This window comes from Synechococcus sp. Cruz CV12-2-Slac-r, from assembly GCF_024346075.1.
Lineage (GTDB): Bacteria > Cyanobacteriota > Cyanobacteriia > PCC-6307 > Cyanobiaceae > Synechococcus_D.
Genome location: NZ_JAGQEK010000002.1, coordinates 1 through 49,806 on the forward strand (window position 1 = coordinate 1; position 49,806 = coordinate 49,806).

43 protein-coding genes and 1 pseudogene are annotated in these 49,806 nt (G+C 47.9%); 21 read left to right on the forward strand and 23 right to left on the reverse strand.

The genetic code is table 11. From position 1 onward, the window contains the following. On the forward strand, window positions 1–498 hold a 498-nt coding region (locus tag KB557_RS00425; protein ID WP_255130819.1), incomplete at its 5' end, for an ATP-binding cassette domain-containing protein. Window positions 499–501: 3 nt separating this feature from the next. Here the strand turns inward: KB557_RS00425 and murF are convergent. The 7 genes from murF to menD all read right to left on the reverse strand — a co-directional run bounded on the left by murF (window position 502) and on the right by menD (window position 8,091). After that, a complete protein-coding gene (murF, locus tag KB557_RS00430; protein WP_255130820.1) occupies window positions 502–1,908 on the reverse strand; it encodes a UDP-N-acetylmuramoyl-tripeptide--D-alanyl-D-alanine ligase in 1,407 nt (468 codons plus the stop codon). Continuing rightward, window positions 1,905–2,603 carry a hypothetical protein gene (locus KB557_RS00435; protein ID WP_255130821.1) on the reverse strand — a complete coding sequence of 233 codons (699 nt, stop codon included), beginning with the start codon at window positions 2,601–2,603 and terminating at the stop codon, window positions 1,905–1,907. Before KB557_RS00435 ends, murF begins: the two co-directional genes overlap by 4 nt. Window positions 2,604–2,611: 8 nt before the next feature. Beyond that, window positions 2,612–4,153 (reverse strand): glycogen synthase GlgA, encoded by a 1,542-nt coding sequence (gene glgA, locus KB557_RS00440; protein WP_255130822.1) that lies wholly within the window; start codon window positions 4,151–4,153, stop codon window positions 2,612–2,614. Window positions 4,154–4,220: 67 nt separating this feature from the next. Next, a complete protein-coding gene (locus tag KB557_RS00445; RefSeq protein WP_255130823.1) occupies window positions 4,221–4,763 on the reverse strand; it encodes a L,D-transpeptidase in 543 nt (180 codons plus the stop codon). 46 nt (window positions 4,764–4,809) lie between these two features. Then, a complete protein-coding gene (locus KB557_RS00450; RefSeq protein ID WP_255130824.1) occupies window positions 4,810–5,364 on the reverse strand; it encodes a L,D-transpeptidase in 555 nt (184 codons plus the stop codon). A gap of 109 nt (window positions 5,365–5,473) precedes the next feature. Then, window positions 5,474–6,358: a 1,4-dihydroxy-2-naphthoyl-CoA synthase gene (gene menB / locus KB557_RS00455; RefSeq protein ID WP_255130826.1), complete on the reverse strand. Its 885-nt coding sequence runs from the start codon at window positions 6,356–6,358 to the stop codon at window positions 5,474–5,476. Then, window positions 6,358–8,091 (reverse strand): 2-succinyl-5-enolpyruvyl-6-hydroxy-3-cyclohexene-1-carboxylic-acid synthase, encoded by a 1,734-nt coding sequence (gene menD, locus KB557_RS00460; RefSeq protein WP_255130827.1) that lies wholly within the window; start codon window positions 8,089–8,091, stop codon window positions 6,358–6,360. Before menD ends, menB begins: the two co-directional genes overlap by 1 nt. A 49-nt stretch (window positions 8,092–8,140) precedes the next feature. Between menD and lepB the strand changes: the two genes are divergently transcribed. Together lepB and KB557_RS00470 are read left to right on the forward strand one after the other, a co-directional pair. Continuing rightward, window positions 8,141–8,698: a signal peptidase I gene (gene lepB, locus KB557_RS00465; protein ID WP_255130828.1), complete on the forward strand. Its 558-nt coding sequence runs from the start codon at window positions 8,141–8,143 to the stop codon at window positions 8,696–8,698. A gap of 49 nt (window positions 8,699–8,747) precedes the next feature. Next, window positions 8,748–9,092, forward strand: coding sequence for a DUF760 domain-containing protein (locus KB557_RS00470; RefSeq protein ID WP_255130829.1), 345 nt, complete (start codon window positions 8,748–8,750; stop codon window positions 9,090–9,092). A 50-nt stretch (window positions 9,093–9,142) separates the two neighbouring features. Here KB557_RS00470 and KB557_RS00475 read toward each other — a convergent pair whose 3' ends face one another. Further along, window positions 9,143–10,228 carry a DUF4336 domain-containing protein gene (locus KB557_RS00475; RefSeq protein ID WP_255130830.1) on the reverse strand — a complete coding sequence of 362 codons (1,086 nt, stop codon included), beginning with the start codon at window positions 10,226–10,228 and terminating at the stop codon, window positions 9,143–9,145. Between the two features lie 86 nt (window positions 10,229–10,314). On the opposite strand from KB557_RS00475, the gene KB557_RS00480 reads away from it, so the two are divergent. After that, entirely contained in the window at window positions 10,315–10,902 is a 588-nt protein-coding gene (locus tag KB557_RS00480) for an inorganic diphosphatase (protein WP_255130831.1), read from the forward strand. Here the strand turns inward: KB557_RS00480 and KB557_RS00485 are convergent. Both KB557_RS00485 and KB557_RS00490 read right to left on the reverse strand, forming a co-directional pair. Continuing rightward, complete coding sequence (locus KB557_RS00485; protein WP_255130863.1) at window positions 10,891–12,513, reverse strand: NAD(P)/FAD-dependent oxidoreductase; 1,623 nt, start codon at window positions 12,511–12,513, stop codon at window positions 10,891–10,893. The genes KB557_RS00480 and KB557_RS00485 overlap by 12 nt on opposite strands. A gap of 12 nt (window positions 12,514–12,525) precedes the next feature. Further along, on the reverse strand, window positions 12,526–13,830 hold the full coding sequence (locus KB557_RS00490; RefSeq protein ID WP_255130832.1) for a YcjF family protein: 1,305 nt from the start codon (window positions 13,828–13,830) through the stop codon (window positions 12,526–12,528). An 85-nt stretch (window positions 13,831–13,915) separates the two neighbouring features. Here KB557_RS00490 and KB557_RS00495 point away from each other — a divergent pair, with 85 nt between their 5' ends. Genes KB557_RS00495 through trpS form a run of 3 tightly spaced genes read left to right on the forward strand, consistent with a single transcriptional unit; the run spans window position 13,916 to window position 15,963 of the window. After that, window positions 13,916–14,395 carry a hypothetical protein gene (locus KB557_RS00495; RefSeq protein ID WP_255130834.1) on the forward strand — a complete coding sequence of 160 codons (480 nt, stop codon included), beginning with the start codon at window positions 13,916–13,918 and terminating at the stop codon, window positions 14,393–14,395. Window positions 14,396–14,446: 51 nt separating this feature from the next. Further along, a complete protein-coding gene (locus KB557_RS00500; protein WP_255130835.1) occupies window positions 14,447–14,953 on the forward strand; it encodes a hypothetical protein in 507 nt (168 codons plus the stop codon). Then, a complete protein-coding gene (trpS, locus tag KB557_RS00505; protein WP_255130836.1) occupies window positions 14,953–15,963 on the forward strand; it encodes a tryptophan--tRNA ligase in 1,011 nt (336 codons plus the stop codon). The genes KB557_RS00500 and trpS overlap by 1 nt, the downstream gene beginning before the upstream one ends. Before the next feature lie 9 nt (window positions 15,964–15,972). On the opposite strand, the gene KB557_RS00510 is transcribed toward trpS, so the two are convergent. Continuing rightward, complete coding sequence (locus KB557_RS00510) at window positions 15,973–16,647, reverse strand: N-acetylmuramoyl-L-alanine amidase (RefSeq protein WP_255130837.1); 675 nt, start codon at window positions 16,645–16,647, stop codon at window positions 15,973–15,975. Between the two features lie 167 nt (window positions 16,648–16,814). Then, window positions 16,815–17,297 (reverse strand): TM2 domain-containing protein, encoded by a 483-nt coding sequence (locus tag KB557_RS00515; RefSeq protein ID WP_255130838.1) that lies wholly within the window; start codon window positions 17,295–17,297, stop codon window positions 16,815–16,817. A 130-nt stretch (window positions 17,298–17,427) separates the two neighbouring features. Here KB557_RS00515 and thrS point away from each other — a divergent pair. From thrS to KB557_RS00540, 5 genes and pseudogenes are all read left to right on the forward strand, one after another. Continuing rightward, a pseudogene (gene thrS / locus KB557_RS00520) lies at window positions 17,428–19,194 on the forward strand (threonine--tRNA ligase); the annotation flags it as partial. Window positions 19,195–19,258: 64 nt separating this feature from the next. Beyond that, window positions 19,259–20,293, forward strand: a complete 1,035-nt coding sequence (glk, locus tag KB557_RS00525; RefSeq protein WP_255130840.1) for a glucokinase — start codon at window positions 19,259–19,261, stop codon at window positions 20,291–20,293. Between the two features lie 13 nt (window positions 20,294–20,306). After that, window positions 20,307–21,284, forward strand: coding sequence for a homoserine kinase (thrB, locus tag KB557_RS00530; RefSeq protein ID WP_255130842.1), 978 nt, complete (start codon window positions 20,307–20,309; stop codon window positions 21,282–21,284). Between the two features lie 36 nt (window positions 21,285–21,320). Beyond that, window positions 21,321–22,868, forward strand: coding sequence for an NAD(P)H-quinone oxidoreductase subunit 4 (locus KB557_RS00535; protein WP_255130843.1), 1,548 nt, complete (start codon window positions 21,321–21,323; stop codon window positions 22,866–22,868). 3 nt (window positions 22,869–22,871) lie between these two features. Beyond that, window positions 22,872–24,965 (forward strand): M3 family metallopeptidase, encoded by a 2,094-nt coding sequence (locus tag KB557_RS00540; protein ID WP_255130844.1) that lies wholly within the window; start codon window positions 22,872–22,874, stop codon window positions 24,963–24,965. On the opposite strand, the gene folB is transcribed toward KB557_RS00540, so the two are convergent. From folB to KB557_RS00560, 4 genes are all read right to left on the reverse strand, one after another. Next, window positions 24,944–25,363, reverse strand: a complete 420-nt coding sequence (folB, locus tag KB557_RS00545) for a dihydroneopterin aldolase (RefSeq protein WP_255130845.1) — start codon at window positions 25,361–25,363, stop codon at window positions 24,944–24,946. The genes KB557_RS00540 and folB overlap by 22 nt on opposite strands. Then, entirely contained in the window at window positions 25,323–26,645 is a 1,323-nt protein-coding gene (locus tag KB557_RS00550) for a glutamate-5-semialdehyde dehydrogenase (protein ID WP_255130846.1), read from the reverse strand. The genes folB and KB557_RS00550 overlap by 41 nt, the downstream gene beginning before the upstream one ends. A gap of 32 nt (window positions 26,646–26,677) precedes the next feature. Further along, complete coding sequence (locus tag KB557_RS00555; protein ID WP_255130847.1) at window positions 26,678–27,586, reverse strand: ROK family protein; 909 nt, start codon at window positions 27,584–27,586, stop codon at window positions 26,678–26,680. Window positions 27,587–27,647: 61 nt separating this feature from the next. Further along, window positions 27,648–31,964: a translocation/assembly module TamB domain-containing protein gene (locus tag KB557_RS00560; RefSeq protein WP_255130848.1), complete on the reverse strand. Its 4,317-nt coding sequence runs from the start codon at window positions 31,962–31,964 to the stop codon at window positions 27,648–27,650. A 10-nt stretch (window positions 31,965–31,974) separates the two neighbouring features. Here KB557_RS00560 and KB557_RS00565 point away from each other — a divergent pair, with 10 nt between their 5' ends. From KB557_RS00565 to KB557_RS00595, 7 genes are all read left to right on the forward strand, one after another. Then, a complete protein-coding gene (locus KB557_RS00565) occupies window positions 31,975–32,388 on the forward strand; it encodes a DUF2518 family protein (protein WP_315856174.1) in 414 nt (137 codons plus the stop codon). Between the two features lie 64 nt (window positions 32,389–32,452). After that, window positions 32,453–32,749 carry a hypothetical protein gene (locus KB557_RS00570; protein WP_255130850.1) on the forward strand — a complete coding sequence of 99 codons (297 nt, stop codon included), beginning with the start codon at window positions 32,453–32,455 and terminating at the stop codon, window positions 32,747–32,749. Beyond that, window positions 32,739–34,331 carry a CocE/NonD family hydrolase gene (locus KB557_RS00575; protein ID WP_255130851.1) on the forward strand — a complete coding sequence of 531 codons (1,593 nt, stop codon included), beginning with the start codon at window positions 32,739–32,741 and terminating at the stop codon, window positions 34,329–34,331. Before KB557_RS00570 ends, KB557_RS00575 begins: the two co-directional genes overlap by 11 nt. 51 nt (window positions 34,332–34,382) lie before the next feature. Continuing rightward, window positions 34,383–36,689 carry a 1,4-alpha-glucan branching protein GlgB gene (gene glgB / locus KB557_RS00580; RefSeq protein ID WP_255130864.1) on the forward strand — a complete coding sequence of 769 codons (2,307 nt, stop codon included), beginning with the start codon at window positions 34,383–34,385 and terminating at the stop codon, window positions 36,687–36,689. A gap of 40 nt (window positions 36,690–36,729) precedes the next feature. Then, a complete protein-coding gene (hemE, locus tag KB557_RS00585) occupies window positions 36,730–37,788 on the forward strand; it encodes a uroporphyrinogen decarboxylase (protein ID WP_255130852.1) in 1,059 nt (352 codons plus the stop codon). Then, on the forward strand, window positions 37,763–38,788 hold the full coding sequence (locus tag KB557_RS00590; protein WP_255130853.1) for an NAD(P)-dependent oxidoreductase: 1,026 nt from the start codon (window positions 37,763–37,765) through the stop codon (window positions 38,786–38,788). Before hemE ends, KB557_RS00590 begins: the two co-directional genes overlap by 26 nt. A gap of 90 nt (window positions 38,789–38,878) precedes the next feature. Next, window positions 38,879–39,235, forward strand: coding sequence for a c-type cytochrome (locus tag KB557_RS00595; protein ID WP_255130854.1), 357 nt, complete (start codon window positions 38,879–38,881; stop codon window positions 39,233–39,235). Window positions 39,236–39,289: 54 nt separating this feature from the next. Here the strand turns inward: KB557_RS00595 and KB557_RS00600 are convergent, their stop codons facing one another. After that, window positions 39,290–39,490, reverse strand: a complete 201-nt coding sequence (locus KB557_RS00600; protein WP_255130856.1) for a hypothetical protein — start codon at window positions 39,488–39,490, stop codon at window positions 39,290–39,292. Between the two features lie 432 nt (window positions 39,491–39,922). Between KB557_RS00600 and clpB the strand changes: the two genes are divergently transcribed. Beyond that, the gene (gene clpB, locus KB557_RS00605) at window positions 39,923–42,526 is read left to right on the forward strand and encodes an ATP-dependent chaperone ClpB (RefSeq protein WP_255130865.1); all 2,604 of its coding nucleotides are present in this window, start codon (window positions 39,923–39,925) and stop codon (window positions 42,524–42,526) included. On the opposite strand, the gene KB557_RS00610 is transcribed toward clpB, so the two are convergent. The 6 genes from KB557_RS00610 to rpoD form a co-directional block, all read right to left on the reverse strand. Then, window positions 42,519–43,355, reverse strand: coding sequence for a glutathione S-transferase N-terminal domain-containing protein (locus KB557_RS00610; RefSeq protein ID WP_255130857.1), 837 nt, complete (start codon window positions 43,353–43,355; stop codon window positions 42,519–42,521). The genes clpB and KB557_RS00610 overlap by 8 nt on opposite strands. Window positions 43,356–43,380: 25 nt before the next feature. After that, entirely contained in the window at window positions 43,381–43,650 is a 270-nt protein-coding gene (locus KB557_RS00615) for a 4a-hydroxytetrahydrobiopterin dehydratase (RefSeq protein ID WP_399218414.1), read from the reverse strand. A gap of 72 nt (window positions 43,651–43,722) precedes the next feature. Further along, a complete protein-coding gene (locus KB557_RS00620; RefSeq protein ID WP_255130859.1) occupies window positions 43,723–45,660 on the reverse strand; it encodes a chloride channel protein in 1,938 nt (645 codons plus the stop codon). Beyond that, on the reverse strand, window positions 45,641–46,594 hold the full coding sequence (gene hemC, locus KB557_RS00625) for a hydroxymethylbilane synthase (protein WP_255130860.1): 954 nt from the start codon (window positions 46,592–46,594) through the stop codon (window positions 45,641–45,643). The genes KB557_RS00620 and hemC overlap by 20 nt, the downstream gene beginning before the upstream one ends. 75 nt (window positions 46,595–46,669) lie before the next feature. Further along, entirely contained in the window at window positions 46,670–47,050 is a 381-nt protein-coding gene (locus KB557_RS00630; protein ID WP_255130861.1) for a DUF1824 family protein, read from the reverse strand. 10 nt (window positions 47,051–47,060) lie between these two features. Further along, complete coding sequence (gene rpoD, locus KB557_RS00635) at window positions 47,061–48,458, reverse strand: RNA polymerase sigma factor RpoD (protein ID WP_399218417.1); 1,398 nt, start codon at window positions 48,456–48,458, stop codon at window positions 47,061–47,063. Between the two features lie 465 nt (window positions 48,459–48,923). Here rpoD and KB557_RS00640 point away from each other — a divergent pair. Continuing rightward, window positions 48,924–49,806 (forward strand): DEAD/DEAH box helicase (locus KB557_RS00640; RefSeq protein ID WP_255130862.1); only part of this gene is annotated, 883 nt, incomplete at its 3' end.

Sequence of the window (49,806 nt, forward strand, 5' to 3'; positions counted from 1 at the left end):
AGTAAAAAACAGCTCGCATTATTGAGGCTAAATGTTGGTTTTATATTCCAAGCCCATAATTTAATGATGTTTCTTAATGCAAGAAAAAATGTGCGTCTTTCTCTTGAACTGCATGAAGAATACTATTCAGAAAATATGGATCAAATCGCTGATGATATGTTAAACAAAGTTGGCTTAGGTGATAGGGCTGATTATTTTCCGGCAAAGTTATCCGGCGGCCAAAGGCAACGGGTAGCAATCGCCCGTGCCCTTGTAAGCAAACCCAAAATTCTCTTGGGCGATGAGCCAACAGCAGCTCTTGACAAAGAATCTGGTAGAGCGGTTGTAAAATTAATGCAAGAGTTGGCAAAAGAACAACAAACCACAATAATTATGGTTACCCACGACAATAAGATTCTTGATGTAGCCGATCGAATAATTATTGTTGAAGAAGGTCGTTTAGCAAACGAACAGCAAGAGGAAGCTTTTCTAAAGAAAATGAAAAGTAGCGATCATTAATTATTAGCAATCTAAAAGTGGAATCATCTTCTCTAAAGCTATTGCTCTACTTGCTTTAAGGAGCAAATAATCACCAGGTTTAAGAATCTTTTGCAATTGCTCTGCTGCGGCCTCTGGAGAATTCACTCGCCTTACTAAATCCAGCCCGGATGCACCTGCCATCAATGCCTCTGCCTCATTGTCTGCAGCAAGCACAAACAATCCATCAAGAGCTAATGCCAATGCGCGTTCTCCAACCAATCGGTGCAAGGCCACGCTTTTATCACCCAATTCCAACATCGTGCCGATTACGGCAAAACAACGGCCGGGTTGCTGAGCCAACAAAGATAAGCTTGCTAAAACTGCCTCAGGAGAAGCATTATAAGTTTCATCAAGCACAGTAACTCCTGATAGTTTTCCTTGCAAAGTAATTGTGCGAGCCCTACCGCCTGGCAGCTGCACATCAAGCTTACAAAGGTTATTTAATTCAACAGATAATTCTTTAGCAACTGCAAACGCAAGTAACAAATTTCGGGCATTATGGGCGCCAGCTAGAGGTAAATCCACCGTAAGTGATGGCTCATTAAGAAGCATTTGCTTTCCATTAGAACTTATCTGGCCAATAAGCTCAGCAGGTGGTGTGCCAACTCCTAACTCATCATCATTTAAAGCAACCCGTATCACCCGTCCGCTATAAACCTGCGCTATTTCTGCTTCTAACAATGGATCGCCAGCTGGAATTACCAAAAGACCATCGGGATTAAGTGAAGCGGTAATTTCACATTTTGCTTTTGCAATCGCCTCACGGCTACCAAGGCGACCGATGTGAGCTGTGCCAATATTTGTAATTACAGCGATAGATGGTTCCGCGCAGCGGCTAAGGCGATCGATCTCACCTAAGCCGCGCATACCCATTTCCAGCACCACAGCAGCCAATGGCTGCCTCGCCCTGAGCAGGGTTCGGGGTACACCAATATCGTTATTTTCATTGCCGCTACTGGCTTCCACCTTGCCAAGGGGGTTTAGGCAGGCCTTGATTAATTCACGGGTGGTTGTTTTTCCTGCTGATCCAGTTACTGCTACAACAGGAAGTTGCATAAATTGCCGCCAGAGCAAGGCAACTTTTTGATACGCATCAGTGGTGTCGGCTACCCGGAGATATGCAAGTTGTTCTGGAATTTCCCCTGGCCAATTACTTGCCACAAGGGCTCCTGCCGCCCCAACGGCAACAGCTGCATCAAGAAAATTATGACCATCAAAGTTCTCTCCCTTTAGCGGAACGAATAAATCACCGGGCTGCAAAGCGCGGCTATCGGTGCAAACATTTTCAAAACTCCAGCCGAGAGTGCCGGGATCTAAAGCTGATCCACGGCGTTCAATTGGCTGCCCGAATAAATCAGCTAGATCTTGCAGGCAAAGAAAATTACTCATGGAATTAAGGGAATGAACATAATCATGCCTTGCCCCACCTGGGCAGAGCGACCCAAAATAACGCCATCCTGGGTTTGCAAACCTAATTTACTAAAACCAATTGAATTAGATTTTTCCAACCAGATATCTGCCTGTTCTTGCATTTTACTTAGAGTTAATTTTTGAAAGCTTACGGTTGGGATTATGAGCAGTCGCCCTTCCTCTGGATAGGGCTGCAGTGAAGCAATTAGTGGCGAATCGGCGTTAGGCTGTAACAGATCCAGTAATCTATCGATTACTGGATCAGTGCTTATATCAAGGCTTGGAGTTGAATATTGGATAGATAATTCTTCATCTTCTATAGATGGATTAGAACTTGCTTCGATTTGCTCAGGGTTAAGCAATGCATCTATATTTAATGTGGAATCCGATTTACTTTGTTGAGTAGGTTGTAAAGTATTTATTAATAGTAGGCTAATTAGTAATACAAATAAGAATGAAAGCAGGGGCCAGAAAAATGGCTTTAAATTAATTGGCCAAAAAGTGGGAGAAAAGAGATCACCGGCAGCATTGCGGCGCCAAAGTTCTTGAATGCTCAACCTCAATTGTGCAAGCACAGCTGGTAGGTCTTTTTTTAGGTTTTCCCCCAGTATCCGTAAGGGGCTACGCCAGGGTATTGGCAGCAGGGAAGGCGGCCCAGATTGGCGGGGATTCACTTCCGCCATTAACCACCATTACGACGCAGCAGCGAAAGCGGATTAAAGCGACGTTGAGGGGCAAGTTGAGGAGAAGGACTGGGATCCAGTGCTTCTGCCGCAGCTCTAGCCGCCAATTGTTCTGGCGGTTGCTGGATTGAAAATTGAGCTACAGCGCTGGCCTCAGGCGTTGGTTCCTTTAAACCACATACGTCTTTGTACATCGCGTCGTAGTCAAGCGCTGAACGCTCCCAGCTGAAATCCAAAGACATCACCCGACGCATCAACTGTTGCCAGCTATCGCGGTGGCGATAAGCCTCCCAGGCCCGCACTAATGCCGTATATAAATCAATTGCTTCATAACGATCAAAACAGAAGCCATTACCGGATTGCAAGATTGGATCGTAAGGAGGAACCGTATCAACCAATCCCCCTACACGGCGCACCACAGGGATAGTGCCGTAGCGCATAGCCAGCAGCTGACTAATGCCGCAAGGTTCAAAACGGGAGGGCATTAAAAATGCATCACTACCTGCATATATCAGTCTTGATAAATCATCGTCGTAGGTGAGGAAAGCGGCAAAACGTCCTGGGTGGGAACTGGCCATCTGCCATAAACCGGATTCGTAGTGGCGATCCCCAGTGCCCAGCACCACCAATTGGGTATCGGTGTAGGCAAGTAGCCGTTCTGCCACCTGTAATAAAAGATCTACTCCCTTTTGATCCACTAGCCGGCTCACCATGCCGATTAAAAAAGTATTGGGGTTAACTCCCAAGCCCATGCGCTGTTGCAGAGCCTGCTTATTAGTTGCCTTCCCTGATAAATCAGAAACGCTATAGGTGGCAGGTATACGGCTATCTGTACTGGGATTCCAGTCTTTAATGTCTATTCCATTCAGAATTCCTCGCAACTTACCGCTAATAAAATTCAATAATCCATCTAACTTTTCTCCGTATTGGGGTGTTCGTATTTCTTCGGCATAGGTTGGTGATACTGCATTTACACGATCTGCGTAAAGAAGAGCAGCGGCCATCGTGTGATCACCCTGCATATACCAAGGGCACCAGGTCATCCGCTCCAACTTCCAACGCCAAGGACCCTGATATTTGAGGTTATGGATTGTGAAAATAGTTGCAATTTCAGGATCTTGATGCATCCACACCGGAATCATGCCTGTATGCCAATCGTGGCAATGAAGCACTTGAGGTTTCCAGCAATTCCATGCAAATTCAGCAGTTGCACTAGCAAAAAATGTAAAGCGCCAATCCTCATCTTCTCCGCCGTAGATACGTTCACCATCAAAGACGGGATGACCAACTAAATAGATGGTTAAACCGTTGCTGGGATGTTTTGTTTCAAATACGGCGAAATCTGTGCCCATAGTTTGGCCCCGCCAGATCGGCTCCTTGCTCACCTGCAAACGCGACCACAACTTGCCGTAGCCGGGCATGATTATGCGCACGTCGTGGCCTAGGGCGGCCAGGGCTGGTGGCAGGGAACCCAGCACATCTCCCATGCCTCCCACCTTCACCATTGGGGCACATTCGGCAGCGGCGAAAAGTACGCGCATCTGATACGGGTTTTGAATACTTCACAACTCTACGGAGAGCCGCAGATAAGGCCAAAGCAAAGGTTGCTTAAGGCAGCACCGTGATGGGGGTGCCGCGTTGCACCTTTTCAAATAAATCACGAATGTGTTCATCAAAAAGGCGAACACAGCCATGGGAAACAGCTCGACCCACAGTCCAACGGTGGGGGGTGCCATGAAATCCAGAGCTGGTACAGCCCTCGATATCAAGAAAGCGCTCCCCATCAAAGCCACTGCGGCCGAGGCAATCACGATGAAAACCAATCCAACGGCTGCCAAGGGGATTACCGGGATCGCCAGCAGCTACTAATTCACCGCTTTGGGGATGTATCCAAATGGGATTTTGCTTTTTTTCCAGCACTTGATAACGGCCAGCAGGTGTATCCCAACCAGCCATCCCCACTGCCACGGGGTAGCGCACCAGTAGTTTTCCTTGCTCTAGGAGTAACAACTGGCGGCGGCTGCGATGCAGAACCAGGTGTCTGCCGATTTTATTGGTAATCGCTTTTGGCAGTTCCTTCAGCTGGATTTCATGGGGCCGCAGGGGATGATCTGGATCTTCAAGGGGCCCAGCGGATGAGGCCAAAGGCATCAAAAAGCTGAAACCAAGGGCCAAAAATAAAAGTGCGAGCTGATTTTTAATTAATCACTCTCACTCTTGTGCCCTCTTTCACCAGCTCGAACAGAGCTACCGCATCTTTATCCACCATCCGGACACAACCACTGCTTGAGGCTTTACCGATGCTGGAAATACTGCCAGTGCCATGGAAGCCAATCTCTTTGCAATGTTCAGCTCGGTAGTTGGGAGGATTCTGATCAAGGGAGGTTCGATTGCCGCAGGCGTACCAGAAGCCAATCCAACGGGTGCCAATGGGCCCAAGCGGGCTTGGTTTCACCTTTCTTTCTGTAAAAGGGCTCAACCACACAGGATCTTTTTGCATCCGAAAAATCGTGTGTTCACCAAGGGGCGTGGGGCTTGAAGCTCTACCCACTGCCACCGGGAAAGCGGCAATTTCCTGGTTGTCGCTGAGAACCCTGACACGTCTTTGGGAACGACTTAGTTCCAGCACCGTTGTGGGTTCAGGGCGGCTAGCCAGCTGTTGCTCACCTAGCTTGCGATCGGCCAATGCTGGATCGATAAAAAGTAACGGCAACGCAATAGAAGCCGTAAAAGGTAGAAATAAATTCCTCACCAGGTCAAAAGGAAACTCTCTTGATCTGAGCATTGGATTATGGCGTATGTGTGTATTCCTAGCAACAAAGACCCACAAGTCTTTCTGGTCTTAACTTAATTGTTGTGATTTAAAGCCAAGGAACACCTGTGAAATCTGGGGGTCTTTTCTCGATAAATGCTTGCTGTCCCTCCTTTCCTTCCTCTGTTTTATAAAAAAGATGGGTTGCCTGGCCGGCTAATTCCTGCAGCCCAGCCATCCCATCTGTTTCAGCATTAAAAGCTGCTTTGAGACACCTGATCGCAGTGGGACTGTGCTGGAGAATTTCCAAGGCCCATTGCACCCCTTCATTTTGGAGGTGAAACAGGGGGACCACCTCGTTTACCAAACCCATTGCCAAGGCCTGATGGGCGTTGTAACGGCGGCATAGAAACCAGATTTCCCTCGCTTTGCGCTGGCCCACTAAACGGGCCAAATGGCTACAGCCAAAGCCGGCATCAAAACTGCCCACACGCGGTCCTGTTTGTCCAAATTGAGCATTTTCAGCAGCAAGGCTTAGGTCGCAAAGCAAGTGCAGCACCTGGCCACCACCGATTGCATAGCCAGCCACTAAAGCAATAACTACTTTGGGAATACTGCGAATTAGGCGCTGCAAATCCAGCACGTTTAAACGGGGCACCCCCTCTTCATCTAGGTAGCCGCCATCACCTCGCACCGATTGATCACCGCCAGCACAAAATGAATAAACACCGTCTGCAGACGGACCAACTCCTGTAAAAAGAATTACTCCGATGCGGGGATTTTCACGCACCCGAGAGAAGGCGTCGTAGAGCTCCACCACGGTGCGAGGCCGAAAAGCGTTGCGTTTTTCAGGGCGGTTGATCGCAATGCGGGCAATTCCTTCATCGCTGAGATCGAGCAACACGTCTTGATAGTTGCCTTGGGGCTTCCAATTAATTGGGCAATTGCCCGGCAACACCAAACGTTTTTGTTCTGCTGGTTCTGCTGCTGCCATTAAGAATCTCCTAGACCCACCTCCCATCCTGACCGCCGCAGTTGTTTTCGCAGCTGCGCATCAGCGGCCCTTTCTGTGGCCATTCGCAACAGCAGCATCGGTTGATTGGCTTGTTCATCCGCCAACATCCAGGCCAATGCGGCCGGAAGTTCTTCAAGGCTGTTGCAGTTGCGACCTGGTACCCCATGGGCTGCCGCAAGTGCAAGCGGATCTATCGCCTGGGGCATTGCAAACAAGCGATCGAAATCAAGGTTCTCGCGGGGCATTAATAGTTGCTCAAAAATTCCGCCGCCGCGATTGTCAATAAGGATCACTAAAAGCCTCCCGCTTAGCTGCTGCCGCCAAAGCCAACCGTTGCTGTCGTGCAGCAGAGCTAGATCTCCACAAACGAGCACCAATTGGCCCCATTGCTCTGCAATGCCGGCTGCAAGTGAAAGGGTGCCATCGATGCCGGAGGCGCCCCGAAAACTCACCACCGTGCGTTGTGATTCCAACCTTGCGCCATAACTTTCCCAATCCCTCACAGCACTGCTGTTGGCGAGCATCACCGGCCATTCAGGTGGCAGCAATCGGTTGCACCAGCGAGCAAGGGCTGGTTCGGTGCAGGGTCCCTTGAGTTGCAAGCGTTGGTCTAGGTGGCGCTGCAGCCTTTCTTCGGCCTCCAGCCATTGCCTTTGCAGCAAAAGTGCCGCCTCAGAGGCGGAGCCGGCAGGCAGGGCCTCAACCCATCGAGCTAAGCCACCCCAATCCTGAGGGGCATCACTGGCAAGGGGATCTTGGCGGCGGGGTTCCTGCTCCGTAATAACCAATTGAGGTATTTCTCTAAAGCCCTGGAGCCATTGCTGTAAACGCCTGCTGGCAGGAAGCGGCCCCAGTCGCAAAAGCTGAGTTGGCAAAGGCACCTGCGCCGGTTTCTCCAAAAGCAGGTCGTAGCCACTGATGAGTGGTAACGGCAGCCCCCTGAGGCCTGAGGCTGAATCTGCCAACACAGGCCAGGCGGTGCGTTCCACCAATTTGCGTAAAGCCCCAACAAAAGCTGCGCCAGAACCGCGGCGCCAAGGGCCCACCACGATCAGGCCGGCCTGATTTGGGTCTAAACCCAGGGGGGAAGGCAGCCTTGGCAGCTCCACATCGAGATTTGCAACTCGATTAATCGGTTTTTTGGGAGCTGGCGAAGTTGCATTTGCATGGAGCGGTTCCTCAAAAGCAAGGTTGAGGTGTACCGGCCCCGCAGGCACTCCAAGGCACTGCCGCCAGGCCAGATCAGCAAGATCTTGTAGCCGTTCGCCTGTCGCTAAATGCAAACCGTTAAAGGGGCCTTGCAACAGTGCTCTGCAGGCCGGTTGCAGAAAAGCCTCCTGGTTGACACTTTGATTTGCTCCGCAATTTTTTAAACGTTCCGGCCTATCGGCGGTGAGAAAAAGCAGGGGCAAAGCACTGCGATCAGCCTCCACTGCAGCCGGCAATAATTCGGCAACAGCAGTGCCTGAAGTTGTTACCACGGCCACCGGCTGGCCATTAGCCCGGGCCAACCCCACGCCAAAAAATGCAGCTGAGCGCTCATCGATGGCGGTAAAAAGTTTTAAGCCTTGGCTTTCTCTTCTCAAGGCCGCTAAGGCAAGGGGCGCTGATCTGCTGCCAGGGCATAAAACCAAGCGGCGCAAACCAAGGTCCATAAAGGCCCCCAACAGGGCCTCGGCTGCGTTGAGATTGTCGATGGCATCAGGGCCCACTGCATTGATGCGTTAAGAAGCAACGATTGTGCTGCCTGCTCTGCCCGCCATGGCTAATTCAAAACCCCAAAAAAGCGCTTGGTCTCAAGTATTTAGCTTTTTTTTAGTTGCCGCACTTGCTCTCTTACTGCGTTGGGCGGTGTTGGAACCCCGCTGGATTCCTTCCGGTTCAATGCTGCCAAGTCTTGAATTACAAGATCGAATCCTGGTTGAAAAGCTGAGCCAGCGCTTTAAGCGATTGCCAACACGTGGAGAAATTGTGGTGTTCAGAGTGCCTGAACCACTTCTGAATTCCGGCTACGACCCCAAAGCTGCCTTAATAAAAAGAGTGGTGGGCATACCTGGCGACCAACTAGAGGTGGTTGATGGTCGATTGAAACGAAATGGCGAGTACGCGAACGAACCATGGCTGGCTGAACCGATGAACTACAACATGAAACCAATTGCAGTGCTGCCAGGGCAGCTGTGGGTATTAGGAGACAATCGCAATGCCAGCCTTGATTCGCACATTTGGGGTGGAATGCCACAGCAAAATTTGATTGGCACAGCCATTTGGCGCTATTGGCCCCTGGCTCGTTTTGGAGCAATCAAAGCAAAAGCGAGCTGAACGGGCCTATTTGTTGTAGATTGTTATTAGGGCTACAACCGGTGGTGGAGTGTTCAATCCTGAGTTTTTAACATCCGAATCAGATCCAAGTAGCGGGAACGGATTGATTCGCTACCTACAAGATCAAAGCCCTGACGTATTGCAACGAGTTGCCCGATCTGCAAGCCCAGACATACAAGAAATCATCCGTCACAACGTTCAAGGCTTGCTTGGCATGCTGCCTGGTGAACAGTTTGAAGTAAAGATTCAAACCAACCGCGACAATCTGGCTGGATTGCTGGCTTCTGCCATGATGACTGGCTATTTCTTAAGGCAGATGGAGCAGCGCATGGAACTCGAGCGAACCGTGTTTGGTGCTGGCGGAGAAAATGACGAAGATAAAATTGATTTCTAATTTGAAAGCCTGATTTCATAGCCAGTATCAACTACTCAAATATTATTTGCTTATTTTAGTGGCACAAGTTTTAATTTCTCTAACCGCTTATTGAAGTTGCGCAGTAAACTGCGGTTTGCTTTTTCTGAATCAGTACTTCCAGCAATCCAGTTATTATATAATAATTTAAATGTTTCATTGTTAACAGAAACAGGCGCATTGAAATGAGCCGGTATAACCCATCGCACTGGCAATAAACTGCAACTCATTAACCATTCAGCCATAAGTTTTCTATGGCGCGGAAACACTAGTTCTTCAAGGATTGGTGCCACCTGCAAAGCACCCGCCTTGCTAAGAATTTCAAAATCCTCTTCCCAGGATTCCTGCCAGCGAAACGGAAACATACGTAATACCTGGCTAACAGCAGCGGGCCTTAAATAACAGGCAAACAGCACAAGGCGGCGCCAACCCTTCAAGCGCAGCTGAGGGGAATCCAGCATCGCTTCCGCCCCTGATTCACGGCCATGAAAAAGCAAAGGCCTTGGATCTTGATCGAGTAATGATGGCCATTGATCAGACACGGAAATCAAACCATCGGTAACAAGCAAAGCCCCGGTGGCTTTATGTAAACAACAAGCTTCATGAAAAGGCCCCGGACCTAAGGGCACGGGCCCCAGGGAAAGCCAAGTCAGCTGATCTTGATGGGGTAATCCGTCTTTAAAAAGCACCTTCGTGCGACTTTCAGGAAATCCCAACCAGGGCAGCGGTAGTGGCAAGGGAAAGCTCCATTGGCCGGGGGTAACCCAAAGCTGCGCCTCTGGAAAAGCCCTAGCCATTGCTGGAACGCCCACCTTGTGCTCAAGGCCAGAGCTGCTCGGATGCACGATCGTGCGAACCGGCCCATGCTCCTGCTCCAACTGCTTAATCAACGCAATACAGGCGGCTGTGGCAGCCACTGGCGCATAAAGCAGAAGCCCTTCCTGCAGCTTTAAAACCAACATCCGAATCGGTACAGCCACATAAAAAACCCCTTGCAGCTGCTCAAGGGCCCAAAGCTGGCCTGGGAGCAACTCGCGCCTGATGGTGTGGCGATTGCCGTAGGGATAAAGGGGCAGCAGGGGCCACCAGGGCCAATGGTGGCTTTTTTCGTTAGCCATACCAGCACAATTCCATTAACAACAATAGGAATTGCCAGACACAGACCAACAGATCGGTAGGATCCCGGCGCCCGCAGCTCCCTTGGATGGCAAACATCAATCACCCCCCCAGCCGCACGATGCTGAACCTTCTGCATGTGCTGCCGGCATTTGCAGATATTGATGCTCTACGTTTAAATGTGATTGTGGAGCTAAACTCCATGACCATTAATAAATACGAATTGATTACTGAAACCGGTCATCTGAAATTAGATCGGGTTGGATATTCATCCCTTTCTTATCCATTTGCCTATGGCTGTATTCCGCGCACCTGGGATGAAGACGGCGATCCTTTGGATGTGGAAATTGTTGGAGTAACCGAACCATTAGTGCCCGGCTCATTGGTGGAAGCTCGAATCATTGGGATAATGACATTTGATGATGGTGGAGAAGTAGACGACAAAGTTATTTGTGTATTAGCAGACGATAAACGCATGGATCACATCACCAGCTATGAACAGTTGGGAGCCCATTGGTTAAAAGAAACTACCTATTACTGGGAACACTACAAAGATCTTAAAAAGCCTGGCACATGCAAAGTGAATGATTTCTTAAATTGCGACGATGCAATACGAATCATCAAAGAATGCGAACTGCGCTATTTAGATACAATTGAAGCACAATTAGTAAATTAGGAATCTCGCCATTGCTTCTCCCACCCTCATGCCATCAATAGCGGCTGAGAGTATTCCACCGGCATAGCCAGCCCCCTCGCCTGCAGGGAATAGGCCGGGGGTATTAACACTTTGAAAATCACTCCCTCGGCTAATTCTCACGGGTGAACTGGTGCGGGTTTCAACGCCGGTGAGTAAGGCATCTGGCGAATCAAATCCCGGAATTTGTTTAGCAAATGCCGGTAAAGCCTCTCTTACGGCATAAATCAATTCTTCTGGTAAAGCTGTTGTGAGATCAGCGGGGGTTACACCAGGGGCATAGGAAGCTTTCAGAGGGCCTAAATCCTTACTGGCGCAACCAACTAAGAAATCATCGAGCCTTTGGGCCGGAGCGTTGTAATTCTCCCCCCCCAATTTATAAGCGTGGGCTTCCAATCGACGTTGGTAAGCAACACCAGCCAAGGGGCCAGTGGGATAATCAAGTTCAGGGCTAATGCCCACAACGATGCCGCTATTGGCGTTGCGTTCATTGCGGCTGTATTGACTCATACCATTAGTAACTACATGGCCTTCTTCTGAAGTAGCTCCAACCACCAAACCACCAGGGCACATACAAAAGCTATAAACACTGCGGCCATTACTGGCGTGATGTACCAGTTTGTAATCAGCGGCCCCCAAAAGTGGATGGCCAGCAAAATCGCCCCAGCGGGCCCGATCTATTAGTTCTTGTGGATGTTCAATGCGAAAACCAACGGAAAAGGGTTTGGCTTCCATTTCCACACCCTGCAAGTGAAGTTGAGCAAAGGTGTCGCGGGCACTATGACCAATTGCAAGCACAGCTGCAGTGGTTGGAATTATTTCATTGTTACTCAGTTGCAGGCCACGCAACTGGCGAGTGCCAGGATCTAAATCGAAGCCCACCACCTGCTCTCCGAAACGCACTTCACCGCCGAGCGCTTCAATCCGGGCCCGCAATTGACGCACTACTCCCACCAGTTTGAAGGTGCCAATATGGGGTTTATGCAAAACCAAGATTTCAGGATTTGCGCCGCAAGCAACTAATTCTTCCAACACCCAACGGCCATGTTTTTTGCTTTCTTTTACGCCTGAATAAAGCTTGCCATCGGAAAAGGTGCCTGCTCCACCTTCACCAAATTGAGCGTTTGAGAGGGGATTAAATGGGCTGTTTCCCTTCCAAAATCCAAACGTGTCAGCGGTGCGTTGATTTACCGCACAACCACGCTCCAAAAGCAAAGGTTTAAAACCCTGCTGGGCAAGAAATAAAGCTGCGAAATAGCCACAGGGGCCAGCACCGATTACCACAGGGCGTGTGCTGTTCTCAGAGTTGAATTCCGAGGGCGCTGGCACAGATGGCCGTATGAGTGGTTTTGGGATAGCGCTTAATTGCTGATCTCGCTTTAAGCGCTCCAGTAATTTTATTTGCTCTGGCACCTCTACATCAACGCTATAAACCAGTTCGATTGCACTTTTATCCCGTGCATCAACACTGCGACGATGCAATTTTACCGGCCCTATTGATTCAAGCGGCAGCTTCAAACGCCTTGCAACCGCCTCTACTAAATCCGCTTGGCAATGATTTAGAGGTAGTGCTAGTTGGTGAATACGAATCAATGAGCTTCTCAACTAATTAGTTGGGCAGGCAATCGTATTGGTGGTTGTTTGTTGTTTTAACCATTGGCTTGCCTGCTGGCCAAAGCCGTTCCAATTGAGCCGTTCGTGTGCAGCTGCATTAGCAACTAACAATGGCAATTCAGCTTTTAAACTTGGAAGATCTGATTCCGATACACCAACCGCAAGCGCTAGGTAATCCGCCATCGAACGGGCTACCACCCTGGTGAAATAGGCAGCGGCCAAAGCTTGCAAAGCACCCCCCAGCAACCAACTAGCACCGTTCAATTTTAGTAATCCCGCTAAGGCCTGGCTGCCCCATTCCAAAGCCCCAAGGCCCAGGGCTGTGCGAGCTAGCTCCGTAGCTGCAGCCTGAAGTTGATCTGGGCTCCATTGGCAGCGCCAAAGAGCAGCCATCTCCTTAAGCAACAATCCGTTCACCACAGCCAACAACAGCAAATCTGCCGATGGCAAAGGGGATGCAAACACCGCTGCCGCCACAAGCCATTGGCTGCGCTGCACCAATGGTTGCAATTGTTGGCGCCTTTCAGATTCAAGAAGTAATTGCCATGAACCGATCAACTCCTTTAAGCAACGGCATTGGGTAGAAGCTCTCTGTTGAGCAAGTGGCGCATATTCAATTTTTAATGGTTCCTCACGGCTTAACAATTGCCAACCCTGGCCAAGTTGGCAACGCCATTGCCTTAAAAAATCCAATTCAGATGGAGCCAAGGGAGGAGCTAATACCAGAACTGGCATAGCCTTTGGAAGCGCTTCTAACCAGCGCAAATCAGCGAGTGTTGGTGCCCCAGCGAGGGCGTAAACCAGGTGATCTGCCTGCAGAATTAAGTTTGGCCATTGCCAATCCTCTGGCGCTGCCTGCAGAGGTTGGGCTAGATGCAATTGCAAAGGGGCGGGCCCTGAAAAAGCAGCTAGCAAAATATTTGTTAGATCCTCTTTTGGCTCGGCACCTGCAAGAACCACATGCCGTTCTTGGCGATTTCCAAGCTCTTTTATTTGCTTGAGCTCAATTTGATGGGAAACCATTGGTAATCCCAATGAATCAAATTGTTCGAGTAATTCTTCGCAGTGATTAAGCAAACCCTCGAAATTGGCTGGCAACTTTCCAGCCAATTTGGGTTTGCGGCGTTGCAGCAGCCAAGCAGTTGCTCCAGCAATTGCGGCCAAGCTCAAGGGAGTCCCTAGGCCATGCAGCACATCACTGATGAACAATCCCCCTGCAATGCTGAATCCGCCTCCAACACGCACAGAAGCGGCGAGGCGACTACGCCAAGAATTGAAAAAAGCCGAGCTGGCCATTGATTGCCACTGGTTCATATAGTTCTAAGCCACAGCAGCCAAAATGAAATCGCTTCTGATCAAATTTATCTAGCCACTCGCGCAAGTGAACAATCCTGGTTTCGTTGAGCTTCCTGAATTGCAGCAGCAGCTCTGCAGCTGCTGGAGGCAACTCAGCCAAGCCAAGAGCTGGAACGCAAATCTGCCTGTACCACTGCTGAATCGTTGCTGGCTAAGGCTAGAAGTGTTGGAAGTTGGCAATTTATTAAAACGATTGCCGGTGGATGCAAGTGCCCATGCGCCAGAGCTGGTTCGCTTTCAGCATTTGTTGCGCCAGGGGCTCAATTCTGAACAGGCAGAACGGCTTTGCTGGGAGGAATTCACTGCTGAGGCATGTCACCTAGCCCTGCGCCGCTACTGGGAGGCTCAGCAAAACCCACAATATTTATGGAATCTCAGCAATTATTTGGATTTACTTGGGCGCTACCGCAAAAATTTTGAGCAAGGCAATTGCAGTTTGCCCCTGTTGATTTTGCCCCGTAGCAACGACCAAATGAAACTCATATGCCACTGGATAGAAGGTTGAAGCTGGGCCGGCGATAAGTCAAAATAAATTATTGAGATCGGTGAAGGCGAAATGCCCGAGCAGGACAGGAGCCAAAGAGACGGTGAACGGGCAGATGGCAACCGCCGCGAGGCGGCTGGAGGCTTTCGCATTCGTCTAAGCGACAATGAACTGCGGGCAGCCCGCACAATTCAAGACACCTTTCAGTTGCGATCAACAGTTGCGGTGCTGGGTTTTGCCTTGCGCACTGTGGCCCAACTTTTAGAACAAGGCTCCCTTGCTGAGCTTGTAGCCCAGCAGCAACAGGAAAATGCTCGGCCAGCCAGAGAAGCAGTTAATCGAGGCGATCGCGCTGGAAGATCTGAACGAACCGACCGCGCTGAAAAAGTTGAAAGAGCGCCAAAGCCAGATCCCTTCGCTCGTCCCAGCAAACCAGCCAATGAGGTTGTTGAAGCAGTTGAGGAAGAAAATGTAGTTACTGAAGCGGAACAAATCTCAGATTCTGATGAAAATAGTTCTAGCGAAAACGCAGAACCTGTAGAAACAATTGCAGATTTAGAAATTCCCGCAGAGGCCTGATGACTAAACCCAGGGTTCTCTCTGGAGTTCAACCCACTGGCTCTTTGCACCTAGGAAACTGGCTGGGTGCAATAAAAAATTGGGTTGAATTACAAGATAGCCATGATACTTTTTTTTGCGTTGTTGACCTGCACGCAATTACTGTTCCCCATGATCCGCACGAGTTAGCTAAAAATACAATCAGCACTGCAGCACTCTATTATGCTTGTGGTATTGATTCAAGCAAGTCTACAGTATTTGTACAAAGCCATGTTTCCTCCCATTCGGAATTGTGCTGGTTACTAGATTGCCTTACACCATTAAATTGGCTGGAAAGGATGATTCAATTTAAAGAAAAAGCAGTAAAGCAAGGCGATAATGTTTCAGTTGGATTATTGAATTATCCTGTTTTAATGGCCGCTGATATTCTTCTATACGACGCAGACTTAGTACCTGTGGGAGAAGATCAGAAGCAGCATTTAGAATTAGCCAGAAACATAGCTCAGCAAAGGATAAATAGTCGCTTTGGCAGTGAAGAAAAGCCCATTCTCAAGGTGCCTGAGCCATTGATTATCAAAGAAGGTGCTCGGGTAATGAGCCTCACTGATGGAACGGCAAAAATGAGTAAAAGCGATCCCAATGAGGGCTCCCGCATAAACCTATTAGATCCACCAGAACTTATAGTTAAAAAAATAAAGCGTGCCAAAACAGATCCTATGATTGGCCTAGAGTTTGATAATCCTGAGCGACCTGAGGCTTCAAACTTACTCAATATTTATGCAATTGTTAGCGGACTTGAGCGGCAACTGGTATTAAACGAGTGCGCATCGATGGGTTGGGGTAAATTCAAACCCCTCCTAGCAGATGCCTTAGTAGAAACTCTACGCCCAGTTCAAACTAATTATGCAGAAATTATTGCAAATAAAACTGAATTAATCGATATTTTAAAGCAAGGTAGAGAAAAAGCTGAAGAGGTGGCATCAAAAACGATTAAGCGAGTTCGGGATGCGATGGGATTTCTTGAAGCATGATTAAGCTTATTAACGCGAGCGCGCATCTATTGAATATCTGGCATTCACATTGCATCGTTTAGCGGCAACCTGCCAAGCGCGATCAAATAGATGCCAGCGAAAACTACGGGGATCGCTGCGGCTATGGCTGCGATCAATGGAAGCATGGTTGGTAACTCTTCGCATTGGAATACCCCATCGCAATTGCCAAAGCAACACCTGCTGGGCTAATTGAGAATATTGTTGATTGCTGTAACCACTATGACCATCGCTGTTGCCAGCACCGTCTGCAGGGCTAACCAAACTTATATGTAATGCCACATTATTAATAGAGCCAGCTGCAGCTGGAATTTTAGAGCCACGGTGACGAATCGTACTATCACCCCAAGCGCTCCAACCAGCGCCATAAGCTCGAAATTTATCAGCAACTATGCGATATAAGCTACCATCTCTTGCAAGAACTAAATGATAACTTACCTGTTGAGTATCGTTAGGATGTGGGGTTGAAAAAAGCTTTAATGTTGGATCTAATGGCAGAACTGTTTCATGCAAAACTATTAAAGAAGGTTGGTTTGGAATCCTGCCGCCAGCTAAATCTTTAGGCCTGCGGAAGCCATAGTTTGTTTTATCAGCAGGCTGCCAAATTTCTTTTAGGCCTAGAATTTCCTTACATTTTTTTGATAATTCAGGTGAGGCGGGTAACAATTGCTGCAAATCTGCAGCCTGTGCAAATATCGGTTTAGGGGATTTCCCAAAAGAAAGCCATCCTGTTGCAGCGGTTCCGATTGAGATTAAATTAATTATGATTCCTCCAAATATAACACCTCCAATTAGAATCCCAGAGCCAAACCAAAGATATTTTTCAGCTATCTTCATGGTTCCCGATACACCACACGGCCCTGCTGATTATTTGTTATGTCTAGTAGATCTGCATGTAAAAGTCGTTCGATTTCTGCCCTTACAGCAGCTACATCAAATACACCGCTGGGCTCTAATGCCAACACAGCATCGTTGATGCTGAAGCCGCCCAAACCACTGCGGCGTGCAAGCAAAAGCAGTTGCCGATCTAGCGGATCTTGCAACTGCTTTGCCGCAATCGCTTCTTCCAGTAATAGTGGGTAATTAGATGATTCCACGAAGCCTGGAATCAAAAATAAATCAATCAATTGGCCAAGGCCGCAAATCCCAAATGTAAGTAGATACAAAATGCCGCTCACTGGACGCCGGTTGTAGAAGCGCTGCATACCGCATATTCCCACTAGGGAAAGACACCAGAACGCATAAGAAATATCTACCCTTCGCAGCTTCTGCGTAAGGGCATGCTGGGAAATCGACGTATAAGAAGGCCTGCTCACGGTTTTGCCTTAAAGATCTTGAGCTGCTTCCATTAGAACCGATCCCGTTGACAGGCTATGGATTTGAATGCGTAGGATCAGGGTTGCAGGAGCTTGATTGGTGCAGGAATTAGCCACGGAGATTCAAGTTCCCCTCAGCCTGCCAAAAACTAGTGAAGATCCTGAGTTGCTAAGGATCCGTCATTCCATGAGCCATGTGATGGCGATGGCTGTTCAGAATCTGTTTCCAGCCGCAAAAGTAACGATTGGACCCTGGACTGAAACTGGATTTTATTACGATTTTGATAACCCAGCTCCATTCACTGAGGCCGATTTAAAGGCGATCAAAAAAGAGATGGCAAAAATAATTGGCAGACGTTTACCGCTTCAACGCATCGAGGTAACTCGGGCTGAAGCACAGGCGAAAATCATTGCTAACAACGAACCATACAAATTAGAAATTCTTGCCGGGCTGCAGGAACCCATCACCATCTACACCCTTGGCGAAACCTGGTGGGATCTTTGCGCCGGTCCCCATGTAGAAAATACGGGTCAATTAAATGCAAAAGCTTTTGAACTAGAAAGTGTTGCTGGTTCCTACTGGCGTGGCGATGAGAAAAGGGCCCAGTTGCAGCGTATCTACGGCACAGCCTGGGCGTCTGCTGAACAATTAGCTGAATACCAAAGACGTAAACAGGAAGCCCTACGCCGCGACCATCGACGCATTGGCAAAGATTTAGAACTTTTTTCTATTGAAGATGAAGCAGGGGCTGGCCTTGTTTTTTGGCATCCACGAGGGGCGAGGATGCGATTACTTATTGAAGATTATTGGCGAGCCGCACACTTTGATGCTGGCTATGAATTGCTCTACACCCCCCATGTTGCTGATATCACCCTCTGGAAAACATCGGGTCATCTTGATTTTTATAGTGAGAGCATGTTTGGCCCCATGCAAGTAGATGAACGTGAATATCAATTAAAACCAATGAATTGCCCTTTTCATGTTCTTACATATGCAAACAAATTAAGAAGCTACAGAGAATTGCCAATTCGCTGGGCCGAATTAGGCACCGTTTATCGCTATGAACGCCCCGGGGTAATGCATGGGCTTATGAGAGTGCGTGGCTTCACTCAAGACGATGCCCATATTTTTTGCTTACCGGAACAGATTGGAGACGAAATTTTAAAAATACTAGATCTTACCGAGCTGATTCTATCTACGTTTGATTTCACTAAATACGAAATTAACCTATCAACAAGGCCGCTAAAATCTATAGGTGAAGATGCTGCTTGGGAACTTGCCACAAACGGACTAATTGAAGCGCTTAATCGCAAGGGCTGGAGCTATAAAATAGACGAGGGGGGCGGTGCATTTTATGGCCCTAAAATTGATCTTAAAATAGAAGATGCCATCGGTAGAATGTGGCAATGTTCTACGATTCAACTTGATTTTAATTTGCCAGAGAGATTCAACTTAGAATATGTAGCAGCAGATGGCAGCCGCAAACAACCAATCATGATCCATAGGGCAATATTTGGATCCTTAGAAAGATTTTTCGGCATTATGACGGAGAACTATGCGGGCGATTTTCCTTTTTGGCTAGCCCCTGAGCAGCTTCGCTTATTACCTGTTACTGATGAGGTAATGGTTTATGCAGAAACGCTTCAGGCGGAATTGCAAAGTAACGGAATTCGCTGCACTATTGATCGCAGTGGTGAAAGACTAGCTAAACTCATACGCAATGGTGAGCAACAAAAAATTCCTATACTTGCAGTAATAGGCAGTAAAGAAGCAGAGCAGAATAGCCTCAGTTTGCGCAGCCGCAGGCAGGGGGACATGGGCACTATTTTAAAACAAGATCTTTTAAAAGCAGCGAAAGAAGCGAATCAATTGCGGCGGCCAGATCTAACTCCTTAAGCTTTTGTGGGTTGGCAAATGGCCTAATTATTGCCAGCCTGCAGATGCTTTTCCCCTAGATTTAATGACCCTTTTACTGGCCGGAGATCTTGGTGGTACAAAAACCCTTCTGGCTCTTTACGAAGCGAGTGGAAATCAACTCACCTGTGTGGCGCGGGAGCGTTTCATTTCAGCTGAGTGGCCCAATTTAGGGCCGATGTTGAAAAAATTTCTTAGTGATCAACTTCAAAGCGGAATGAGTGTGGAGGCCGGCTGTATTGCAGTTGCCGGACCTGTTCGCAACGGTAAAGCGGTGATAACAAATCTCGACTGGAATATCGATGAAAAAGAATTGGCTAGCAGTTGCGGCCAAAAGCTTGAATTAGTGAACGACTTTGCTGTTTTGGTTTATGGGTTACCCCATCTCAGTAGTGAACAAGAAGTTTTAATCCAGGCCGGTACACCAGACCCCGCTGGACCAATCGCAATAATCGGAGCGGGTACGGGCCTTGGCATGGCACGTGGTATCAAATTTCAAGGGGGATTGTTATCTCTCCCCAGCGAGGGGGGCCACAGGGAATTTGCGCCTCGCAACGCTGATGAATTGCTCTTGGTGGGTTGGTTACGCAAAGAACTAAAGCTCGAACGCCTTTCTGTAGAACGCATTGTGAGCGGCACAGGCCTTGGGCTCATCTATTTATGGCTTGAGCATTGCGGGGGAGCAGAGGAACAATATTTCTTATCAGAAGCCGCCAAAGCCTGGAAGGAGCTGCCCCCAAGCGACCCTGGAAGGCCTGATCTGCCGGCATTAGTGGCAACACATGCTGCCAATGGTGGACCACTAGCAAGCAAAGCTCAAGAAATGTGGCTTGGTGCCTACGGCTCTGCCGCTGGCGATCTGGCGGTACACGAAATGGCTAGCGGTGGCTTGTGGGTGGGGGGTGGTACAGCGAATAAACAACTGCAGGGTCTGCAATCTGAAGCGTTCCTTGGCTCGATGGCCAAGAAGGGCCGGTTCAGTGAATTTGTTGGCAATCTGCCTGTAAAGGCACTAGTTGATAGCGACGCTGGCTTATTTAGTGCTGCATGCCGGGCTCGGGTGCTGGCAGAGTGCCGGTAGCAGAGGAATCGCCATGGAGGCGGGCGGCCATAAGGCAGCGCCAACCCAACCCAAGGTTGGGGAAGCAGTGATGGTTAATGTTCCAGCTACCACGGCCAATCTTGGCCCTGGTTTCGACTGCCTTGGTGCAGCCGTGGAACTGGGCAACCGATTTCAGCTCACTGTGCTGGAGGGGGGTGGCACCCATTTTGAATTAATTATTGAAAGTAGCGATGGGTCACACCTCAGGGGGGGGCCAGACAATCTTGTTTACCGCTCTGCCCAGCGGGTATGGCGAGAGGTGGGCATGGAACCGATGGCCCTTGAAGCAAGAGTTCACTTAGCAGTGCCACCGGCCAGAGGGCTAGGCAGCAGTGCTACCGCAATTGTGGCGGGCTTGATGGGGGCAAATGCGCTGATGGGTGAACCCCTAGGCAAGGAAAAACTGCTTGAACTAGCAATTGATATTGAAGGCCATCCAGACAACGTGGTGCCTTCATTACTGGGGGGCTTGTGTTTAACAGCAAGAGCCGCCTCCCATCGTTGGCGAGTGGTGAGATGCGAATGGCATCCAACAGTGCAGGCGGTTATCGCAATTCCAACAATTCGCCTATCAACAGCTGATGCCCGTAGGGCGATGCCTAAACAAATCGGTATCGCTGATGCGGTATCAAATTTGGGCTCCCTAACTTTGTTGCTCCAGGGGTTACGCAGCGGAAATGGAGATCTAATCGCTGATGGGATGCATGATCGCCTGCATGAACCCTATCGCTGGCCATTAATTCAAGGAGGTACTGAGGTGAGGCGGGCGGCAATGCAAGCAGGAGCCTGGGGCTGCGTAATCAGCGGCGCAGGGCCAAGCTTGTTAGCGCTGTGCCCGGTTGATAAAGCACAACTTGTAGCGGCGGCTATGGCAATGAGTTGGGAGGGAAAAGGAGTTGGAGTGAGGAGTGAAATCTTGCAGCTGCAAAAAGGCGGCAGCAATTGGAGCAAGGCTTCGCCAATTAACTAGGTAAAACTACTCAGATGGTGGCAGTAAACTGATAGGTTGGCTGCTGCCCGGAGCTGGTGGCAAAAATTGGAATTGAGCCTGATTGTATTGCTGCCTCTTGTAGGGGTGCTTGTTTTGGCTGTATTGCCAGCTGGCTGGCAGAAGAGCTGTCGCTGGGTAGCCCTCGGCACCCTGCTTATTGATCTCGGATTGATGATCTGGACGTTTTGGCGTCATTTCGATCCAAGCCTGGGCAGCCTGCAGCTGGTTGAACGCATCAACTGGCTGCCAGCAATGGGGTTGCAATGGTCTTTGGCGGCCGATGGGATTTCAGCCCCACTCGTACTGCTTAGCGGCCTCGTAACAATGCTTACTGTGGCTGCAAGTTGGAAGATTGAATTAAAACCAAGGCTTTATTTCGCGCTTTTATTAGCTCAGGCTTCAGCTCAGGGGGTTGTATTTCTTTCGCAAGATCTTCTTCTATTTTTTCTAGCTTGGGAGCTTGAACTGGTTCCTGTATATTTATTGATTGCAATTTGGGGCGGGCAAAAACGCCAATATGCCGCAACAAAATTCATTTTATATACCGCAACTGCCTCCCTATTAATTCTGATAAGCGGCCTTGCACTAGCCTTTCACGGTGACGGCTTTACGTTAAACCTTCAGGAATTATCTGAACGCAGCTATAGCGGAACATTTGGTTTATTATGTTATTTGGGCTTCTTAATAGGTTTTGGCGTGAAATTGCCTATGTTTCCGCTTCATACCTGGCTACCCGATGCCCATGGCGAAGCAAGTGCACCTGTTTCGATGTTATTAGCGGGCGTATTATTAAAAATGGGTGGTTATGCACTTTTGAGATTTAATGTGCAAATGCTCCCAGAAGCACACTTAAAACTTGCTCCTGCATTAATGGTGCTTGGAATCGTAAATATTGTTTATGGCGCTTTAAATGCATTTGGTCAAGATAATGTTAAAAGACGTATTGCCTGCAGCTCAGTGAGTCATATGGGCTTCGTGCTGCTAGGACTGGCGGCCGTTAATGATCTGGGCTTGAATGGTGCAATGCTTCAGATGATTAGCCATGGCTTAATAGCTGCTGGCTTATTCTTCGTAACAGGCGTATTTTACGAGCGAACCAAAACATTATCAATCCCAAACATGGGGGGATTAGCAAAAGTTTTACCAGTTACATTTGCAATGTTCGTTATAACTTGCCTTGCCTCATTAGCGCTTCCTGGAATGAGTGGTTTCGTAAGTGAAATCACCGTATTTCTTGGAATTACCAGCAATGAAAGTTTTACGATTGGCTTTAGGGTTATAACCATAGTATTAGCTGCAGTGGGTTTAATTTTAACGCCTATGTATTTACTAAGTATGTGCAGGAGAGTGTTCTTTGGCCCGCGGATACCAGCCCTTGCAACATTAGGGGATATGAATCCCAGGGAATTAACAATCGCACTTGTGCTTGTGGTGCCAACTCTAATGATTGGATTTTGGCCCCGTCTTGCCAGTGGCATCTATGACGCCACCACCGATACAGTTGCTGCTCAGATCCACAGCACCTTAATAGCTGTATTAGAAATGCTACCTACAATTGGTTAATCGATGGCTGAAGCCTTATCCCCCTACAAAGAATTGCTAAATGGGGTTGGTATACCCCAATTCAATGCCATCGATGGCGAGGCAGTTAATCAGGCGATACCCGATCTGCTGAATCAGCTTGAAAAAGAGCTAGAGACAATTGAATACAGCCTTTGCAACCAAGCAAAACTTGGCATTAACCCCCAATGGGATGAAGTGCTGCAACCATTGCAGCAGATAGGTGAACGGCTCAGATGGAGCTGGGGCGTAGTTAATCATCTACTAGGAGTTTGCAATAACCCTGAGCTAAGAGAGGCGCACCAAAAGCAACAAGCAGCGGTTGTGAAATTTACTAGCAGAATCTCTCAATCCAAAGCGATTTACGAAGCTTTAGAGGCCCTTGAATCTCAAGCTGCTGGCTTGGGAAAATGCCAAAACCGCATCCTGCAAGCTGAGCTTCTCGCCATGCGCTTACGAGGTGTTGGTTTATCTGTTGAAGATCAACCCATTTTTAACCAGCTCAGTGAAGAGTTGAGCGCCCTTGCCACCAGCTTTAGCAACAACGTGCTCGATGCCACCGCAGATTGGAATCTTTTGATCACAGAAGAGGTTCAAATGGCGGGATGTCCGCAGAGTTTGCGCGAGCTTCTGGCCCATGCCGCACAGCAGAAAGATCATCCAAAAGCATCTGCCGAAACAGGACCTTGGTTGCTGGGCCTAGATCAACCTCGCTACGGCCCCTTCATGCAATTCAGTGAATCGAGGCAGTTGAGGGAAAAACTATATAAAGCCTTCATCACAAGAGCTTCTCTTGAGCCAAACAATAATCAGATATTAGTAACTAAAATTCTGCAATTACGTCAAAAGAAAGCAGCTCTACTCGGTTACAAAAATTGGGCGGAAGTTAGCCTTGCCAGCAAAATGGCACCATCTGTATTTGCAGTGGAAACTCTTCTGGAAGATTTGCGCTCCCCTAGTTTCACATCTTGTATCAAGGAATTGGATGATCTGCGCGATATGGCACCGGAAGCTACCGATTTGCAACCCTGGGATGTGAGTTTTTGGGCCGAAAAACTGCGTTTGCAGAGATTCAATCTAGACAGCGAATCATTGAGACCCTGGTTTCCATTACCTCAGGTGTTAGATGGTTTATTTGATCTCTGCGAACGACTCTTTTCGATACGTATCGAAGCAGCCGATGGCGGTGCTCCAATTTGGCACTCTGATGTGCGTTACTTCAAGATATACGAAAAAATATCAAACGAACTCTTAGCATCTTTTTATCTAGACCCCTACAGCAGACCTGGATCAAAGCGCGGGGGAGCTTGGATGGATGAGTGCTTAGGTCGCCATCGCCTGAGTAACGGGAAGCTAGTGCTGCCCGTGGCATACCTAATTTGCAACCAAAGTCCGCCGCTAGGTGATACACCAAGCCTGATGACTTTTAGTGAAGTGGAAACACTATTTCACGAATTTGGCCATGGTTTGCAACACATGCTCACAAGAATTGAGCAACCTGAGGCCGCTGGAATTAATGGAGTTGAGTGGGATGCAGTTGAATTGCCAAGCCAATTCATGGAAAATTGGTGTTACGACAAAAAAACTCTTACTTCTATGGCTCGGCACTGGAAAAGCGGTGAGCCCTTACCTGAAGAAGAGCATACAAAGCTTTTATTGGCCAGGAATTTCATGGCTGGGGCAAATACCCTTAGGCAGGTGCATCTTGCCCTTACAGATCTTCAACTTCATGCCAATTGGCATCTCGAATCTGGAATAAGCCCAGAACAAATGCGTCGGGAAATTGCCAAAACAACCAGTGTTCTTCCGCTACTGGAAGAAGATTCTTTGCTTTGCAGTTTTAGTCATATATTCGCGGGCGGATATTCAGCCGGTTATTACAGCTATAAATGGGCTGAAGTATTAAGCGCAGATGCATTTGCAGCCTTCGAAGAAGCTGGTTTGGATGATGAATTGGCTGTGCAAGAAATGGGGCAACGTTTTAGGGCAACAGTATTGAGCCTCGGAGGCAGTGAAACCCCCCAGCAAATATTTGAAGCATTTCGCGGGCGGGCACCATCAGCTCAAGCGCTGTTGCGTCATTCTGGGCTTTTGAATTGATTGCGGGATCGCTTTACAGAAACCACACCATTAAATGCTGGAATTGGTGCATCACATTTTTTTAATTCAAGTTCCATTGGAAATATACCAAATTTTGCTTCTAAAACCTCAAAAATTTGTTCTGAAAAATATTCAATCGTATTGCAATTAATCAGTTCACTTAATTTACGGATTGTATCAATAACATCAGCATAGTTAATGGTATGTTCAATTTGATCTGTTAATGCAGCACTACTAAAATCATAGAAAAGCCACAAATCCAATTCAAACCATTGACCAAATTCTCGCTCCCATTTCAAAACACCCACATGAGCCCAAATTTTTAATTGTCTAATTATAATTGCAGATTGCATAGCATTAAAGTGGCAGATCTTTGTGGCTAAAGCTTGCTGCGCCACTGGAATAAGTTTTTACCACCTGGCCAGTGCCCCGCAACCGATATCGATAGGTAACCAAACCCTCTAAGCCCACAGGCCCGCGAGGAGGCATTGTTTGGGTACTTATTCCCACCTCAGCGCCAAAGCCATAGCGAAAGCCATCGGCAAAACGGGTGGAGCAATTGTGATACACCCCAGCACTATCAACCTTGGCAAGAAATTGTTCAGCAGCATCTAAATCACTGCTGCAAATGGCATCTGTGTGGCGAGAGCCATAACGCTGTATGTGGTTAATTGCCGATTCAAGATCATTTACCACCTTGATTGCAAGGATTAGATCTAAATATTCAGTACACCAATCCATCTCCTCAGCAGCTAGTAAAACCCCATGTAATTGCGCTTCTGAATCCCCTCGCAACTCCACACCCGCAGCTGTTAGCGCCGGTACAGCTGCGGCAAGAAATGCAGCTGCCACATCCTTATGAACCAGCAGTGTTTCAAGGGCATTGCAGGCTGCTGGATATTGAATCTTGCTATCTAAGGTGATCGCAACGGCTTCATCAAGATCAATATTTTTATCAATGTATAAATGACAAATTCCATCCGCATGACCCAGCACCGGTATGCGCGTGTTGTCTTGAATGAAACGCACTAATTCATTGGATCCACGCGGGATAATTAAATCAACTAAGCCATCTAATTTTAATAACGAAAGGCTTTCTTCCCTACTAGTAAGCAGTGTCAGCACATCGGGATGAACCATGGAATTTTCCAAACCCGCTTGAAGCGCCTGCATGATTGCAATGCAACTGCCGCTAGCTTCACTGCCGCCTTTAAGGATTGCCCCATTTCCTGAACGAATCGCTAGCGCCGCAATTTGAATTACAGCATCAGGTCTGGCTTCAAAAATCACCCCCACAACCCCTAAAGGAACGCTTATTCGCTCCAAAATCAGGCCAGAATCAAGTTCACGATGCATTTGGCGGCAGCCGAGAGGGTCTGCCAGTTGCGCTAGTTGCCTCACCCCAGCAATTGCCCCGTCAAGCTTCGCTTCGTCAAGCTTTAACCTTGCTTCAAGGGCTGATGCCAACTCATTTTTTGCTGCTAATTCCAAATCTGCTTGATTTGCAGCAAGGATTAATTCGCGCTGCTTGTTTAATGATTCAGCCATGGCGAGCAAGGCTTGCCTTCGTTCAGCATTGCTGCATTGAGCAAGATTTAAAGCATGGCGCCTCAAGCCTGTTGCCCTAGCAGTTAGTTCGGGGCTTGGGTTTGGCACAGGGTTTTTTAGCGCAGCAGACATAACTTTTTAGAAGGAGCTCGTTTATGCAAATATCATCCCTGCAAAGAGCCACCAAGTTGCTCAAGTGCAAGCCGCGCAGCCCCAAGACGGCCCGCCCCGTTGCCAAGCGCTGCCGCCATTATTTCAAGGCCTTGCCGGCTTGGAGCTAACACGCGCTTTTCAACCTCCGCCCGCAAAGCTGGTGCGAAATAGGGAAAGGCAGCACTAATGCCACCTCCCAAAAGAAAGCGTTGCGGAGTAAAGCAGTAGATCAATGAACTAACGCCACAACCCAATAAAAGCCCATAGCTTCGCCAAGCGGCTAACGCAACTTGATCTCCTGCTGCAGCCCTTTGCGATAGTTCCAACGGACTGCAGCCTGCAGAGGTGGTAAGAGCAGAAATGCTGCAAAAGCTCTCTAAAGAACCGTTGTTACCGCTATTGCAGGCTGGGCCATAGGGATCAATTCCAATTAAACCAGGCTCAACCGCTGCTCCATTGCAACCCAAAAATAATTTCCCAGCAATGATCACTCCACCCCCAACACCTGTGCCCAAGGTGAGCAACACAAGGTCTTGAAGGCCTTCACCTGCCCCCTTCCAATGCTCACCATAAACAGCGCAATTTCCGTCGTTACCAAGCACCACTGGTCTTTGTAATTTTTGCTCGAGCCAATCTGCTAAGGGCACATTTTCCCATCCAGGCAAATTGATACATAGCCGCGCTATTCGGCCAGAGCGATCAATAGGTCCAGGGATACCCACCCCAACAGCGCTCGCCTTATTTTCAGGATCTATCCGCTCAACTATCTTGATCAAACTTTCACATACGCTCTGAGGAGAAGCTGGCGTTGGGGTTGGTTGATTTAGCTCAGCTAATAGTTCGCCTGCGTAGTTAAACCTCCCTACTTTCAAACCGGTTCCCCCCACATCGATGCCGATTAGCTCACCAGGTTGATCCAAAATCCACAAAAAGCATCGTCTATGCAACTTATAGTATGCAACCTATAGCTTGATTCAAATCCTAAAACCGGAAAAATAGTTGAACTTGGCTTTGCCAACGGCCCTGCTGATCAAATGAACCCTGTAGGCCCAAGTTGTCTGTAGCTTGAAATCGCAAGGTGGCTTCTGGGGGAATATCACTGCGATTAGGGGCTGCAAGTATTGAAAGACTTAGCTTTTCGGTGATATCAAGCCCCACCTCAGATCCCAGCACAAGCTTCGAAGGTACACGCCGATTACTACTACTGGAAGTACTGGAATTTGTTACGTAAGGGTCTAAGTAAGCGGGATATAGGGCCACATTTAGCCTTTGGCCAAGCAATTCAGAAAATCCACCAACCACTGGTGTTAGTAGGGTTTGCCCCAGCACCGTAACTAGCGCAGTGCCAGCATCACCACCGGATAATCCCGCTAAGGAGTTACCTCCAAGTAGTGCAATCAAGCGCTCCCGCGGTAGGGGTGGAATACTGCGCAATTCGAGGTTATCTCCAATGCGATCCGCAGGCCCTGAAACTCGCACAACTACTTTTACGAGATTCAAGCGATCGAGATTGGAATAGTTGCCTTGCAATTGATCACCACTTTGCAGCCCAGCTCTTTCGCCACTGCGTACTTGATCAGACACCCGGGAGGTAAGGGCTAAATCCAAATATGGAATCAAGCCAAGCGATGGGGTAAAAACAGCTACGTTTGGGCTGTTGTTATCAAGCCGCAAGCTGCTAGTAAATACATTCACTCTCCCCTGCAGCAATCGCACCACACCGGAAAGTTGAATATCAGGTCCCAAAGATCCATTTAGCGTAAGTAATCCAGCCAAGCTGAAATCAGCTACTGGCTGTGCTGTGATACGTAAATCAGGCCCCAGATTAAGGCGCAAATCCTTGAGCCTCACAATTCCAATTGCGGGGATTGCCTGTCGAAGAGCTAGGCCAGAGCTGGATTCAACCGTGGGGCCCAACAGCACAAGAGGCTGCTGGAATTGCCAGTTGGTTTCTGGTAAGCGCAACTCAAGTGGGATTTTATTTGTTCCTGTTTGCCTTAATTGAGTGGCCCCCAATTGCAATCTTCCATTGCTAATGCTGATTTCACCACCCACTAAAGGCTTCAGCAAGCTGCCGCTCAGTAACAGCTCACCGTCACTGCGAAGCCGCAGGTTTGCTTGTTGGATTGGAACATTATTTAACTTAAATCTCACCTCTTGATTATTATTTGGATCAGCTTGAGAAACAAAAGGCAAGCTTCCCTTTGCCTCGATGCTGCCGTTACCAATTGAGGCGCTGAATTCCTCAAAAACCAAGCGTTTAAAATCAAAAAATAAGGCGGCCTGTAAATTACTTAGGGTTTGACCTGCAAAACGAATCTCCGCTTCCCGCAGGCGCACAAAGCCATTGGCAATCGGTTTTTCGCGGCTACCACGCACCAACAATTGAAGATCTGCGGATCCTTGGCGCCATTCCACGCTGCTACGCACTAGCGCCGCAAGAAAAATCAAGCCGTCGTTGCGGCTGGATAAACGCAATTCCAGGCCTTCTTTTGCTTTATCTAGGGGCAGACGCCCGCTCAGATCAATGCTGCTACTAGCCGCACCGCCTCTTAGGGCAATATCCAAATCGAGCGCATCTTTGTTTAATTGAATCGCCCCGCGCTCCAGTTTTAGAGGTTGATCTCGTATCACCCCCTCCTCTAAAGCAAGCTCAACTTGAATCTGGGGATCTTTTTTCCCTGAGCGCCATTTACCAGTGCCCCCCAGTGACCCCCGCAAACCTGGGGGCACTGGAGTAAAAAGCGCAAGCAGGCCAAGTGGTAATCCGCTGAAGCTAAATTTGCCCTTACCTTCTACATCTGAGATTTGCTTGAGGGGACCTTGCAGAGTGGCCACGAAGGGCCTCAGGTTGAGCGCTTTATCTGCAAATTGGCCTTCCAGCCAAATCTGCCCCCGGGCAGCCGCCGCAATTGTTAGTTGATCAAGCCTTGGCCCGCGCAAACTGAGCTCCGCATCAAAAAGACCTCGAAGGTTTTCTGGGCTACTTCTGTTCTTATTTGATGAACTTAGCCGCGTTGCCTCAAGTTCAATTTCAGCTGTTCGCAGTTGTTGAAGTTGGGCATCCAAGCCTTTGCCAAAATCGCTAATTACTAAGCCAAATAGATCAGCGGCTTTGCCACTACTGGGTTCTGGAATTGGACCACCCACGCTTTGCAGCACCTGCCAAATATTTCCTGGCTGTAAACGCCAACCGCTCGCCTGCAGATCCAACTGGCCAGCAATTGCGCCCTTGGCAGTTAGCCTCACCTCGCTCCCATCACCAGGAGCCAACTTCGCTTTCAAGGCGTATCCAGGACTGCGAAATTGGCCGCTTATTTCCATGCTTTTGCCGCGCCAGGGCCCGAGGCCTGGCTGCAGCCAGATAGCTGTTCCTGAAATGCCAAAGGGTTTAAGAGCAGCGCTGCCATTTCCGGATATGTAACCATTTAATGGCAGTTTCTTGCGGCCTTCCAGTTGTAATTGCAAGGGAGCTAAATCCCATTTTTGGACGTTCCAGTGATAACCGTTTGCATTAGCTGCCAGTGTCAAATTGCCCGCTGCCTGGCGCCAGTTAAAACTGCTCAACTTGCTGCCTTGCAATTGAGCTGAGATCATCCCCCCATTAGATTTAAGCCAGAAATTGGATTTAAGCCTGAAATTATTGCTCTGCCATTTGCCTTGCCAGATGCCGGGCATACCCAATGGGCCATAACCAAGATCCTCAAGATAAATATCACCTTGAAACAAAGGTTTTTGCAGAGTTCCTCTGATCTCTGCATTTGCAACTAACCAACCACGCAGAGGTTGGCCGAGCTTAAATTGTTTTAAATTCAAGCGCTTGCTAGTTATTAAGCCAGTTATTTCTCCCTCTCCGAGGGGGCGCCCTGTTTTTGGCTGCCAGGAAGCATTTAGCTGCAGTGGTCCGTCTGCTTGCACAATTAAACTTTTATTCAACCAGCGGTAGTTGCCACCAAGAGGTTTAGCTAATTGCACTGAATCGATTATAAAATTTCCCGCCAGCCGCTCCAAACGCCACTCGCCTCGATTACTGCCACTAGCTAAAAGATTGGCCCGGAGGTTTGTTTGAGAATTACGCCAAGAAATTGTGGGCGCAGAAACCCACCAATTCGTTGAGTTCATGGCTCCCTGCCCCTTAATGCTCTTGCCGTTTACAGAAAAGCTACGCATGCGCCAATCAGTCCCTGCCCCTTCCAGCTCTGCTGTGGCCTTAAGCCTGGGGACTGCACCACGGGCTACAAGATTACCAACAAGAGAAAGTTTAAATTTTTTAAAGCCCTTCCAGCTCGCAAAAGCAGCTAGGTCGCCACTTTGTTCAGCCCAACGCCAGCGGCTTGGAGCAAGCATAAGTTGCTCGCCTGAAAATATTATTTTTAGGCCCTTAAAATGTAAAGGTTTAGGGCTATTAAAAGCAAAATTTTCAATTCGTAGGGGGCCCCAAGATTGCCATCTACCCTCTCGACGATTTAATTGCAGCAGCCCGGAAGCAACACCTTCTAATTTTCCATTTATAGGCCGGGGAAGGAATCGAGAAACACTTCTAAGTGGCAGTTTTTGAAGAGCGAGTTGAATTCGCAAATTACCGCCCTCGCCCCAGTGGTTTCTGAGCACCAATCGAGACGTACTTACTGCTAATTCAGGTTTTAAAAGTGCTTGAAAATCAAGTTTACGGTTAGGCAAATCGAGATCTAATTGGCCTTGGTTAAAACGCCAAACCTCTCCATTATTAATCCGCAAAGTTGCTGAATCCAGCAGATTGAGTTGCAGAAACAAGCGAGGTGCTTTGCCTTTTCCTCGAGGAAATTTCCAAAACTGTCCTGTGCTGTTTTTAATAATGCGAGCCTCAAACCCCTTTAAACCAATGCGCAAAACCAACTGGCGTTGCTGCAGGCTGCGAACAAGATCCGGCAATAGGAAAAGCTGTTTAGCCCTCAACGATGAGGGATCCGATGGGGTGGGATTTACTTTTGTGGCTGCAAATGCCAAGCCGTGGTGGCTGAAACCTTGAAATCCGCCCAACTCCACGGGGTGAGCAAGGCCCCGTTCCAGCCAATTCTCTAACTGACGATGCCAAGCTGTCGATTGTGAGTCGATTGGCAAATGCCAAGTTCGGCAGCCACTGATGCTGAGTAACCCCAACAAGCTGAGGGGTAATAAAAGTCGCTGCTGGATCAATCCCCCCATAGCGGCGGTGATTTCGTCCAGGTTTGGCGCAATATAGGGTTTATCAAGGTTTGCTTCATACCCATCGATGGCCGCTGATCCAGTGCTTCTTAAAGCAGGGGCGTGGATAGGCATCTTCGCTGCCTTGCTCGCCTTGTTAACTGTGCTCGGTTTTTGGAAAGGTTGGGAATTTCGATTCCGATTGGTGGGGTTCACCAGTTTCACTTTGTTATTGGCGGCGGGCTGCGCAGCATTTGCCATCAGTTACAACCCACGTTTGAAGGTGGAAGGTGCCCTGTATGTGCCAGTTGTATTTGACAACGGCACGGATTTAATTGTTGCCGCAGCAGGCGCAAACTTCCCAAAGTCTGCAGTGCAGCCCACCTTGGAGCAATTGGCAGGCAACCTTCGCGGCAGTGGTCGCAGCAGCCCTGATGGCTTTGTACGCGTGAAATTGCGGCAATTGGAGGAACAAGCAGATGGCAGCAGTAAACCCGTGATCCTTGGAGAAGCAATCCGCGATTTTAAAAGCGGTTTAGTTACCCAGACAGGGAACTGACACTTGCTGAGCCCATGGGGAACGCTTCTGGAACTGAAATAAAAAATCTTCCCCATAGGCTGCAATGTTTCCGCAACGCCTATTACCAAAACGTCTATTACCAACTTTGGCTGGGTTGGTTCTAGCCCTTGGCTTAAATGCTGCTTTTGCCGGTGCTAGCCCGCTGCTGGAATCTGTAAAACAAAATAAACAATTAGCTCAACAGCTTTGCGGCGATTTCCGCAAACTCAATGCCGGTGGCCAAAAAGCCCATGGACCCGCTGCCGTGCGCACTACTGCGAGCAGCCAGGGGTTGAGCACCCTTGATGCCGAAATTCTCACCACTTATGTAGTGGGTATGTATTGCCCAGATGTCCGTTGATGTAACGCCTTTATCCATTCCAATGCGGGATGGATGCCTGCTTAAAGGTGAACTTTGGCAACCGGGGGGAGTTGGTCCGTGGCCGGCCCTAATAATGCGGCAACCCTATGGCCATCGCCTTGCTTCAACAGTTGTTTATGCCCATCCCAGTTGGTATGCCCAGCAGGGATATTTGGTGCTTATTCAGGATGTGAGGGGATGCGCTGAATCCGAAGGCGATTTTCAAGGCTTTAGTCAAGAAGTAAATGATGGCGCCGACAGCATCTCGGCCTTGAGGGCACACCGCCTGTGCAATGGCCGGGTGGGTAGCTACGGCTTCAGTTATCAAGGCCTAACGCAACTTCTCGGTGATCCAGCTGATGCGATGGCTCCTGCCATGACGGGCTGGGATGAACGGCTTCATATGGCCACTGAAGGTGGCGCCCATCTGTGGGCAAACAATGTGGGCTGGGGGCTGCAATTGGCGGCAGAACATTGCCGCCGCAGTGGCAGGAATGAGCATTGGAAACTTATTTATAAAAGCCTACAAAGCGGCACTTTTTTATTTGACGGACTCGAAATACTGCGCCATACAAACCCAAACAATCCAGTGCTGGCTTGGCTGGAGCTAAATCCGCAAGCTCAGGAGCAATGGCCAAACCAAAAGCTCAGCTCTGCTGTTTTGGAGCGGCCATTGTTGCTGTGCCAAGGGTGGCATGACCCTTACTTGGAGGGCGGTCTTTCCTTATGGAACAAAAGCAAACAAGCCGGTGCAAACCCGCTAATTCGCATTGGCCCATGGAGTCATTTGGCTTGGGATCGCAAGGTAGGCAGTACGAATCAAGGGGCCAGCGCCTGTGGCGGGGTAGACGAATGGCAACTTTCATTTTTTGATCAACATTTACGCGATCGAGCCCCTGCGGCAGAACCGGAACCCTGCCTTGCCTTTGATCTTTTGGCTAAGGAATGGCGGCAAAGGGATCCTCAAAATCCAGGCAAGCTGCAATGGGGCTTGAGCAGTGGCGGCCTTGCTGCCAGCCGCAGCAATGAAGGCTTGTTGTTGGCGCAGGAACAGGGTTATGGGCAGGTTTATTGGGTTCATGATCCGTGGCGGCCAGTACCTGGCTGTGGAGGTCATCTCGGAGCAGATGCTGGTATGCAGGAAAGAAGTGCCCTGGATGCAAGGGCCGATGTTGTTTGTTTTACAAGCCCCCCCCTATTGGAAGCACTTGAAATTTGGGGTAAACCACAATTAATAGCCCTTGTAGCTGCTGATCAGCCCGGCTTTGATCTTTGTGCAAATTTAGCGGTAGTACGCCAACAGGGTTCTGAAGTTCTTGTTCTCAGCACTGGCGTTTTGAGGCAACTGGGGGAACACTGCAAGCAACTTTTACCTCGCAAGCTGCAATTTCAACCCTTGCTGGCCAGCCTGCAAGCCGGGGATAGGTTGCGATTGAGCATTGCAGGTGCCGCCTGGCCCCACATCAGTGTGAATCGTGGTGATGGGCACTGGGCTCCTGGGCCCGTTGGACCATCTCACTCCAGCATTCGAATTCAGCTGCAACTAGCTGGAAGTGGTTTGGAGCTGCTAGCCATGGGGTAGCCATGGCCTCAGGTGCGTTTAGGCTCCCGCTCAGCGATGTATTGGGCCGCGATGGTTGTGGAAAGCCTGGATTGGATGCACGGCGATGGCGAACGCTTAGCTACCTGCTGCCACGATCACCCCTATGCGGTACTCGGCCCCCAACCCTTAGCCAATGGGAGCTGGGTGGTAAGAGCGTGGCTGCCCGATGCAAACAGAGTGTGGCTGTTGAATCAGGGCCAGGAATTGGCTATGGAGAGCCCCCATCATCCCTGGCTGTTTGAACAAGTCCTCGAGCAAAACCCCGGCAGCAGTTACAGGCTCAAGGTTGATCGCGCCGGTATTACGCACGAACAACACGATCCCTACGCCTTCCGTGAGGAATGGATGGGAGAAATGGATCGCCATCTGTTTTCGGAAGGCAATCACCACCACATTTGGCGCCGCATGGGTGCTCATCCCGTGGTGCAGCAGGGTGTGGCCGGGGTGCAGTTCTGCGTATGGGCTCCAAGCGCCCGTAGCGTTGCTCTCATTGGTGATTGCTCCGCCTGGGATGGCAGAAATCTGCCGATGCAGCAACGTTTAGGCGGCAGTTGGGAACTGTTTGTGCCAGGAATTCGTGTGGGCCAGCGTTACAAATACGAAGTGCGCACCCAAGACGGCCACTGCTACGAAAAAGCAGACCCCTATGGTTTTCAGCATGAGGTGAGGCCACTGCAAGCCTCGCTGGTGGCTGATCTAAACAGTTACGAATGGGCTGATACCGCTTGGTTGCAACAACGGGATAGCCGCAATCCTTTGGATCAACCGGTTTCAGTTTATGAAATGCATCTGGGCAGCTGGATGCACGGCAGTTTTGATCAGCCTTACATCGATACCGATGGTGAAGCACGAACACCAGTGCCAGCGGCAGACCTTAAACCGGGCGCTCGCTTACTCACCTATCCCGAATTAGCTGATCGTGTAATCCCTTATGTGAAGGCTAGAGGATTTACCCATATTGAATTAATGCCTATTGCAGAACATCCCTTTGATGGTTCATGGGGTTACCAAGTAACTGGCTTTTATGCACCTACCAGTCGTTTTGGCCCCCTAAATGAATTCAAAGCATTTGTTGATCGCTGCCATAGTGAAGGAATTGGCATAATTCTTGATTGGGTGCCGGGTCATTTTCCAAAAGATGCCCATGGTCTTGCTTTCTTTGATGGAAGCCATCTTTACGAACATGGTGATTCAAGAATTGGCGAGCACAAAGAATGGGGTACATTGATATTTAATTACAGCCGTAATGAAGTACGGAATTTCTTAGTTTCAAATCTTCTCTTCTGGTTTGAAGAATTTCATATTGATGGCATCCGAGTAGATGCAGTTGCATCTATGTTATATCGAGATTACCTGAGGCCCGATGGCGAATGGCTTCCCAATGAGCACGGTGGAAGAGAAAATCTTGAAGCAGTGCGTTTTATGCAACAAGCAAACTCATTATTATTTCACTACTTTCCTGGTGCTTTAGCAATCGCCGAGGAATCCACAACATGGCCCATGGTTACCCAACCAACCCACGTAGGGGGATTGGGTTTCAACCTCAAATGGAATATGGGCTGGATGCACGACATGCTCGATTATTTCGAACTTGATCATTGGTTCCGTCAATTTCATCAAAACAACATTACTTTTTCAATCTGCTATCAATACACCGAAAATTTCATGTTGGCCTTGAGCCACGATGAAGTGGTGCATGGCAAGAGCCACTTGCTTCACAAAATGCCAGGAAGCGATGATTTAAAATTTGCCAATGTGAGAGCTCTATTAACATTTATGTGGACCCATCCAGGCAAGAAAACTATCTTTATGGGGATGGAATTTGGCCAGCGAGGAGAATGGAATGTATGGGGCGATTTGGAATGGGACAAATTGCAATTCCCAGCCCATCAAGGCCTCCTGAATTTGGTGGATGATTTGAATAGTTATTACAAATCAGAGCCTGCCCTTTGGCGTAGTGATTTCGCAAACTATGGGTTCCAGTGGATCGATTGCGACGACAACAACCACAGCGTTGTGAGCTTTATGCGTCGTGACGAAAAAGAAGGGAATTGGGTTGTGGTGGTGTGTAATTTCACCCCTGAATGCCATGGCAATTACCGCATCGGCGTTCCAGTTGCTGGTTTCTATCAAGAAGCTTTCAACAGCGATAGCTCTCGCTACGGCGGTTCAAATCAAGGCAATTTGGGCGGTAAATTCAGCGCTGGCAACGCCATGCATGGCTATGAACAATCCTTGGAGCTTTGCTTACCACCACTGAGTTCCTTGGTATTCAAGCTCGACCCCAGCCGCCTGCCACCTGCGGCAATCCATGAAGAAAACATGAAGCAGAGCTGATTGGTCGGGTAGCGTCGGCGGCTAAGCATTCTTCTTTTCTATGAGCGACACCCTTCCCCTGCTGCTCCGCGCTGCCCGAGGCGAGCAGGTGGAACGTCCGCCTGTATGGATGATGCGTCAAGCAGGGCGATATATGAAGGTGTACCGCGATCTACGTGATCGCCATCCTTCCTTCCGCGAACGCTCAGAGAATCCAGATCTCTCTTATGAGATTTCGATGCAACCTTTCCAGGCCTTTCAGCCTGATGGGGTAATCCTTTTTTCAGATATTCTCACCCCGCTGCCCGGGATGGGCATCAACTTTGACATCATCGAAAGCAAGGGGCCAATTATTGATCCACCGATTCGCAGCCTTGCTCAAGTGGAGGCACTGCGTGCTTTAGATCCCGCCAGCAGCCTTGGTTTTGTAGGGGAGGTGTTAACACGATTGAGAGAAAACGTTGGTTCAGCCGCTGCAGTGCTGGGTTTTGTTGGCGCTCCATGGACCTTGGCTGCCTACGCCGTTGAAGGTAAGAGCAGCAAAGATTATGCGGTGATCAAGGCGATGGCCTTTCGCGAACCGCAATTAATGCATCGGCTGTTAGCCCATTTCGCAGACAGCATTGCCACCTATGTGAATTATCAAATTGATTCTGGCGCTCAGGTTGTTCAGTTATTTGATTCCTGGGCTGGTCAGTTAAGCCCCATGGATTACGACACCTTCGCAGCTCCTTACCAAAAACGAGTTATTGATCAGGTACGCGCAAAACATCCAGAAACTCCGTTAATCCTCTACATCTCTGGAGGGGCTGGAGTTTTGGAGCGTATGGCGGCAACCGGAGTTGATTTCATCTCCCTCGATTGGAGTGTTGACATGGCAGATGGCTGCAAACGCTTACCCCACCATGTGGGAATTCAGGGCAATGTTGATCCTGGCCTCCTGTTTGGCACCCCTGAAGCAATACGCCATCGGATTATCGACACGGTGCGAAAAGCAAGGGGACGCCGGCACATCCTTAATCTTGGCCATGGAATTCTGCCCGGCACCCCAGAGGAGAATGCGAGGGTTTTCTTTGAAACAGGCAAGCGGGTGAATGAACTTATGGGCACGGTGGGCTGAAGTGAGCCCTGCAAGAATTCTTATCACCGGTGCCAGCGGTTGCGTTGGGCAATACATCGGTGCCCAACTATTTCATCAGTCTGATGCGGAATTGATCCTGTGGTTAAGGGATCCGAGCAAATTAAAGGCTGTTCCTCAGCAGCATCCACGCATAACGCTTCTGGTAAGCGATTTACGCGATCAATCAGGCCATGATCAGATCCTAAAAACAGTAAATCGCGTAATTCACACCGCCACTGCTTGGGGGGATCCCCTCAGAGCTCATCAGGTGAATGTGGTTGCGGTAAAAGAACTACTGCAGCGTTTTGATCCAACTCAACTCGAGCAAATAATTTACTTTTCCACAGCCAGCATTTTGAATCGCGAATTGCAATTGCTGCCGGAAGCGGAGAAATTTGGCACCGAATATATCCAAACAAAAGCGCAATGCTTGCTTCAACTCGAAAACCACCCGCTGGCAAACAAAATAATTGCTGTATTTCCAACCCTTGTCTTTGGCGGCCAAGTGGATGGAAAGGGAAAGTTCCCTAGCAGTTATCTCAGCTCAGGCCTTGGAGAAGCAATCAACTGGCTTTGGCTAGCCCGTTGGCTAAGGGCTGATTCAAGCTTTCACTTCATCCATGCAGCAGATATCGCCAAAGTTTGTTGCCACCTCAGCCTCACACCGCATCAAAAAAATCAAGAACCAGGCCAGGGAGCTGTGCGTCGCTTGGTACTTGGTCAACCAGCTACAACAATTGATGCTGCTGTGGCGCAACTATGCCGCTGGCGAGGTATGTGGCGCCCTCCCGGCATTCCACTGTGGGGCTGGTTAATTGAAGCCCTGATCAAGGTGTTACCGCTGGAAATAACCGCCTGGGATCGCTTCAGCATCAAGCAAAGACATTTTGTACACCAACCGATCAGTCCACCAGAAAGATTTGGGCTTCAATCCGAAAGCGCAAGCCTGGAGGCTGCTTTTGAAGCTGCCGAACTACCGCGAAGGGGCCCAGTGCTCTGAAGTGCTCAGCCACTTACATGTCAAACCATTTCAGAGCAGCTAAAGCTGGGCGTTTGCTTACTAGGTTGATTGAGAAAATTTCTTGCGCTTATGCGTCGCCTGATTGGCCTAGTGGCCCTCTGTTTTGCATTCCTCTTCGGCAGCCTCGCCGTTGGCACAGCACCCGCCTATGCAGCGGATGTAGCCCATGGCGCCCAGGTCTTTTCCGCTAACTGTGTGGCTTGCCACATGGGGGGCGGCAATGTGGTTAACGGCGAACGCACACTTAAGGCTGAGGCATTGGATGCCTACCTCGCCGACTACAGCGCTGGCCATGAAACAGCTATCGCTTATCAAGTAACAAATGGCAAAAATGCAATGCCAGCTTTTGGTGGCAAATTATCAGAAACAGACATTGCTGATGTTGCCTCCTATGTAGAAGACATGTCTTCTAAAGGCTGGGCATAAACAAACGGCAAATTAAATTGCATCAAAAAACCAGCTACTTATGTAGCTGGTTTTTTATTGAATATTGATCTCTCTGCAATAAGCTAATAACTTAAGGTATAAATCCTCGGGAATCTCACGGATATCATATTCACTGGGAAGTACTCCGTGTGTATGACGGTGCACAGCGAGCCAGCAGCTTCTCTCTAAGTCATCACTGCCATAGCTTTTAGCTTCAGTAGCAAGAGTTGGCAGCAACGATTCAAAGGTTTCCATGGGGAAATTTTAGCGCTAGAACACAAGTGTTTTGGAATCAGTAATGCGCTTTAAATCAGAAAGCCTCAAAATAGTTTTGCTGCTGCTGGGATTACCCCTATTAATTTCAGCACCAATACAAGCTCAGCAAACAATGGGTGCTCCGCGCAAGGGGCTAACGGAAAGGGGCTGCAAATGGCTGGTGCCGTGGGGAATGGAATACGCCCAACCTAAGTATTTGAAACCCGAAGAGGTGGCTGGAAAAAATGCGCGGGGGTGTCTATCTCAATACGATGCGGACTATGGGGAAAACGGATGCCCATTAAAGTTTTGTAATTACAAAGAGATCAAACCAATGCAATTTGATCGGATAACCACACCCTAGGTGGGTACACCGTACAAAGAAGAAAGCAACATCGCATAGTTTGATTAGAAATTAAAAGCTTGATCGTGATCCAACCAACCGCTGAACAATTCACAGAACAGGCCTGGGCCGCAATTGTGTCTGCCCAGGCGATAGCACAAGCAAAAAAGCAACAACAGCTTGAAACTGAGCATCTATTTCTTGCCCTGCTGCAGCAAAACCAAGGCCTAACAGTGAGGATCCTTGAAAAAGCAAGTGTGGACACCTCAAAGCTAACAATAGAGGTGGAACAATTTATTCAACGTCAACCAAGTTTAGGCGCAGCCCCAGAGAGTGTATTTATAGGCAAAGGAATGCAAACACTACTAGATCGATCTGAAGGAGTTAAGAAAGAATTGGAAGATAGTTTTATATCAATTGAACATCTGCTACTTGCGCTTGGCATAGATGAACGTTGTGGTAAGCAGCTGCTTCAAGCAGCAAATCTAAATGAAAATAAACTGCGCGATGCCATCAAAGCGATAAGAGGCAGCCAACGGGTAACACACCAAAATCCAGAAGGAACCTATGAATCGCTTGAGAAATACGGACGCGATTTAACAGCTGCTGCTCGGCAAGGAAAATTAGATCCTGTAATTGGTAGAGATGAAGAAATTAGACGCACTATTCAAATATTATCAAGGCGTACAAAAAATAATCCAGTATTAATTGGTGAGCCAGGAGTTGGTAAAACAGCAATAGTTGAGGGCCTAGCGCAGCGAATTGTTAATGGTGATGTGCCAGCAGCACTACAAAACAGACAACTTATTTCCCTTGATATGGGAGCACTAATTGCAGGTGCTAAATATAGAGGAGAATTTGAAGAACGATTAAAAGCAGTTCTAAAGGAAGTAACAACTAGCGAGGGGCAAATAATACTATTTATCGATGAAATTCATACCGTTGTAGGAGCTGGAGCTTCCGGTGGCGCTATGGATGCAAGCAATTTATTAAAACCAATGTTAGCCCGTGGAGAACTTAGATGCATCGGAGCTACAACTCTTGATGAACATCGCAAACATATTGAAAAAGATCCAGCTCTAGAGAGACGTTTTCAACAAGTTTTTGTTGACCAACCAACTGTTGAAGATACAATCTCAATACTACGTGGTTTAAAAGAACGATATGAAGTGCACCATGGCGTAAGAATTGCTGATACAGCCCTTGTTGCAGCAGCAGTACTTAGTAGTCGTTATATTGCTGATCGCTTCTTACCGGATAAAGCAATCGATTTAGTTGATGAATCAGCTGCTCGATTAAAGATGGAAATCACCTCTAAGCCAGAGGCAATTGATGAGATAGATCGAAAAATATTACAATTAGAAATGGAGAAACTCTCACTTGCACGTGAATCAGACACTGCTAGCAAGGATAGATTAGAACGAATTCAAAGAGAATTAGCTGAATTTAATGAGGAACAAAGCAGCCTAAATGCCCAATGGCAAAAAGAAAAAAGCGCAATCGACGACCTCCAAGCATTGAAAGAAGAAATTGAGCAAATAACACTCCAAGTAGAGCAAGCCAAACGCAGCTACGACCTCAATAAAGCGGCAGCGCTGGAATATGGAACTTTGGCGGAGTTAAATAAAAAACTAGTGCTAAGGGAAAACGAATTAGGTAGTGCGGATAGCAGCAGCGCAAAACCTGGCCAACAATTGCTGCGGGAGGAGGTTACAGAAGATGATATAGCTGAAGTAATTGCAAAGTGGACTGGTATTCCCGTTAGTAAATTAGCAAAATCAGAAATGACAAAATTATTAGAATTAGAATCTGAATTACATAAGCGCATAATTGGACAAGGCCAAGCGGTAACCGCTGTAGCTGATGCGATACAACGCTCAAGGGATGGGCTATCGGATCCAAATCGGCCCATTGCTAGCTTCCTATTTCTTGGACCAACCGGGGTGGGTAAAACAGAATTAGGTAAAGCATTGGCATCTGAATTATTTGATAGTGAAGATGCGATGGTTCGTATAGATATGAGTGAATATATGGAGAAACATTCCGTATCTAGACTGATTGGTGCCCCTCCAGGTTATGTGGGATTTGAGGATGGAGGACAACTTACAGAGGCAGTGCGGCGCAGACCATATGCTGTGATACTTTTTGATGAGGTAGAAAAAGCACATCCCGATGTATTCAATGTAATGCTTCAAATTCTTGATGATGGCCGTGCTACAGATAGCCAGGGGCGTACAGTTGATTTTACAAATACCGTGCTAATTCTTACTAGTAATATTGGCAGCCAATCAATCATAGAATTAGGCGGAGATGATAGCCGACATGTTGAAATGGAAGGAAGCGTTAATGAAGTATTGCGTTCTCATTTTAAACCCGAATTTTTAAATCGATTAGATGAGATAATTATTTTTCACAGCTTAAAAGCTGATGAATTACGCGAAATTGTTGGCCTACAAATAGAAAGATTGTCTAAAAGATTAGAAGAGCAAAAAATAACCCTTAACATAAGCAATGACGCTCTAGATTTAATTGCAACCGCTGGGTACGATCCAGTGTATGGGGCAAGGCCAATAAAGCGTGCAATTCAAAAAGAGCTAGAAACACAAATTGCTAAATTAATATTAGCTGGCCGCTATTGCTCTGGAAGTGAAGTAAATGTAAGCAAGGAAAATAATAAATTGATATTTAATTAATAACTGTATTCCGAGCTTTCCATGCAGTTAGCAGTAAACGGCGGCGTTGCATACGCATCCATAAATCTGCCACGCGTAAACTGCCGCGAAGTTGCACTCTACCCCACCAATTCTGGAGGTCTGGCCTATCAATTAAACTGGTTTCATTAATCATAGTAAGACGAGCAAATAAAACTACTAGCACCACATCAATACTACTAAAACGGTCGCCAAATATGAATTGATTGGATTCAATCAATGGAATAGTATGTAAATAATTATTCCACTTCAGCCTCATATCTTCTAATTTTTGTTTTTGGGAGCCCTCCGTAAAGTAGGCAAGCCTTGAACGATTTAGTTGAGCCTTATTTTTTAGCGCAATAATATCCACTGGAGAAAGTAAATCAACCGATTCCAATTGATTCTCCAAGCGGGTAACTGTTGATGCAAGCATTCGAGGAAAAACAAATGCCAAAAGCTTGTTACTAGAAAGCCACTTTCCAAAAGTAAGGTCTTCAATTGAAATTAAATAATGATTAGAAACCAATTCATTAATTAAAAGGGTTAAACTTATATCAGAATCCATCCAACTAGAACCAGCTTGGCAGGCGGCCCATTGCAAAATATCCTTACTACTTGTTAGCAAAAGATTTTCAGCACGTAAAGTAGGGACAGTCATCTGAGGATTTAATTCACGATATCTATCACTAAACTGTTGCTTTGCAAAGTGAATATCTAACATGTGATTATAAAATGGTATATCAGCCTCAACCAATGCAAGTCTTGACACCATAGAGTAATAGGAGGAAGCAGCATTGAGTAATTCCAACTGATTACTCGCCTGGTTCATTTTCAATTTTTTGTAGTTAGTTTAATCATACACAACAATTGATCTGCTGTGCTAACTTAATATCAAGATTTGTTAACCCGCCTAGGTCATGGGTGACAAGTTCAATAGTTACTAAATTCCATGAATTACTCCAATTAGGGTGATGGCCCATAGTTTCAGCTATAAAGGCTACTCTCACCATAAAAGCAAATGCTTGAGGAAAATCATTGAATCGCCATTGCCTCTTTAGCTTGCCATCAAGAAATTCCCATTCAGGCAATAAGTTCACCAGTTGCTCAATTTCTGAAGCAAGCAATAAAGTGGCAGCCATGAAACTGACAGTAAAAGAAAGTAAATTTACATTAGCGCAATAAGCGCAATTAGCTTGCTAGTTATAAGCCTTAAGCTGCCTTGCCAATGCCCTACTCATGCCATCTCTGCTGGCAATACCGCGCAACTGGGTAACAGCTAAGCCCTCTGGAGGTAAGCCCTGAGGAAGTTGAGCGGAAAGGCCATCTTCAACAATAAAAAGAGGTAACTGACGTAAACCATTAGGTCTTAATTGATCTTCTAAACGACTTAAATCTGCAGATGTTGGCAACCATACTAATTCGCTCCGTAAACAATCAGATAGGAACGAAATACTGCGATTTGAGTTGAGTACCTGTTGCAAATCAGCCAGTGTAATCAAACCCTTTACCCAACCTGATTGCTCCACAAGTAAGCAGTGGCAGCGGGCATCAAGCAACATTCCTAAAGCGGTGGCAGGTGCAAGATCAGCTGGAAGAACCAATGGCGCCTCTTGCTCTAATGCATCCAATACAGGTAATTGTTGCAATTGAGTTCTGCGTTGCTCTTCCGCGGGATCAGGGCCCAGTAAACCTGGATCAGCCAAACCCTGCCAACGCTCCACCAGCAATGCGCTCAAACCAGTTGCTGCCATCAGTGGCAAAACAATCCTGATATCGCGGGTTAGCTCAAATAACAACAGCAACGCCGTTAACGGTGCTCGCGCCGCCCCGGCTAGTACAGCTGCCATACCAACCATGGCATAAGCAGGCGCTTCTGCTACAGGTAAACCAAAGCCCCCATCTCCGAGAAGTTGCCCATAAAAATTTCCAAGTACTGCTCCTAAAAATAAGGATGGTGCAAATCCACCCCCTATGAATCCGGTGGCATTACTAATGGCGGTAGCTAGTAATTTAACTAATAATAAGCCAAGCAAAGTGAGCAAACTAATGCCACCGCCAGAACCTAAAAGAGATTCAATTGTGTCGTAACCAACCCCTAACACCTGTGGAAAGCCAAGCGCTAATAAACCAACTGCTAAACCGCCCGCACCAGTTAATAACCAAGGGGGCATTTTTCCTAACTGAACTTGCACAAATTCACTACGACCAAGTGCTAATAAACGCACCAAACCCCAAGAAACAAAACTAGCTAATAAGCCCAAGCCCAGATATAAAGGTAGTTCTAAAGGGGATCTAACTTCGTAGGCAGGCAATCGAAAAATCGGCGTATCACCAAGGCCCAATTGCGTAACTAAAGTTGAACAAACTGCGGCCACGAGCACTGCCCGCAAACTGGGCCTGCCTGGGATTGTGCTGTAGGCGCCTTCAAAAGCAAAAAACACCCCTGCAATAGGCGCCCGAAAACCTGCAGCTAAGCCAGCGGCAACTCCTGCCCCCACAAGCGCTTTGAGGGAATCAGGGGGTAAGCCAGCCCGCTTGCCAAGCCATAAACCGATATTGCCGCCACCTTCAACACTTGGACCCTCTGGCCCAAGGGAAGCTCCACTGCCAAGACTGATGGAAGCACCCAGCAATCGCGCAAAGGGCAAGCGTGGCTCTGCCTGCATGCGGCCATCAGCCATCGCCATCAAACTGGGCAAACTAGGGCCGAGATCTTTAGTGATTAGCCTCAATAATCCAACTAATACGCCCCCAAGCAGTGGCCCTAACACCACCGGCCAACTGCTCAACCAAGGTGGTGGCATTGGTATCGGTGGCAATACAGGTTCCGGAGGCAGCGCCACTGGAGGAGATAAAACGCCCAAACCGCCAAGGCCAATTTGCAACAAGGATTGCAATGGCGTGGAGGTAGCCGCTGGTGGCGGGGGGGGAAGCACCTCAGGCAACACCGGGTGGGGGCCAACCGCATCGATTACAAAAGCAACAAAAGGGCCATAAATTAAATTATTTATAAAGCCGAGTAAATAATGAAAACCAACAATTGCAAAGCCAGTTGATAAACCAACTAAAGCCGCCCAAGCTAATAACCCCCATTGAAATGGAGCCGCAGTAGCTTCAGCTTTGGGGTCTAACATTTGCAAATATCTCCTGGAGTATCTCTCCAGCACCCTGGCTACGTAATTTTTCAGCTAGGGCAATTCCTATTGATTCGGGATCTGATTCAGGCCCACTTGCCTGATCGCGAATCAAGCGCAATCCATCAAGGCTGGCCACCATGCCGGTGAGATGCAAATTACCGTTTTCAAAACTTGAATTCACTCCGATTGGAACCTGGCAGCCCCCTTCAAGGCTGCGTAGAAATGAGCGTTCAGCTAAACATCGCAATGCAGTTGGACGATGCTCAAGCATTTTTATCAGTGTCAATACTTCTGGATCTGCAACGCGACATTCGATCCCTAGAGCGCCCTGACCGACTGCATGAAGCGAAATATTTGGATCAATAAGTTCATGAATGCGATTACTAAGACCCAAACGCCCTAAACCGGCGGCAGCCAATATTAGACAGTCATAATCACCAGAATCTAACTTTTCCAAACGTGTAATCACATTACCTCTTACGTCCTTAAAAAGAAGGTGAGGGTAGTGATATTTTAATTGGGCTAAACGTCTTAATGAACTTGTTCCTACCACTGCACCTGCTGGCAAGCTAGCGAGGGTTTTATCCTGATGGCGTGCATGAACTACCAAAGCATCTGCAGGATCTTCCCGTTCGGTTACACAACCAAGCATCAAGCCATCAGGCAAATTAGTTGGTAAATCCTTAAGGCTATGGACGGCAATATCTGCTTGATTAACTAACATTTGAGCCTCTAATTCTTTTGTAAAAAGGCCCTTATCGCCAATTTTAGCTAGTGCCACATCTAAAATTTTGTCGCCTTGAGTTGCCATCGCTTCAATGCTGATCTCTAGGCCTGGATGGGCTAGGAGCAACTGGTCTCGCACCCATTCGGTTTGCACCATCGCAAGCTGACTGCGGCGGGAAGCGATTCTTAGGATGGTTGTGGTCATTTTGCGCTGGTTATCTGTGCGGTGGTTAGTTGAAACTATTGAGAAGCCTACTTAGTAGACAATAAAACATTCGAGCTACTTGAAGAAATCAAGGGGTAAGGGACCCCATGTGTCTTCTGCAGCCGGGTTAGAAGGGGCTTGCCCACTGATTAACAAACCCTCCCCCAAGCCTTCTTCAAAACGCAGCATCAACTTTCCGGTGCGTTGATTACCTTTAAGGAAAACAGGCCCCTGGGGCAATGGGCTCGAATCCTGGAATTGGAGCGGAAGCCAATTCCAAAATGCCTCCATTTGACGCAAACTAATAAGTGCATCATTTGCAGTGGGCGCCATCACTCCAATGGTGAACCAATCGCACGCCGCGATGCGCTGCTTTAAATCAGTTGCAAGTTGTTGCTTTTCTTGCGGGGATAAAATTGGAGCGGATCGCAAGCCCCTGAGATCTTCTAAAATCACAATAATAATGTTATTTAATATACTCTTTTAATATGCCATTGCGGTTGGGATGGCGCAATTTACGTAAAGCTTTTGCCTCTATTTGGCGAATGCGTTCACGTGTTACATCAAATATTTGTCCGATTTCTTCTAGTGTTTTCATCCTGCCATCATCTAGGCCGTAGCGCAAACGCAATACATCGCGTTCTCTAGGGCTAAGAGTTGCAAGTACACCCTCAAGATCTTCCCTAAGTAAGTTCTTTGCAACATCTTGATCAGGATTTTCGATATCAGCTTCAATAAAATCACCAAGTCGTGAATCTTCCTCCTTTCCAATTGGGGTTTCCAAAGAGATCGGAAGCTGAGCTGATTTAGCAATAAATCGCAACTTCTCAATGGTCATTTCCATTGATTCGGCGATCTCTTCTTCAGTGGGCTTACGGCCAAATTCTTGGCTAAGTATTTTTGTTGTTTTCTTAATCCGTGAGATTGTTTCGTATAGATGAACTGGCAAGCGAATTGTGCGGCTTTGATCAGCGATAGCCCTAGTGATTGCTTGACGAATCCACCAAGTGGCGTATGTGGAGAATTTATAACCTTTTTCGTGGTCAAACTTTTCAGCGGCTCTAATCAAACCAAGACTGCCTTCCTGGATTAGATCCTGAAAAGATAAGCCCCGATTCATATATTTTTTAGCAATAGATACAACTAATCGGAGATTAGATTGCACCATTTTTTCCTTTGCCCGCCTGCCAAGCATTAAACGGCGGCGGAATTTAATCAAAGGCATTTCAACTAATGCTGCCCATTCTTTGTTGTCAGGATAATGACCATTATCCTCTTCGAATTGGTTAGCTAGTTCCTCTAGTTGTAGTAAATCAGCAATTTTACGCGCCAATTCAATTTCTTCGTCTGCTCGCAGTAGGCGGATGCGGCCTATCTCTTGCAGATAAACCCTAATTGAATCCTCTGTATAAACTCCTTTAGGTCCGATTTTAATACTTGCGGCCTTTGCAGAGCCCTTAATTTCTTTTGAATCTGATGAAAGCGCATCGGCCATCTCCTGTAACTCTTCGGCGCTCACTTCGATGGTGGGTTCATCATCAGTTGAAGCTTTTGTCGCGCTTTTAGAGGCAGTTTTTACAGAGCTGGTGCTTGTTTTTTTGGAAGCTGGTTTAACTGAAGTTTTTGTAGCGGTTTTTGAAGCTGCTTTAGTTGTTGTTTTAGTTGTTGTTTTTAGGGCGGTTTTGGTATTTTTTGTGGCTGGTTTAGTAGCAGTTTCTGCTTTTGGCTTTGCTGCAGCCTTTGGCTTAGTAGCAGTTTCTGCTTTGGGTTTTGCTACTGCCTTTGGCTTTGCCGCAGTTTCTACTGTTGTTTTTGCAGCAACCTTTGGCTTTGCCGCAGCCTTTGGTTTTGCCGCAGCCTTCACTGCTACATCAGCCTTAGCTGTGGTTGTTTTTGCTGAGGTTTTTGCCTTAACAGCAACTTTTTTTACAAGCTTTTCAGCCTTAGGCATAATTTCCGCAAGTGCGGGAATTTCCAGCTCCACAGGGGCCAAGGTTTCAGAAACGGCAGTAGCAGTCATGCGAACAAAAATGCAAACAGGGGATGCAAACAAATGCATGCCTCAACCTGAATGATCAGACCAAGGCAAAAAATTTCTACAGAAATTCCGCCATACTCAGCTGGCGAAAGGGTTTAGCAGGGTTGTCAGGGGTGATCGCAGACCCGAAGCAAGCTTCCCAAGGTCTACCCACTGGCTGAAGCTCCGCTGTGCTTCAGGAGCTGCTGAACAGCCCAACACAAATATCTTAAGAAAAGATCAGAAGATCGGCAAGTAATCAATAAGTGGGTTTGGATAAGAGGTTGGGGTTTTAAAAACGGCAAATACCTAGTGGGCGGGCATGTAACGGCTGTAAGTGTATGGGTGGAAGCGGGTCGAGAAGGCCTACTTCTCAGCTACAGCAACGGCTCTGGCATGGTCTTAGAAGTTGGTGATTTGGTAAGGGTGAAATTACGTGGAAAACTTCACAATGGGTTAGTAAATGAAACAAATGCGGCAATTCCCGAGGGCATCAGCCTTGAACCTGTACTAGAGCGACTCGAACCTGCGGCAATAAACGAAAAATGGCAAAAGTTACTTATTGCAGTGGCTAATCAATGCCATACAGCCCCTTTTCAGGTGCTTAAAACCGCCTTACCCAATGGCTGGTTAGGCAAGAAACAACAGGCTGCTGGTTTGGGTCGTAAGCAACTTGTAGCCAGGGCGATTCCAAAACATGATCATAGTTATCTAAACCTTGCCACCTCAACTTCTAAAACTTCAACTTCTAAAGCGTCAAAAGCAGTAACTGCAAAGCAGCAACTTTTGCTCGAACTCTTGCGGCAACAGGGGCCCAAGCCGGTTAAAGAGCTTGTTCTCAATGGATACAGCCGTTCGCTATTGAAGTTGCTTGAGGCAAAGGCCTTAGTTGAATTAAGCAATCAAACAAAACCGCCCCAGGGCTGGCCTTCTAGCCCGGCAAGAAACCTTGAAATTCCGCCAAATCTCAATCCAGATCAAGCCAATGTGCTGCAGCTCTTCCAAAATCAGCGCGAGCAAAAGGAATGGCTGCTTTGGGGAGTAACAGGTTCCGGTAAAACTGAGATCTATCTGCGTTGTTGCATTCCTGAACTGGAAGCCGGCAGGAGCGTGTTAATGCTTACGCCAGAAATTGGTTTAATCCCCCAATTACTGGAACGCTGCCAAAGGCGATTTGGTAATGCTGTAGTGCCTT

Bases quoted from the DNA above. Each gene is read 5' to 3' on its own strand.
- KB557_RS00600 (WP_255130856.1), bottom strand. From the start codon at position 39,490: ATGGAAACCTTTGAATCGTTGCTGCCAACTCTTGCTACTGAAGCTAAA.
- KB557_RS00475 (WP_255130830.1), bottom strand. From the start codon at position 10,228: ATGGCTAACGAAAAAAGCCACCATTGGCCCTGGTGGCCCCTGCTGCCC.
- trpS (WP_255130836.1), top strand. From the start codon at position 14,953: ATGACTAAACCCAGGGTTCTCTCTGGAGTTCAACCCACTGGCTCTTTG.
- menB (WP_255130826.1), bottom strand. From the start codon at position 6,358: ATGGCAGCAGCAGAACCAGCAGAACAAAAACGTTTGGTGTTGCCGGGC.
- glk (WP_255130840.1), top strand. From the start codon at position 19,259: ATGACCCTTTTACTGGCCGGAGATCTTGGTGGTACAAAAACCCTTCTG.
- KB557_RS00550 (WP_255130846.1), bottom strand. From the start codon at position 26,645: ATGTCTGCTGCGCTAAAAAACCCTGTGCCAAACCCAAGCCCCGAACTA.
- KB557_RS00575 (WP_255130851.1), top strand. From the start codon at position 32,739: ATGTCCGTTGATGTAACGCCTTTATCCATTCCAATGCGGGATGGATGC.
- KB557_RS00595 (WP_255130854.1), top strand. From the start codon at position 38,879: ATGCGTCGCCTGATTGGCCTAGTGGCCCTCTGTTTTGCATTCCTCTTC.
- glgB (WP_255130864.1), top strand. From the start codon at position 34,383: ATGGTTGTGGAAAGCCTGGATTGGATGCACGGCGATGGCGAACGCTTA.
- glgA (WP_255130822.1), bottom strand. From the start codon at position 4,153: ATGCGCGTACTTTTCGCCGCTGCCGAATGTGCCCCAATGGTGAAGGTG.
- KB557_RS00590 (WP_255130853.1), top strand. From the start codon at position 37,763: ATGAACTTATGGGCACGGTGGGCTGAAGTGAGCCCTGCAAGAATTCTT.
- lepB (WP_255130828.1), top strand. From the start codon at position 8,141: ATGGCTAATTCAAAACCCCAAAAAAGCGCTTGGTCTCAAGTATTTAGC.
- hemC (WP_255130860.1), bottom strand. From the start codon at position 46,594: ATGACCACAACCATCCTAAGAATCGCTTCCCGCCGCAGTCAGCTTGCG.
- KB557_RS00610 (WP_255130857.1), bottom strand. From the start codon at position 43,355: ATGAACCAGGCGAGTAATCAGTTGGAATTACTCAATGCTGCTTCCTCC.
- KB557_RS00490 (WP_255130832.1), bottom strand. From the start codon at position 13,830: ATGGCCAGCTCGGCTTTTTTCAATTCTTGGCGTAGTCGCCTCGCCGCT.
- KB557_RS00570 (WP_255130850.1), top strand. From the start codon at position 32,453: ATGTTTCCGCAACGCCTATTACCAAAACGTCTATTACCAACTTTGGCT.
- murF (WP_255130820.1), bottom strand. From the start codon at position 1,908: ATGAGTAATTTTCTTTGCCTGCAAGATCTAGCTGATTTATTCGGGCAG.
- KB557_RS00540 (WP_255130844.1), top strand. From the start codon at position 22,872: ATGGCTGAAGCCTTATCCCCCTACAAAGAATTGCTAAATGGGGTTGGT.
- thrB (WP_255130842.1), top strand. From the start codon at position 20,307: ATGGAGGCGGGCGGCCATAAGGCAGCGCCAACCCAACCCAAGGTTGGG.
- KB557_RS00445 (WP_255130823.1), bottom strand. From the start codon at position 4,763: ATGCCTTTGGCCTCATCCGCTGGGCCCCTTGAAGATCCAGATCATCCC.
- hemE (WP_255130852.1), top strand. From the start codon at position 36,730: ATGAGCGACACCCTTCCCCTGCTGCTCCGCGCTGCCCGAGGCGAGCAG.
- KB557_RS00620 (WP_255130859.1), bottom strand. From the start codon at position 45,660: ATGTTAGACCCCAAAGCTGAAGCTACTGCGGCTCCATTTCAATGGGGG.
- KB557_RS00480 (WP_255130831.1), top strand. From the start codon at position 10,315: ATGGCAAACATCAATCACCCCCCCAGCCGCACGATGCTGAACCTTCTG.
- KB557_RS00500 (WP_255130835.1), top strand. From the start codon at position 14,447: ATGCCCGAGCAGGACAGGAGCCAAAGAGACGGTGAACGGGCAGATGGC.
- KB557_RS00560 (WP_255130848.1), bottom strand. From the start codon at position 31,964: ATGCCTATCCACGCCCCTGCTTTAAGAAGCACTGGATCAGCGGCCATC.